47 protein-coding genes, 1 tRNA gene and 1 pseudogene (1 of these 49 cut by a window edge) are annotated in these 57,398 nt (G+C 63.4%); 19 read left to right on the top strand and 30 right to left on the bottom strand.

All coding sequences use genetic code 11. From position 1 onward, the window contains the following. The 3 genes from AC1Q6J_RS14155 to AC1Q6J_RS14145 form a co-directional block, all read right to left on the bottom strand. Nucleotides 1–786 (bottom strand): RNA polymerase sigma factor region1.1 domain-containing protein (locus tag AC1Q6J_RS14155; protein ID WP_492279911.1); only part of this gene is annotated, 786 nt, incomplete at its 3' end. A 251-nt stretch (nucleotides 787–1,037) separates the two neighbouring features. Further along, nucleotides 1,038–3,062 carry a DNA primase gene (gene dnaG, locus AC1Q6J_RS14150; RefSeq protein WP_492279910.1) on the bottom strand — a complete coding sequence of 675 codons (2,025 nt, stop codon included), beginning with the start codon at nucleotides 3,060–3,062 and terminating at the stop codon, nucleotides 1,038–1,040. A 105-nt stretch (nucleotides 3,063–3,167) separates the two neighbouring features. Beyond that, complete coding sequence (locus tag AC1Q6J_RS14145; protein WP_492279909.1) at nucleotides 3,168–4,094, bottom strand: LysR family transcriptional regulator; 927 nt, start codon at nucleotides 4,092–4,094, stop codon at nucleotides 3,168–3,170. A gap of 39 nt (nucleotides 4,095–4,133) precedes the next feature. Here AC1Q6J_RS14145 and AC1Q6J_RS14140 point away from each other — a divergent pair, with 39 nt between their 5' ends. After that, on the top strand, nucleotides 4,134–4,751 hold the full coding sequence (locus tag AC1Q6J_RS14140; RefSeq protein ID WP_492279908.1) for a cysteine hydrolase family protein: 618 nt from the start codon (nucleotides 4,134–4,136) through the stop codon (nucleotides 4,749–4,751). Between the two features lie 2 nt (nucleotides 4,752–4,753). On the opposite strand, the gene AC1Q6J_RS14135 is transcribed toward AC1Q6J_RS14140, so the two are convergent. From AC1Q6J_RS14135 to AC1Q6J_RS14125, 3 genes are all read right to left on the bottom strand, one after another. Continuing rightward, the gene (locus AC1Q6J_RS14135; protein WP_492279907.1) at nucleotides 4,754–5,152 is read right to left on the bottom strand and encodes a gamma-glutamylcyclotransferase family protein; all 399 of its coding nucleotides are present in this window, start codon (nucleotides 5,150–5,152) and stop codon (nucleotides 4,754–4,756) included. Nucleotides 5,153–5,316: 164 nt separating this feature from the next. Continuing rightward, the gene (locus AC1Q6J_RS14130; protein ID WP_492279906.1) at nucleotides 5,317–6,132 is read right to left on the bottom strand and encodes a transglutaminase-like domain-containing protein; all 816 of its coding nucleotides are present in this window, start codon (nucleotides 6,130–6,132) and stop codon (nucleotides 5,317–5,319) included. Next, a complete protein-coding gene (locus tag AC1Q6J_RS14125; RefSeq protein ID WP_492279915.1) occupies nucleotides 6,126–7,025 on the bottom strand; it encodes a transglutaminase family protein in 900 nt (299 codons plus the stop codon). The genes AC1Q6J_RS14130 and AC1Q6J_RS14125 overlap by 7 nt, the downstream gene beginning before the upstream one ends. A 110-nt stretch (nucleotides 7,026–7,135) precedes the next feature. Here AC1Q6J_RS14125 and AC1Q6J_RS14120 point away from each other — a divergent pair, with 110 nt between their 5' ends. Next, nucleotides 7,136–7,948, top strand: coding sequence for an N-formylglutamate amidohydrolase (locus AC1Q6J_RS14120; RefSeq protein WP_492279905.1), 813 nt, complete (start codon nucleotides 7,136–7,138; stop codon nucleotides 7,946–7,948). Between the two features lie 179 nt (nucleotides 7,949–8,127). Here AC1Q6J_RS14120 and AC1Q6J_RS14115 read toward each other — a convergent pair whose 3' ends face one another. From AC1Q6J_RS14115 to AC1Q6J_RS14090, 6 genes are all read right to left on the bottom strand, one after another. After that, on the bottom strand, nucleotides 8,128–9,102 hold the full coding sequence (locus AC1Q6J_RS14115) for a DUF3592 domain-containing protein (protein ID WP_492279904.1): 975 nt from the start codon (nucleotides 9,100–9,102) through the stop codon (nucleotides 8,128–8,130). Nucleotides 9,103–9,104: 2 nt separating this feature from the next. Further along, on the bottom strand, nucleotides 9,105–9,719 hold the full coding sequence (locus AC1Q6J_RS14110; RefSeq protein ID WP_492279903.1) for a LysE family translocator: 615 nt from the start codon (nucleotides 9,717–9,719) through the stop codon (nucleotides 9,105–9,107). Between the two features lie 228 nt (nucleotides 9,720–9,947). Then, on the bottom strand, nucleotides 9,948–11,558 hold the full coding sequence (locus AC1Q6J_RS14105) for an acyl-CoA synthetase (RefSeq protein WP_492279902.1): 1,611 nt from the start codon (nucleotides 11,556–11,558) through the stop codon (nucleotides 9,948–9,950). A gap of 207 nt (nucleotides 11,559–11,765) precedes the next feature. Further along, the gene (locus tag AC1Q6J_RS14100; protein WP_492279901.1) at nucleotides 11,766–12,221 is read right to left on the bottom strand and encodes a GatB/YqeY domain-containing protein; all 456 of its coding nucleotides are present in this window, start codon (nucleotides 12,219–12,221) and stop codon (nucleotides 11,766–11,768) included. Nucleotides 12,222–12,293: 72 nt separating this feature from the next. Further along, nucleotides 12,294–12,995, bottom strand: coding sequence for an alpha/beta fold hydrolase (locus tag AC1Q6J_RS14095; RefSeq protein WP_492279900.1), 702 nt, complete (start codon nucleotides 12,993–12,995; stop codon nucleotides 12,294–12,296). A 145-nt stretch (nucleotides 12,996–13,140) separates the two neighbouring features. Next, a complete protein-coding gene (locus AC1Q6J_RS14090; RefSeq protein ID WP_492279899.1) occupies nucleotides 13,141–14,733 on the bottom strand; it encodes an AMP-binding protein in 1,593 nt (530 codons plus the stop codon). Nucleotides 14,734–14,900: 167 nt separating this feature from the next. On the opposite strand from AC1Q6J_RS14090, the gene carA reads away from it, so the two are divergent. Beyond that, the gene (gene carA / locus AC1Q6J_RS14085; RefSeq protein WP_492279898.1) at nucleotides 14,901–16,091 is read left to right on the top strand and encodes a glutamine-hydrolyzing carbamoyl-phosphate synthase small subunit; all 1,191 of its coding nucleotides are present in this window, start codon (nucleotides 14,901–14,903) and stop codon (nucleotides 16,089–16,091) included. Nucleotides 16,092–16,153: 62 nt separating this feature from the next. On the opposite strand, the gene AC1Q6J_RS14080 is transcribed toward carA, so the two are convergent. Then, nucleotides 16,154–17,701, bottom strand: coding sequence for a cation:proton antiporter (locus AC1Q6J_RS14080; RefSeq protein WP_492279897.1), 1,548 nt, complete (start codon nucleotides 17,699–17,701; stop codon nucleotides 16,154–16,156). 276 nt (nucleotides 17,702–17,977) lie between these two features. Beyond that, nucleotides 17,978–18,368 (bottom strand): annotated as a pseudogene (locus tag AC1Q6J_RS14075) (Dps family protein). A 170-nt stretch (nucleotides 18,369–18,538) separates the two neighbouring features. On the opposite strand from AC1Q6J_RS14075, the gene AC1Q6J_RS14070 reads away from it, so the two are divergent. From AC1Q6J_RS14070 to AC1Q6J_RS14050, 5 genes are all read left to right on the top strand, one after another. Then, nucleotides 18,539–19,234 (top strand): class I SAM-dependent methyltransferase, encoded by a 696-nt coding sequence (locus AC1Q6J_RS14070; protein WP_492279896.1) that lies wholly within the window; start codon nucleotides 18,539–18,541, stop codon nucleotides 19,232–19,234. A 187-nt stretch (nucleotides 19,235–19,421) separates the two neighbouring features. Beyond that, the gene (carB, locus tag AC1Q6J_RS14065) at nucleotides 19,422–22,886 is read left to right on the top strand and encodes a carbamoyl-phosphate synthase large subunit (protein WP_492279895.1); all 3,465 of its coding nucleotides are present in this window, start codon (nucleotides 19,422–19,424) and stop codon (nucleotides 22,884–22,886) included. 186 nt (nucleotides 22,887–23,072) lie between these two features. After that, a complete protein-coding gene (gene greA / locus AC1Q6J_RS14060) occupies nucleotides 23,073–23,549 on the top strand; it encodes a transcription elongation factor GreA (protein ID WP_492279914.1) in 477 nt (158 codons plus the stop codon). Nucleotides 23,550–23,688: 139 nt separating this feature from the next. Then, nucleotides 23,689–23,970: a hypothetical protein gene (locus AC1Q6J_RS14055; protein WP_492279894.1), complete on the top strand. Its 282-nt coding sequence runs from the start codon at nucleotides 23,689–23,691 to the stop codon at nucleotides 23,968–23,970. Nucleotides 23,971–24,138: 168 nt separating this feature from the next. Beyond that, entirely contained in the window at nucleotides 24,139–24,549 is a 411-nt protein-coding gene (locus AC1Q6J_RS14050) for a DoxX family protein (protein WP_492279893.1), read from the top strand. Between the two features lie 30 nt (nucleotides 24,550–24,579). Here AC1Q6J_RS14050 and AC1Q6J_RS14045 read toward each other — a convergent pair whose 3' ends face one another. Together AC1Q6J_RS14045 and AC1Q6J_RS14040 are read right to left on the bottom strand one after the other, a co-directional pair. After that, on the bottom strand, nucleotides 24,580–25,338 hold the full coding sequence (locus AC1Q6J_RS14045; protein WP_492279892.1) for a sulfite exporter TauE/SafE family protein: 759 nt from the start codon (nucleotides 25,336–25,338) through the stop codon (nucleotides 24,580–24,582). Nucleotides 25,339–25,587: 249 nt separating this feature from the next. Continuing rightward, the gene (locus AC1Q6J_RS14040) at nucleotides 25,588–26,070 is read right to left on the bottom strand and encodes an Lrp/AsnC family transcriptional regulator (protein ID WP_024574330.1); all 483 of its coding nucleotides are present in this window, start codon (nucleotides 26,068–26,070) and stop codon (nucleotides 25,588–25,590) included. A 268-nt stretch (nucleotides 26,071–26,338) separates the two neighbouring features. Here AC1Q6J_RS14040 and trxB point away from each other — a divergent pair, with 268 nt between their 5' ends. Together trxB and AC1Q6J_RS14030 are read left to right on the top strand one after the other, a co-directional pair. After that, nucleotides 26,339–27,304, top strand: a complete 966-nt coding sequence (trxB, locus tag AC1Q6J_RS14035) for a thioredoxin-disulfide reductase (protein ID WP_492279891.1) — start codon at nucleotides 26,339–26,341, stop codon at nucleotides 27,302–27,304. Nucleotides 27,305–27,306: 2 nt separating this feature from the next. Further along, the gene (locus tag AC1Q6J_RS14030) at nucleotides 27,307–28,230 is read left to right on the top strand and encodes a LysR family transcriptional regulator (protein ID WP_492279890.1); all 924 of its coding nucleotides are present in this window, start codon (nucleotides 27,307–27,309) and stop codon (nucleotides 28,228–28,230) included. 451 nt (nucleotides 28,231–28,681) lie between these two features. Here AC1Q6J_RS14030 and AC1Q6J_RS14025 read toward each other — a convergent pair whose 3' ends face one another. Continuing rightward, on the bottom strand, nucleotides 28,682–30,964 hold the full coding sequence (locus AC1Q6J_RS14025) for a heavy metal translocating P-type ATPase (protein ID WP_492279913.1): 2,283 nt from the start codon (nucleotides 30,962–30,964) through the stop codon (nucleotides 28,682–28,684). 243 nt (nucleotides 30,965–31,207) lie between these two features. Between AC1Q6J_RS14025 and AC1Q6J_RS14020 the strand changes: the two genes are divergently transcribed. Beyond that, nucleotides 31,208–31,483 (top strand): metal-sensitive transcriptional regulator, encoded by a 276-nt coding sequence (locus tag AC1Q6J_RS14020; RefSeq protein WP_492279889.1) that lies wholly within the window; start codon nucleotides 31,208–31,210, stop codon nucleotides 31,481–31,483. 262 nt (nucleotides 31,484–31,745) lie between these two features. Further along, entirely contained in the window at nucleotides 31,746–34,157 is a 2,412-nt protein-coding gene (locus tag AC1Q6J_RS14015; protein WP_492279888.1) for an EAL domain-containing protein, read from the top strand. Nucleotides 34,158–34,184: 27 nt separating this feature from the next. Here the strand turns inward: AC1Q6J_RS14015 and AC1Q6J_RS14010 are convergent. The 3 genes from AC1Q6J_RS14010 to AC1Q6J_RS14000 all read right to left on the bottom strand — a co-directional run bounded on the left by AC1Q6J_RS14010 (nucleotide 34,185) and on the right by AC1Q6J_RS14000 (nucleotide 35,465). After that, nucleotides 34,185–34,261, bottom strand: a tRNA-His gene (locus AC1Q6J_RS14010). A 204-nt stretch (nucleotides 34,262–34,465) separates the two neighbouring features. Beyond that, complete coding sequence (locus AC1Q6J_RS14005) at nucleotides 34,466–34,891, bottom strand: phasin family protein (protein WP_492279887.1); 426 nt, start codon at nucleotides 34,889–34,891, stop codon at nucleotides 34,466–34,468. Nucleotides 34,892–35,090: 199 nt separating this feature from the next. Beyond that, entirely contained in the window at nucleotides 35,091–35,465 is a 375-nt protein-coding gene (locus AC1Q6J_RS14000) for a phasin family protein (RefSeq protein WP_492279886.1), read from the bottom strand. Nucleotides 35,466–35,806: 341 nt separating this feature from the next. Here AC1Q6J_RS14000 and AC1Q6J_RS13995 point away from each other — a divergent pair, with 341 nt between their 5' ends. The 3 genes from AC1Q6J_RS13995 to AC1Q6J_RS13985 all read left to right on the top strand — a co-directional run bounded on the left by AC1Q6J_RS13995 (nucleotide 35,807) and on the right by AC1Q6J_RS13985 (nucleotide 42,237). Next, complete coding sequence (locus AC1Q6J_RS13995) at nucleotides 35,807–39,268, top strand: PAS domain-containing sensor histidine kinase (protein ID WP_492279885.1); 3,462 nt, start codon at nucleotides 35,807–35,809, stop codon at nucleotides 39,266–39,268. Between the two features lie 136 nt (nucleotides 39,269–39,404). Then, on the top strand, nucleotides 39,405–40,430 hold the full coding sequence (locus AC1Q6J_RS13990) for a Fe(3+) ABC transporter substrate-binding protein (protein WP_492279884.1): 1,026 nt from the start codon (nucleotides 39,405–39,407) through the stop codon (nucleotides 40,428–40,430). A gap of 163 nt (nucleotides 40,431–40,593) precedes the next feature. Then, a complete protein-coding gene (locus tag AC1Q6J_RS13985) occupies nucleotides 40,594–42,237 on the top strand; it encodes an ABC transporter permease (protein WP_492279912.1) in 1,644 nt (547 codons plus the stop codon). On the opposite strand, the gene AC1Q6J_RS13980 is transcribed toward AC1Q6J_RS13985, so the two are convergent. From AC1Q6J_RS13980 to AC1Q6J_RS13970, 3 genes are all read right to left on the bottom strand, one after another. Next, nucleotides 42,234–43,304 carry an AI-2E family transporter gene (locus tag AC1Q6J_RS13980; protein ID WP_492279883.1) on the bottom strand — a complete coding sequence of 357 codons (1,071 nt, stop codon included), beginning with the start codon at nucleotides 43,302–43,304 and terminating at the stop codon, nucleotides 42,234–42,236. The two genes, AC1Q6J_RS13985 and AC1Q6J_RS13980, sit on opposite strands and share 4 nt — an antisense overlap. Before the next feature lie 133 nt (nucleotides 43,305–43,437). Next, entirely contained in the window at nucleotides 43,438–44,088 is a 651-nt protein-coding gene (locus tag AC1Q6J_RS13975) for a 3-oxoacid CoA-transferase subunit B (RefSeq protein WP_492279882.1), read from the bottom strand. A 22-nt stretch (nucleotides 44,089–44,110) separates the two neighbouring features. Next, complete coding sequence (locus AC1Q6J_RS13970) at nucleotides 44,111–44,812, bottom strand: CoA transferase subunit A (RefSeq protein WP_492279881.1); 702 nt, start codon at nucleotides 44,810–44,812, stop codon at nucleotides 44,111–44,113. A gap of 304 nt (nucleotides 44,813–45,116) precedes the next feature. On the opposite strand from AC1Q6J_RS13970, the gene AC1Q6J_RS13965 reads away from it, so the two are divergent. Further along, nucleotides 45,117–47,225: an AsmA family protein gene (locus AC1Q6J_RS13965; protein ID WP_492279880.1), complete on the top strand. Its 2,109-nt coding sequence runs from the start codon at nucleotides 45,117–45,119 to the stop codon at nucleotides 47,223–47,225. Here the strand turns inward: AC1Q6J_RS13965 and AC1Q6J_RS13960 are convergent. The 5 genes from AC1Q6J_RS13960 to AC1Q6J_RS13940 form a co-directional block, all read right to left on the bottom strand. Next, nucleotides 47,222–48,031 carry an ABC transporter permease gene (locus tag AC1Q6J_RS13960; RefSeq protein WP_492279879.1) on the bottom strand — a complete coding sequence of 270 codons (810 nt, stop codon included), beginning with the start codon at nucleotides 48,029–48,031 and terminating at the stop codon, nucleotides 47,222–47,224. The genes AC1Q6J_RS13965 and AC1Q6J_RS13960 overlap by 4 nt on opposite strands. A gap of 171 nt (nucleotides 48,032–48,202) precedes the next feature. Next, complete coding sequence (locus AC1Q6J_RS13955; protein ID WP_492279878.1) at nucleotides 48,203–49,114, bottom strand: ABC transporter permease; 912 nt, start codon at nucleotides 49,112–49,114, stop codon at nucleotides 48,203–48,205. Beyond that, nucleotides 49,111–50,214, bottom strand: coding sequence for an ABC transporter ATP-binding protein (locus AC1Q6J_RS13950; RefSeq protein ID WP_492279877.1), 1,104 nt, complete (start codon nucleotides 50,212–50,214; stop codon nucleotides 49,111–49,113). Before AC1Q6J_RS13950 ends, AC1Q6J_RS13955 begins: the two co-directional genes overlap by 4 nt. After that, nucleotides 50,211–51,656: a glycerol-3-phosphate dehydrogenase gene (locus AC1Q6J_RS13945; RefSeq protein ID WP_492279876.1), complete on the bottom strand. Its 1,446-nt coding sequence runs from the start codon at nucleotides 51,654–51,656 to the stop codon at nucleotides 50,211–50,213. The genes AC1Q6J_RS13950 and AC1Q6J_RS13945 overlap by 4 nt, the downstream gene beginning before the upstream one ends. Before the next feature lie 64 nt (nucleotides 51,657–51,720). Beyond that, nucleotides 51,721–54,438: a sensor domain-containing protein gene (locus AC1Q6J_RS13940; protein ID WP_492279875.1), complete on the bottom strand. Its 2,718-nt coding sequence runs from the start codon at nucleotides 54,436–54,438 to the stop codon at nucleotides 51,721–51,723. A 210-nt stretch (nucleotides 54,439–54,648) separates the two neighbouring features. Here AC1Q6J_RS13940 and AC1Q6J_RS13935 point away from each other — a divergent pair, with 210 nt between their 5' ends. Then, on the top strand, nucleotides 54,649–55,755 hold the full coding sequence (locus AC1Q6J_RS13935) for an NAD(P)/FAD-dependent oxidoreductase (RefSeq protein ID WP_492279874.1): 1,107 nt from the start codon (nucleotides 54,649–54,651) through the stop codon (nucleotides 55,753–55,755). A 94-nt stretch (nucleotides 55,756–55,849) separates the two neighbouring features. Here AC1Q6J_RS13935 and AC1Q6J_RS13930 read toward each other — a convergent pair whose 3' ends face one another. Next, a complete protein-coding gene (locus tag AC1Q6J_RS13930; protein ID WP_006022144.1) occupies nucleotides 55,850–56,026 on the bottom strand; it encodes a YdcH family protein in 177 nt (58 codons plus the stop codon). 261 nt (nucleotides 56,027–56,287) lie between these two features. On the opposite strand from AC1Q6J_RS13930, the gene AC1Q6J_RS13925 reads away from it, so the two are divergent. Continuing rightward, nucleotides 56,288–56,494 (top strand): YdcH family protein, encoded by a 207-nt coding sequence (locus AC1Q6J_RS13925; RefSeq protein ID WP_024574308.1) that lies wholly within the window; start codon nucleotides 56,288–56,290, stop codon nucleotides 56,492–56,494. A 27-nt stretch (nucleotides 56,495–56,521) separates the two neighbouring features. Here the strand turns inward: AC1Q6J_RS13925 and AC1Q6J_RS13920 are convergent, their stop codons facing one another. Further along, nucleotides 56,522–57,151, bottom strand: coding sequence for a GGDEF domain-containing protein (locus tag AC1Q6J_RS13920; protein ID WP_492279873.1), 630 nt, complete (start codon nucleotides 57,149–57,151; stop codon nucleotides 56,522–56,524). Nucleotides 57,152–57,342: 191 nt separating this feature from the next. Between AC1Q6J_RS13920 and purE the strand changes: the two genes are divergently transcribed. Further along, a protein-coding gene (gene purE / locus AC1Q6J_RS13915) for a 5-(carboxyamino)imidazole ribonucleotide mutase (protein ID WP_492279872.1) crosses the window boundary here: on the top strand, nucleotides 57,343–57,398 show its 5' portion. Its footprint extends 436 nt past the window's final position; 56 of the gene's 492 nt are visible here — the first part of the coding sequence; it begins with the start codon at nucleotides 57,343–57,345; the stop codon falls past the right edge of the window.

Below are 57,398 nucleotides of genomic sequence, written 5' to 3'. Positions count from 1 at the left end.
GCGGAACGGCGTCGGCGACGGCGGCGCGGCCGGCGCGGCGGCGGCCTGCGCAGGCATCACCTGCACCGTGCCGTCGGCATTGATGATCGCGTTGGTCGGCTGACCGTCGGGACCGACTGGCCCTGCGATCATTGCCGGGTTCATGTTGTTCTTGGCGTCGGGACCGGCGTAGGTCGCCTCGAGATCGATGATGTCGCGAAGGAAGATCTTTCCTTCGTTGAGCTCGTCGCGCCAGATGATGATGGCCTGGAAGGTCAGCGGGCTTTCGCAGAGGCCCGCGATCATCGCCTCGCGGCCGGCCTCGATGCGCTTGGCGATGGCGATTTCGCCCTCACGCGACAAGAGCTCGACGGTGCCCATTTCGCGCAGGTACATGCGCACGGGATCGTCGGTGCGCTCGCCGGGCTCGGACTTCTTGGTTTCGGTGACGGCCTTGGAGGTGACCTCGACGAGTTCGTTATCGGTCTCGTCGTCGGCCTCTTCCTGCTTCTCCTCGTCCTCGTCGTTCGCGTCGTCGGACTCGGAGACATTGATGCCCATGTCGGAAAGCATCGCCATGATGTCTTCGATCTGTTCGGGCGAGGTGGTGTCTGAGGGCAGCACTTCATTGAGCTGATCGAAGGTCACGAAGCCGCGCTTCTTGGCCTGCTTGATCATCTTCTTGACGGCGGCGTCGGAAAGATCGAGCAACGGCGACGGAGCGTCTGCGGAATCTTTCTCGGGCGTCTCGGCGGCCTTCTGATCCTTGGTCTCTTTGATCGCTGCCGTCTTTGCCTTGATGGCCATTCACTGCTCCTGAAACGCGCTCACGACGGGCCGATGGCCCGCGCTGAATCTGACTACCGCACGATTACCGCACGATGCGGAAAGGGCGGCGCTTTTGAGGGCACCACCCGGGCCGAAGATGTAGGTATGGCCGAAGGCCGTTAAGCTACGATTAACCCTGTTTTTGCGGGTAAAAACCCGGTTTGGCGAGTCTTTTTAAGGCCTTGGCGCAGACATAAAACCCCCGGCGGGGCCCTGCCGCATCATTTTCATCACACGCTGCGCTGGAACCGGCCCGAAGATTCGCCGAAACCCTCAATCAGCGCATCAAGGCCGTCCACGTCAGCAAGCCGGGCTTTCACATCGCGCAGCCAAGCCTCATTGGACTCGCTGCTGTCCTGCCCCAGTGCCTGCTCGGCATCCTTGAGTTCTCTAAGTAAGGAGTGGGATTGGCGATGCAAGACAACAAGTTGATGCCAGGTCGAAAGAACGTCCTCCGCCGCGGCGCCTGCCTGCGCGCCCCACACGCTCTTGGTCGTCAACGCCCGCTCAACCCGTTGAATTTGCTCATCATATCCGTTCGCGCTGAGCCAGACCTGGATTCGGGTCCGCTCGGTCTCCAGATCGTTGGCCGGCCCATAATTCGCAAAAGCCGTCACGATCCCGGCGCGCAGCTTGTGGGCCTCGGGATGGGCCAGCTCCAGGGCGGTGATTTCCTCCAGATGATCGTGCAGCAGCCAGGGGTGATTGAGCAGCGATTGCAGGATCAGGGCCTCGCGGCGGGAGATGGAACTGCGCTGGCCGCGCATGATCGAGGAACCCGCGAGCTGTGGGCTCGCGACCTGATAGGGCGACCGGTTGATGGTGCGCGGACCTGTGGATAGTCCGCCCCTAGCGTCGCTCCGCCCGGCCCCGCCGGGCGTAAACGGCGGGCGCTGCTGAAAACGCCGCCCTGATTCGCCGCCGAAGCCGCCCTGGTTCGGACCCCGAAAACCGCCGCCGCGAGTACCGCCCTGATAATTTCCCTGCGGCGCGAATGCGTTGCGCAGCCGTTCGGAGAAATCCTGCTTGTAATAGCGCCGCACCACCTCATCGCGGATGCCATTGGTGAGGTCGTTGATGCGCGCTTCCAGTGCCGCGCGGCGCTCGGGCGTGGCGAAGCTGCCGCCCTCGATCTCGCGCGACCACACGATGTCCGCCAGCGGCTTCGCCTGCGCGATCACTTCCTCGATCGCGCCGCGCCCGCCGGAGCGCGCGAGATCGTCGGGGTCCTGTCCCTCGGGCAGCAGCGCAACACGCAGGCTCTTTCCCGGCTTCAAATGTGGAAGCGCGAGATCCGCCGCGCGGAATGCCGCGCGCTGACCGGCGCCGTCGCCGTCGAAACACAGGATCGGCTCGTCGGCCATCTTCCACAGCAGCGCGAGTTGGTTCTCTGTCAGCGCGGTGCCGAGCGGGGCGACGCATCCCGTGAAGCCAACGCTAACCATCGCGATCACGTCGACATAACCTTCGACCGCAATCAGCGGCGCGCCGTCATGCGCGGCCTGACGCGCGGTGGCGAGGTTGTAGAGATTGTCGCCCTTGTGAAACAGCGGCGTTTCCGGCGAGTTCAGATACTTCGCGGGCACATCCTTTTCGAGCGCGCGGCCGCCGAAGGCGATAACACGGCCCCGCACATCGGTGATCGGAAACATCACGCGATCGCGGAAACGATCATACGGCACCGGGATGTCGTCGCCCGCGATCAGCAATCCTGCCTCGACCATGTCCGCGACCGGAATGCCGAGCGAGCCGAGATGTTCTTTCAAGGCGAAGCGTTCGCCCGGCGCGTAACCGAGACGAAACTGCAATTGCGTCGCGGGCGCGATGGCGCGGTCGCCGAGATAGCCGCGGGCTTTCGCGCCGTTCCGCGAAGCCAGCGTGTCGGCGAAGAATTTCGCGGCGAGGTCCATCACATCGTAAAGCGTCTTGCGGCGCTGCTCGTGGCGCGCGGCATCGGGCGTCACCGCCGGCAGTTGCATGCCCGCCATCGACGCGAGGCGCTCGACCGCTTCGGGGAACCCGACGCCTTCGGTCTCCATTACGAAGGAGATGATGTCGCCGTGCTTGTTACTGGAGAAGTCGTGGTAAAATCCCTTCTGGTCGTTGACCGTGAAGGACGGCGTCTTCTCCTGGTGGAACGGCGACAGCCCTTTCCACTCCTTGCCCGCCCGCTTCAACTTCACGCGCTTGCCCACGACTTCCGAAACCGGAAGCCGGGCGCGCAGTTCGTCGAGAAATTGGGGTGTGAAGCGCATGGAATCGGGAAGCCTTTTCAACCGACCATCAATATAGGATCTCCACCCCGATCCCTCCATGCTGGGGCTCGCGGGCGGAGTTGTCCCCGATGATCACAGCGGGATTCAGCCGGTCAGCGCACGCCGGTCCCGCCGGAACATGGCCGCCAGATAGTCGGCCACCGCCCGCACCCGCGGCAGGCGGGCCCCATCCTTGCGCAGCAGCATCCATATCTCACGATCCGGCGGATTTTTCGCCAGTTTCACCGGAACAAGGCGAGGGTCATTACCTCCGACATGCAGCGGCAGTTGCGCGATCCCGAGACCAGCGCGGGCCGCAGCCGCCTGTGTGGCCTGGCTGTTGGTCCGAACGATGAAACGGGCTTGCGGGAACTCCCGGTTCAGCCATGCCGCGTCGGCGATGAAATTACTTTCGTCGTCGAATCCGATCATCGCAGGCGACGGATTTTTGCCGAGGGTCTTCGCGTAACCGCGCGAGGCATAGAACGAGAAGGCGACACTCGACAGCCGCCGCGCCACCAGGTCGCTGTCCTTCGGCCGCCCAAAACGCACCGCGATATCGGCCTCCCGGCGCGACAGGCTGATCACCCGCGACTCCACGACGATCTCAAGATCGATTCGGGGATGTTGTTTATGAAAATCACTGAGCCGATCGGCCACGAAGCGCTCAGCCATCGAACCCGCCATGGTCAGACGGACGAGCCCCGACAATCCCGCATCGACCACAGCCATATCGGCGCTCGCCTGTGCCGCGTCTTCCATGGTGCGCGCAAGCTGCTCAACACGGCGGCCGCGCGCGGTCGGCGCATAGCCGTCCGCCTTGCGATCGAACAAAGGCGCCTGCAATGTGGCTTCAAGGCTCGCGACACGCCGCGCTACGGTGGCGTGGCTGACCTTCAGCGTGCGCGCCGCAGCGGACAGGCTGCCGTGACGCGCCAGCGCGAGGAAATAACGAAGGTCTTCCCAGTCGGGGTCTGATCGTTTTTGAACAGGCATGGGGAAAATATAGACAATTTCGGACAGATCATCCATGGCCTATTGTCACCGCACATCGTTTCACAGGAACTCACCATGACCGCGCAATCGCTTCTGCAACTCGTCAAGGCGCCGCTTCATCCAAGCCCGCTCGACAAATCCGCCCTCGTCATCATCGACGCCCAGCTCGAATACGTGACCGGCAAGCTGCCGCTTTACGGCGTCGACAGCGCCGTTGTGGAGGCCGCGAAATTGCTCAAGCTGGCGCGCGAACGCGGCGTGCCCGTCTTCCATGTCGTGCATCACGGCCCCGCAGGCGCCCCGCTGTTCGACGAGACCACGGCGCAGGGCGCGATCGTCCCGCTGCTCACGCCGGCCGCGGGTGAAGTCGTGGTGCGCAAGACCCTGCCGAATTCGTTCGCGGGCACCGATCTCGATGCGCTGGTGAAGAGCACCGGCCGCAGCGAGTTGATCCTCGCGGGCTTCATGACCCATATGTGCGTCAGCGCCACCGCCCGTGCCGCGCTCGACCTCAAATACCGCACCACGGTTGTCGCCAATGCCACCGCGACGCGCGACCTGCCCGATCCGCTCGGCGGCACGATTCCCGCGAGCGTCGTGCATCGCGTGGCGCTGACGGAACTGGCCGATCGTTTTGCGATTGTCGTGAAGGACACCGCGGCGCTGACGGCGGCGGCAAGGGCGGCGGCGTAAACCTACGACTCCACCTCGTCGAACCGGCCGGACTTGATCTGCTCCCGGTTCTCGAGTGACCAGTTGTAGACATACATCCACGCCTCGACCGCGGTGCCGTCGGACAGCGTCATCTTCTGAAGCTTGCGCAGGTATTGAGTCGGCTCGGCATCATCCGGGCCGCAGCCCTCGTAGCTGTCGAGCGCCGTCAGAATCTCCGGATCGCGCAATTCGAAGACATCTCCGAACACCCACTCATCCGGCAAGCTGGACGGAACGACACCGGGATAGTGCGTGATGCGATAAAGCCGGCCATTGTAACGCGCCTCGCCGAGGAAACGGGCCTTCGCCGCCAGTTTAACCGCCCATGGATGCCGCGAGCCACGCCTCAGGGTGCCGTAGACGAACAGACGCTCTGTCATTGCAACTGGTGTCCCGTATCCGACATTCGCTTCACTTTGCAGCGCCTCCCGAACGACCGTCGGATACGAAAAGACACCGGCAAATTATGATTCGAGTAATCCTTTGATTCTGACATTCGTAAAGGGGCCGGCTGAGAAATGATACGAATGTCAAAACCGGATCACTAGTTGGCCTTGGATTCTTCGTCACTCACGATGACGAACCTGTTCAGCACCATCTGCCCGAAGGTCGTCGAGATTGCAACGTCCGCCGCGTCGCGGCCGGTCCCTATCAGGATGCGGCCGATCCGCGGCTTGTTGTGCCGCGCGTCGAACGTGTACCACTTGCCGGAAAGATAGACCTCGTACCAGCCGGACAGATCCATCGGCGCCGGATCGGGCGGAATACCGATGTCGCCCATGTAGCCGGTGGCATAACGCGCCGGGATATTCATGCAGCGGCACAGCGTCAGCGCCAGATGCGCGAAATCGCGGCAGACACCCTGCCGTTCCTCAAAGACATCGAAGGCGGATTTGGTCGGCCGTGCCTGCTGGTAGTCAAACCGCACATGGTTGTGGACCCATGCATTGATCGCCTGCACGCGCCCCCATCCGGGCGGCGTATTGCCGAACTGCGACCAGGCGAAGTCGGTCAGGCGATCCGTCTCGCAATAGCGGCTCGCCATCAGATAAAGCAGCACGTCGTCCGGCAGTCGCTCGACCGGCATCTGCTGCGCCTCGGGAACGACCGGATCGGGCATGCCGGTGTCGCGCACCAGCGCATCCGCGCGAAACGCAATGCCGCCCGGAGGCGCTGTGAGCCGCCCGCAAATGTTGCCGAAGATGTCGCGATAATAGCGGATAGGCACATTCGGCTCGGTGACGATCGTTTCCTCGCCGACGATATCCCGGGCGCGCGAGGGATGAATCCGCATCATGACAACCATCGGCGTCTCGGCCACGGCGCCATAGGAAATTTCGAATCCCACCCGGATCAGCATGCCGCTTGCTCCAGGTTCTCTCCAACCGAGAGGACGTGAATGGTGACGTCCATGCCGAGATGGGCGTCGGCAGGTCCCAGGTAGGTGCCGTGCAACGGGATCGCCTGTTGCGGATCGCGCGCCACCGCCACGCGAATGAGATCGCGACTGCCCACAATGCCATTGGTCGGATCGAACTCGACCCAGCCCGCCCCCGGCAGATAGGCCCGCACCCAGGCATGGGTCGAACCGCCGCCAACATAGCCATGGGCCTCGTCGCCCGGAATGAAGATGTAACCGCTGACGAAGCGTGCGGCGATGCCGAGGCGGCGCAGCGCCTCGATCATGAACAACGCGAAATCCCGACAGGTGCCTGAACCAATATCCAGGGTATCGAGCGGATGCTGGGTGCCGTGCTCGTGGCGCTTGCGGTAGCCGAACGACTGGCGCACGCCATGGGTCATGCCGGTCAGCAGATCGAGCGTCCTGGTCCGGCTTTCGTCGCTGAGAAACTGCCTGGCCCAGGCCGCCAGCGCGCCGTCGGGATCGCTGTATTGCGGGGTCATCGATGGCGTCAGATCCGTCAGTTCATCGTGATCGTAGAAGAACGGGTAGTAATAGGCCTGGTCATCGGGGGTCAGGACGATGTTCTCGAGCGGATAGTGCTCGACGGTAACGGTCGAGTCGAACACCAGCCGGTCCGACTCGGTGTCGAAATCAGCGATAGCGACGCTGTTGCCGAAGACATCGTGGATGCGGCGCAGCGCGGACGGTCGCGGCAAGATGTCGAGCCGCTCCGACAGCACATGGATGTCGTGGCCGTCGCGCGGACGCAGCATGATCCGGTGCTCGCCGAACGCCACCGGGCGGTCGTAGCGATATTCGGTCTTGTGATGAATTGTCAGCAAGGCCATCGCGTCGTTCACGGCGATTGAATTCATGTGCGAATCGTACATGCTGTTCCTGCTGCATTTCCGGCTCATTGTTGGGCTTGGATGCCGCTGTGATAGGCGCAAAAAGCAACATGGCCCTGCCCGCTCCAGCCGATACTCTACGACTCCTTGGCGACGACGAAGTTCCGCCGGTCCTTGAGGAAAATGCGAGCAGCCAGTCGCCGTTCTTTTTCACCTGCGATCATTACGGCCGGCTGATCCCCCGCTCGCTCGGAGACCTCGGCGTCCATGCCGGCGAACTGGAGCGCCACATCGCCTGGGATATCGGCATTGCCGAGGTCGCGACATGGCTTGCGAAGGAGATGGACGTGCATCTGATCGCGCAGCGCTATTCGCGCCTTGTGATCGACTGCAACCGGCCGTTCGACAGCCCGGGCTCGATCCCGCTGATCAGCGAGGCGACGGAAATTCCCGGCAATGGCGGGCTCACCCGCGAGCAGGTGGCGGAGCGTCAGCGCGCGGTGTTTCTGCCCTATCATACGCGCATCGCGCAGGCTCTCGATGCGCGCAAGGCCAGCGGCCTGCCGACCATTCTGGTATCGCTGCATTCGTTCACGCCGGTCTATGCCGGCATCGCGCGGCCCTGGCACATCGGCACACTGTACAACCGTGACGACCGGCTGCCGCATCTGTTGCGCGACAAGCTGCGCCTTGAGGGCGATCTCGTGGTCGGCGACAACGAGCCTTATGCCGTGAGCGACGCGACCGACTACACCATCCCGGTTCACGCCGAAAAGCGCAGGCTGATGAATACCGGCATCGAGATCAGGCAGGACCTGATCGGCGACCAGTCAGGCCAGCATCAATGGGCCGAGCGGCTCGCGCGCGTCCTGCGCGAGATCGAGGAAGGACTGCACGCCAGGAAGCTGATGCCTGCCGAGTGATATATGAGCACTCGTTTTCCGTCATGGCCGGGCATAGCCCGTCGAAGACGGGCGTGAACGCCCTTTTGCCCGGCCATCCACGTCTTTGCTGAGAGTTGTTTAAGTAAGTCGTGGATGCCCGGCACAAGGCCGGGCACGACGAAGGTTGGATCAAATCCGCCGAATAACGGCTATCCTCATCACCTCGTCGCCACGTAATACGCCAGCGCCCAGATCGCGATCGCGGCCAGCCAGAGAATCCATGCGCCAGTGACGCGCGGTTCCAGTACAGCTTCCGACGGATTTTGCGGATTGACGTAGACATCGACGATCTGGCCGTCGCGATACTTTTTGACGAAACGCTGCACGCCCCAGTCGGATGTGGAGGACACCTGCCCGTTCATGCTGGCGACGAGCCCGGTATATTCGGCATTCTCGTAGCGATAGGTGTAGGAAATTTTCGCCCTGAACATGATCGGCCCGCGCGAGCGCCCCTCGTCGGCCTTGCCTCGGAATTGCTCCAGGCCCGATGTCCTGATCCTGCCCTGCACCACCGGCCATTTTTTCGCGAGCGACGCCTGACGATGGAGCCCCAGCGCGAACAGCGCGATCGCGGCGCCGAATGCCCCCAGCGCCACGGTCATGCCCGACATTCCGGGATTGGCGAGTCTGGTCGAGACGAAATCGGTCAGCTTGTGAAAGCCGATCGCGGAGCCGAACACCAGCGCGACCGCGATCACCACCATCCAGCCGATGCAGCCCCACATGCCCTTCGGCATGTCCCGCTCAAGCACGGCTTCGCCGCGCTTGTTCGGATTGTAATAGACGGTCACCGCCTTGCCGGCGGGATAGCGCGCGAGCGTTTCCGCTACCTCGAAGTTTCCGCGGTCCTCGCCGATGGTGACGCGGTTGTTGCGATAGGTCTGCCCCGCGACCATATACTCGTAGGTGACGCCGGCGAAGTTGCGCTCTTCGTAATAGTGTCCCGCCTCGCGGTCACTGTCGATCACCTTCACATCGCGGACTTCGGGCTTCGAGATCACCACCTTGCCCGGCACGCTCGGCCAGTCGCTCGCGGCGCGGACTTCCAGATATTTGTAGATCGCCGCGAAGACGATGAGACCGACCGGCGCCAGCAGCATCGCGTAAACGAACCACGGAATATCCGGCAGCATCGTCACCTCGCGCGTGTCAGGGCGAGCCAGATGCCGCCGCCGATCATGAAACCGCCGGAGATGCGCGACACCAGCCGCACCCGCCGCGCCGAGAGCAGCTTGCCCGCGCGGCCCGCCAGCAAGGCGTAGGTGCCGTCGGACAGGGCCGCGATCACCGTGAAGGTGACGCCGAGCAGCGCCACCTGCGGCAGATGATCCTGCTGCATATCGACGAACTGCGGAATGAACGCGCCGAAGAACACCAGCACCTTCGGATTGCTGAGCAAGACCAGAAATCCCTGTAGGAAGAATCCGCCGCGCGGCGGCGGCGGCGAAGCCATCGCCGACAACGCGCCGGTCGAGCGGAACAGCTTGATACCGAGCCAGACGAGATAGGCCGCGCCGGCGAACCGCACCCACTCGAACCAGTAGCCCATGGTCGCCATCAGCGACGTCAGGCCGACGGCGATGATTGCGATCACGATCGCAAGTCCGGCCTGCGCGCCAGCGATGTTGGTCAACGCGGCGCGCGTGCCGTGACGCAGGCCATTGGCGATGACCAGCGTGACGATGGGACCTGGCAGGATCGCGAGCGCGACACAGGCAGCGACATAAGCGAGATAGACCTGAAGCGACATGATGTTCCCCGATGCACGAGCGGCATCAAAGGATCAGACGCCGCGTAAATGCAAGCGGTTCAATCCTGCGGGAATGATTTTGGTGGGAGATCGACGCCGGCGCGTTGGATTCAACGTCGCCCCCCTTTCGGTCGTCATGCGCGGGCTTGACCCGCGCATCCATCCTGCTTCGAAAAGGGTGGATTGCCGGGTCAAGTCCGGCAATGACGAATGCGCCTGATGGACCTGCTACCCCAGCGTCCGCAGCTCGCGCCGCAACACCTTGCCGGTGGCCGTCATCGGCAATGTGTCCGCGAACTGGATGTGGCGCGGATATTCGTGGGCGGCGAGCTGCACCTTGACGAAATCCTGAATCTCTTTCGCAAGCGCATCACCCGGCTCAAATCCCGGACGCAGCACGATCCACGCCTTGATCGCTTCGGTTCGGATCGGATCGGGAATGCCGACGACGGCGGACATCGCCACCGCGGGATGCTTCATCAATGTGTGTTCGATCTCCGACGGTCCGATGCGATAGCCCGCGCTGGTGATGACGTCATCTTCGCGGCTGACGTACCAGAAATAACCATCGTCATCCTGCACGCCGAGATCGCCGGTCAGCAGAAAGCCTCCTGCATATTTTTTTGCGGTCGCATCCGGGTTCTTCCAGTACTCGAGCATCATCACAGGATTCGGCGCGCGCACGCCGACAATGCCGCGCTCACCGCGCGGCTGTTCCTCACCGCGCTCATTGACAATGCGCACGTCGAAGCCCGGCGTCGGCTTGCCCATAGATCCCGGTTTGATTGGAAAAAGATTCGCGTTGTTACCGACCACGAGATTGCATTCGGTCTGCCCGTAGATCTCGTGGGCGTTGACGCCGAAGGTGGCGTGCATCCAGTCGAGCAACTCGGCGCCGAGCGACTCGCCGCCGGTGAAGATGCTGCGCAGCTTTACGCCGTCGTGCTTCACGCCCGCCTGCCGCATCAGCTTCAGCGCGGTCGGCGGCAGGAAGACGTTGCGCACGCCGTGATCCGCCATCAGTTGCATCGCCGCCTGCGGCTCAAACTTCTTGGCGCGATGACCGAGCATCGCCACGCCGTGATACCAGGCCGGAAACAGCGCATCGAACAGCCCGCCGATCCACGCCCAGTCCGCAGGCGTCCACATCAGGTCGCCGGGCTTCGGAAAGAAGTCGTGCGCCATCTCGACATTCGGCAGATGGCCGAGCAGCACGCGATGGGCATGCAGCGCGCCCTTGGGATTCCCCGTCGTGCCCGAGGTGTAGATGATGATCGCAGGATCGTCCGGGCCGGTCTCAACAGTCGCAAAATCCTCCGAAGCATCTTCGATCGACTGCCAGAACGATTTCGCACCCGCATGGATCGCGCCGCTGGTCACATAGATGTCCTGCAAATGCGGCAGGCGATCGCGGATCTTCGACAGCTTGTCCCAGCCGCCCTCGTCGGTGATGACCGCCCTCGCCCCGCTGTTGGACAGGCGATATTCCAGCGCATCCTCGCCGAACAGCGTGAACAGCGGCACGGAGATGAGACCGGAGCGGAATGCGGCGAGATGCGCGATCGGCAACTCCACCGACTGCGACAGGAACACCGCGACGCGGTCGCCGCGCTTGAGGCCGTCGGCCTTCAGCACATTGGCGAAGCTCTTCGACAGCGCGCTGATCTCGTCGAACGACAGCTTCTGCGTGCCGCCGTCCTCGTCGACATAGATCAGCGCGAGCCTGCCGAAGCCATCCGCGTGCCGGTCGCACGCGGCGGTGGCGATATTGAACTTCGCCGGAATGTCCCAGCGGAAGTTCTTGTAGAGATCGTCGTAGTTATCGGCTTGAGGGAGCATGATGGGCCTTCGCGCTTGTTGTCAGCCTTCACCAGATAATCGATGTCATCGCTGCGAAAGACCCCCACCCCGGCGCTTCGCGCCGACCCTCCCCACAAGGGGGAGGGAGAAGAAAGAACGAGCCGCCGCCGCATCTCTTATCCCTCCCCTTGATGGGGAGGGTGGCTGGCCGAAGGCCAGTCGGGTGGGGTGATCTATTTCGGACGATCACCCCGCCAGCGCGGCCTTCACCAGACCGCTGGCCTTGCCGAAATCCATCTGGCCGGCGTATTTCGCCTTCAGCGCGGCGATCACCTTGCCCATGTCCTTCATGCTGGCGGCGCCGGTCTCGGCGACGGTGGCGGCGATAGCGGCCTTCACTTCGTCATCCGACATCTGCTTCGGCAGATAGGCCGAGATCACCGCGATCTCCTCGCGCTCCTGCGCGGCGAGTTCCGGGCGGCCGCCCTTGTCGTAAAGCTCGACCGATTCCTGACGCTGCTTGATCATCTTCTGCAGCACGCCGAGAATATCCTCGTCGGACAGCGGCGGCTTGCCCTGCCCGCGCGCCTCGATATCCGAATTCTTCAGCGTCGAGTTGATCATGCGCAGCGTCGAGAGCTTGCGCTCGTCCTTCGCCTTCATGGCGTCCTTGACGGCGTTGTTGATGTCATCACGCAGCATCGGTCTCTCCCTCGCGGCAAATCGGATTGCCGTTCATTTAGGGTGTTTTGCCAGCCCGCACAACCAACGGCGTCACATCTCCAGCCAGTCGAGCAGCGCGTCCGTCATCGCCTGCGGCTTCTCGAGCTGCGGAAGGTGACCGCAATCCTGGATGGTGACCAGCTTCGCGCCCGCGATGCCGCCTGCGATCTCTGTCGAAAACTCGTTCGGAACCATGTTGTCGGTGTCGCAGGTCAGGACCAGCGTCGGGCACTTGATGGCCGCGAGCGTCGGGCGGGAATCCGCCCGTGTCATGATGGCTTCCAGTTGCCAGACAAAGGCATCAGGACCGACATCGTCGGCCATGTCGAGCACGATACGGTGCAGCCGCTCGTCGCGCGCCAGCGCGGGATGCACGAAGTTCGCGAACAGCCGGTCCATCACGGTGCGGTAACTGCCCTGCTTCACCTCATTGATCCAGCCGCGCCGCCGTTCGGAGGCTTCCGGCGTTTCCGGCCGCGCCGATGTGTTCAGGAAGGCCAGCCGCGCAATGCGCTCCGGCGCCTGCCGGAACATTTCGAAGATGATGTAGCCGCCCATCGAATGGCCCGCGAGCGCGAAGCGCAATGGCGCCTCGGCAAGAATGCGCCGCGCGATCGCCGCCATATCACCGCCGCGCGCATGATTGGCGAGAAACACCGGACCTTGCCGCCACAGCGCGGGGATCTGCGGATCGTAAATGCGCGGCGAGCACGCAAGGCCGGGAACGAGCACGACGGGAAGCGAATTGGGCATGTGGGCTCCGGTGAACGATCTAACTCCTCATCCTTCGAGGCTCGCAAGAGCTCGCACCTCAGGATGACGCCTCAGCCTGTTGCCGTCACCCTGAGGTGCCGTAGCGAAGCGAAGGCCTCGAAGGGCGACGGGACATTCATCTCTATCATGCCACGCCGCGCTTGCGGCCTTCCCAGTAAGGCGCGCGCAGCGCCTTGCGGTCGATCTTGCCGAGCCCGGTCACGGGAATGACCTCGACGAAATCGATGGTCTTCGGCGACCACGGCGCGCCACGCTTGTCCTTGACGTGGGCCTGCAACTCGGCGGCGCCGCTGTTGGCGCCGGCTTTCAGCACCACAAAGCCCTTCACGGCCTCGCCCCACTTGTCGTCGGGAATGCCGATCACGGCAGCGGAGGCCACCGACGGATGCGACATCAGCGCATCCTCGACCTCGCGCGGATAGATATTGAAGCCGCCGGAGATGATCATGTCCTTGGTGCGATCGACGATATAGAAGTAACCCTCCTCATCCTTCACCGCGACGTCGCCAGTGTGCAGCCAGCCGCCCTTGAGGGTTTCGGCATTCGCCTCGGGACGTTTCCAGTAACCGTCCATCACCAGCGGCCCGCGCACGCAGATCTCGCCGGGCTCATTGATGCCGACCTCGCGCATGTCCGCGTCGAACAGCTTGACGTCGACGAACGGGCTGGCGCGACCGCAGGATCCGAGCCGCTGCGGTTTGGTCTCGTCGTGGTCGATCTTGCGCATCGAGGTGATGCATTGCGGCGCTTCGGTCTGGCCGTAAAGCTGCACGAACACCTTACCGAAAATTGTCATGCCCTCCAGCAGGCGGTCGGGCGACATCGGCGCGGCTCCATAGACAATCATCTCCAGCGACGACAGGTCATGGCGCCTGCGCAGATCCGCGTTGTCGATCAGCGCATAGATCAGCGTCGGCACCAGGAAGGTCGAGTTGATCTTCTCCGCCGCGACGACACTTGCATAAACCTCGGGCTCGAACCCCTGCACAAGGCGCATCAGGCCGCCGCGCATCATCACCGGAAACAACGTGACGCCGGCGGCATGGCTGATCGGGGTCGCGGCGAGAAAGCGGATCTGTTCGGGCCAGTCCCAGTCCGAATAGAGCAGCAGCGTCATGGTCACCAGCGCGCGATGCGGCAGCATCACGCCCTTGGAACGGCCAGTGGTGCCGCCGGTGTAGGCCAGGAACGCGATCTCGTGGGACGAGCTTTCATCGACCAGCGGCGCGGCCTTGACCGTGGCGAGGTCCGGCATGATGTCGCGCACACCATCCATCGGGCCGATCGAGTAGAGATTCTTCAGCGACCGCACCCGGCTCTTGATGGCAAGGCCGCGCGGGCCGAACTTCGCGCCCTCGACGATCAGGAGATCGATTTCGGCGTCCTCGATGATGAAGGCGTGATCGTCCTCCGCAGCCATCGGGTGCAGCGGCGTATAGCGCACACCCATCACCAGCGCGGCGCAGATCGCGGCCCAGGATTCGGCGCGGTTGCTCGCCAATATGGAGAGCGCGCTGCCCTTCTTGAGCCCGAGCGAGCGAAACAGGCTGATGAACCGGCCGATGGTGTCGCCGAGCTCGCGGTAGTTCCACCGCACTTTGCCGTCGGCGATGGCGGGCTGGTCGGCATACCGGCCCACCGCATTGACGATCAGGTTACCGATCGTTCCTCCCGAATGAAGGTGATGCAAATCCGGCGCAGCGCCCGTTGAATTCATGGATAAGTCTCCGTCCCTCTCGCGGCTCTAGTTTCGGTTCTGGCCGCGGCGGCAGATTAGGGTTCTCTTGACACCTGTCAATTTTTCCAAAGAACCCCAAAAAACCTCATGGAATACACGCGCTCCGCCTTTGACGCGCCGCGGCACAGGGGTTATGTGATGGGCTTATGACCACATCCGATAATTCCCAAGCCTGGCCGGACCTGAAACCGACCGCGCTCCTCGTGCTCGCCGATGGCACCGTGCTGGAAGGCTTCGGCCTCGGCGCGGAAGGCCAGGCGGTTGGTGAAGTCTGCTTCAACACGGCAATGACCGGCTACGAGGAAATCCTCACCGATCCATCCTATGCCGGGCAGCTCATCACCTTCACATTTCCCCATATCGGGAATGTCGGCACCAACGACGAAGACATCGAGACGGTGAACATGGCAGCGACGCCGGGCGCGCGCGGCGTGATCCTGCGCGCGGGCATCACCGATCCGTCGAACTACCGCGCCACCCGCCATCTCGACGCCTGGCTGAAGGCGCGCGGCATTATCGGCCTGTCGGGCATCGATACCCGCGCACTCACCGCGCTGATACGCAGCAAGGGCATGCCCAACGCCGTGATCGCCCACAACAAGGACGGCAAGTTCGATCTGCACGGCCTCAGGGAAGAAGCGCGCGAGTGGCCCGGCCTCGAGGGCATGGACCTCGTGCCAATGGTGACCAGCACCCAGCGCTTCGACTGGGATGAAACGCCGTGGGAATGGAACAAGAGTTTCGGCAAACAGGACAAGCCCGAGCTCAACGTCGTCGCCATCGACTACGGCATCAAGCGCAACATCCTGCGCCTGCTGGCGGGCGAAGGCTGCAAGGTTACGGTCGTCACCGCGAAGACCTCCGCCGAGGACATTCTGGCGATGAAACCGGACGGCGTGTTTTTGTCGAACGGCCCCGGCGATCCGGCGGCGACCGGCGAATACGCCGTTCCTGTCATCAGGAAGGTGATCGCCTCCGGCACACCCACGTTCGGGATCTGCCTCGGCCACCAGATGCTCGGCCTCGCCCTCGGCGGCAAGACCATGAAGATGCATCAGGGCCATCACGGTGCCAATCATCCGGTGAAGGACCTCACCACCGGCAAGGTCGAGATCACCTCGATGAATCACGGCTTCGCAGTGGACAAGACCACGCTGCCGAGCAATGTCACCCAGACGCACATCTCGCTGTTCGACGACTCCAACTGCGGCATCGCGCTGGAAGACAAGCCGGTGTTCTCGGTGCAGTACCATCCGGAAGCGTCACCCGGCCCGCGCGACTCGCACTATCTGTTCAAGCGGTTCGCGGACCTGATGCGCGAGAAGAAGCGGGCCTGATCCAGGCCACTTGTGCCGGGACGACTGCGGGAATATTTCGCTCAAATGAGGGCCGCTTAAACTCACGACTTCGCGGCGCTCAACTCGGCCCAGTCGAATTCCTCCTCCAGCCGGTGAAACGCGTCGTCGCCGATTTCGCCTGACTGACGCATCTCGAACAGCACGCGGCGCGCCGCACCGATCGCCTGCCGACGCAGCGGGTCAGCCGGCAGTTCGCTCGACGTCAAGCCGTCGGGATTGCTCTCGGCCCGCGACAGCATCTGCTGATATTCCAGCCGCAGCATTTCCGCTTCCGGAGATTTGTCGCCGTCGATGGCCTCGAGCGCGGCATGAAACGCGGCACGGCGCGCCCAGCCGACCTCATGCGCAACCGGATCGCCGTCGTCCAGCGCGAGCCACGCAATCAGCGGGCGCAGCGTCAGTCCCTGAATCACCAGCGTCCCGAGCACCACGCCGAACGCCGTCAGCAAAATCAGATCGCGATAGGGAAACCCTTCCGGCAGCGCGAAGGCCGCCGCCAGCGTGACGATGCCGCGCATCCCGCACCACGACACCAGAAGACCGCCTTTGGCCGTCGGCGGGCTGATCGTGACGCGGCGCGGCTTGAGTCCGAAGCGGAACAGCAGCAGCCGCCAGACCGTGTTGTTGGTCATCACCCAGGCGATGCGCGTCACGATCACGGTTGCAAGCACGGCGCCGGCCGCGACCGAGTACTGCCACCGCACCGTATCGTCGAGCCCGGCCCAGATCGGCCGCAGTTGCGTGCCGATCAGCACGAAAGCCATCACGTTGAGCAGATAAACGATCGTCTCCCATACCGCGTAGGACGGCACGCGCATCCGCGCGGGCGTGTAAGCCGGGATGTTGCGGGCAAGCGTGACCGCATAGACGACGATGGTGAGAATGCCGGACAGACCCAGCTTTTCGGCGGCGATCCACACCGTGAAGGTGCCGGCGAACTGCATGATGATCGATGTCGGTACGTCCCTGATGCGCGAGGTGACCAGCATCGAAAGCCGCGCGAGCACGTATCCCGCCACCAGACTACCGAAGATCGCACCCGCCAGCACCGGCGCGACATGGCTCACGCTGAGCGATGTCGCCAGCGCGGCGCTCACCGCGACACGATAGATCAGCAGGGCGCTGGCATCGTTGAGCAGGCTTTCGCCCTCGAGAATTTTGAGAACGCGATGGGGCAGCTTGACGGTGCGCAGGATCGCGGTCGCCGCGGCCGCATCCGGCGGCGCAACGATGGCGCCCAGCGCGATCGCGGCGGACCACGGCATGGCCGGGATCAGCCAGTGCGCGACGAAGGCGACTGACGCCGTCGTCAGGCCGACTGCCACCAGCACCAGCGTCGCCACCGGCACCCAGTTGTCGCGCAGATCGCGCATCGAGGTGTCGAAGGCAGCATCGAGCAGCACGGGTGCGACGAACAGCGCCAGCGCCAATTCAGGGTCGAGCGTCCAGGCCGGCGCATCAGGAAGAAAGGCAATGCCGACGCCGCCGAGCGCAAGGAACGTCGGATAGGGAACGCCGAGGCGGCGCGCGAGCGCCGACAGCAGCATCGCCCCCAACATCAATCCGATGGTCCATTCGAATGCGTGCAAGTTTCCTGGCCCCCAAAATTATCAAAGTTTACGCGATGATGGATGCAGGAGCAAAATGGGTGATTTCTGGTCGTCCCCGCGAAGGCGGGGACCCATAACCACCGGCTCGTCTTCTGAAAACAGAGAACTGACACACCCCTGCATAAATTTCGCAGACAGGGAGTATGGTCCCCGCCTTCGCGGGGACGACGAGACTTGTGTATCGCGCTACTAAAAACGCCCGCTGCTGGGCGGGCGTCTTCTTGGGATACGATGGATGGGAACGATGGAAACATATCAGGCCTCGTTGCCGCCTTCCTGACGGCTGGCCTCGAGCAGGAACCAGGTCCGGCGCTCGGCGGCGTCGATGAAGTTCTCGAGAATGCTCGCTGTCGCCGAGTCGCCGTATTTGTCGGCAACCTCGTGCGCCTTGCGCATGGCGACGACCGTCTTCTTGTTGTCTTCCATCAGTTCGCGCAGCATCTCGCGCGGCGGCACGAATTTCTCGTCATTGTCCTTGATGCCGGTCAGCCTGGCGAGATGACCGACAGAGCGCAGCGTGGTGCCGCCAATCTTGCGGACGCGTTCGGAGCGGGTTGAGCGCCGCGGAAATCCTGTCGACGGCCTCCTGCGACAGATCGGTGGGCGTATCGAGATCGGGAGAAACACTGGACCCGGTTTTGCTCACGGCGGGGCCTTCCTGCTAGGAGATACAGATCGGGCGATGGACAGGGATCGCCAGACCTTCTAACGCATCCTGTACCCGCCCGTTCCCGCACGGGAACCTCTCATTTTGAAGGCATGATCTTCCCGAAAACCGGTTTCCGCTTTCGGGTCCATGCCAGTCCGGACAGACCGATGGACGACTGGATCGACTATTACGATTCAACGCACACGATTTATGTCAGCAAGCTGCATCGCGACGTGCATTTTCGCGTGATCGCCAATGACATTCTCGCATACGTGCCCTCACCCGACGCCATCGTACTCGACTATTCCTGCGGCGAGGCGTTGTTCGCGGCACAGGTCGCGGCGGCTTGCCAGAAGCTCATTCTTGCCGAACCGGCCCCCGGCGTGCGCGGGCGGCTGACCTCGCGCTTCGGCCCGAACCCGAGAATCGAAGTCCGCTCGCTCGACGGGCTTCAGCAGTTGCCGAATGGCTCGATTGATCTGGCGGTGATGATTTCGGTCGCGCAGTACATGACGCCGGCCGAACTCGACCGCGCCTTTAGCCTGATGCGGCGCATCCTGAAGCCGGGCGGCAAACTCGTGCTCGGCGACATCCTGCGGCCGGAAGTCGGGGCCGCCACCGACGTGATCGCGCTGCTTAAACTTGCCGCCAAAAACGGCTTCCTGACCGATGCGCTGTGGGGGCTCGCCCGCACCGCACTGTCGGATTACTGGCAATTGCGCCAGAGCATCGGACTTCAGCGCTACGGCGAGGCGGACATGGTTGCGAAGCTGAAAGCTGCGGGTTTTTCGCCTTCGCGGGCCAAAACCAATGTCGGCTACAATCCGGCCCGCATGACCTTTGTGGCGACAGCGCCGGGCTGAGACCCCAACCGGCAAAAAAGCCCGAAACTGCATAAAATTGCCGGTTGATCGCAGCCTTAAAGACCTTTCAACGCTCGGGAATCTGGTCTAAAGACACGGCGCGCGCATGGCTACCCCAAGCGCCGGGTTCAAAGGACGCGCGAACGCGCGCCCTTTTTTTGTGCCCAATTTCCTGCCGTGAGACTTAATGCCTAAACGTACAGACATCTCGACGATCCTCATCATCGGCGCCGGCCCCATCGTGATCGGTCAGGCCTGCGAATTCGACTATTCGGGCACCCAGGCCGTCAAGACGCTCCGCGAGGAGGGCTATCGCATCGTCCTGGTCAATTCCAATCCGGCCACCATCATGACGGACCCGGAACTGGCGGACGCAACCTACATCGAGCCGATCACCCCCGAGATCGTCGCCAAGATCATCGAGAAGGAACGTCACGTCATTCCCGGCGGCTTCGCGCTGCTGCCGACCATGGGCGGCCAGACTGCGCTGAACTGCGCGCTGTCGCTGCGCCGTCAGGGCACGCTGGAAAAATTCGACGTCGAGATGATCGGCGCCACCGCCGACGCCATCGACAAGGCGGAAGACCGCCAGTTGTTCCGCGAGGCGATGACCAAGATCGGCCTCGAGACGCCGAAGTCGCGGCTCGCCAACGCCTCGGACCTGAAGAAGCAGTATCGCGACCAGTATCTTGCCGAGAAGGAAAAGCTCTCCGGCGAGGCGCTCGCCGAGCACGAGCGCCAGTGGGTGCTGCATGAAGGCGACCGCCGCAAGCGCTATCAGGAGCATGCCCTCGGCCAGGCGCTGATGGCGCTCTCCGAGATCGGCCTGCCCGCGATCATCCGCCCGTCGTTCACCATGGGCGGCACCGGCGGCGGCATCGCCTACAACCGCGAGGAATTTCTCGACATCATCGAGCGCGGCCTCGACGCCTCGCCGACCAACGAAGTGCTGATCGAAGAGTCGGTGCTCGGCTGGAAAGAGTACGAGATGGAGGTTGTCCGCGACAGACACGACAACTGCATCATCGTCTGCTCGATCGAGAACCTCGATCCGATGGGCGTGCATACCGGCGATTCGATCACCGTCGCCCCTGCCCTGACGCTGACCGATAAAGAATATCAGATCATGCGCGACGCGTCGCTGGCGGTGCTGCGCGAGATCGGCGTCGAGACCGGCGGATCGAACGTGCAGTTCGGCGTCAATCCGGTGGACGGCCGCATGGTCGTCATTGAGATGAATCCGCGCGTGTCGCGTTCCTCGGCGCTGGCCTCGAAAGCCACCGGCTTCCCGATCGCCAAGGTCGCTGCGAAACTCGCAGTCGGCTACACGCTCGACGAAATCGCCAACGACATCACCGGCGGCGCGACCCCGGCATCGTTCGAGCCGACCATCGATTACGTGGTCACCAAGATTCCGCGCTTTGCATTCGAGAAATTCCCCGGCGCGTCCACCACACTGACCACCTCGATGAAGTCGGTCGGCGAAGTGATGGCGATCGGCCGCACGTTCCAGGAAAGCTTGCAGAAAGCGCTGCGCGGGCTGGAGACCGGCCTCACCGGTCTCGACGAAATCGAGATCGAAGGCCTCGGCCAGGGCGACGACAAGAATGCGGTGCGTGCCGCACTCGGCACGCCGACGCCCGACCGGCTGTTGCAGGTCGCGCAGGCGATGCGGCTCGGCTGGACCAACGAGGAGATCTTCACCTCGTGCAAGATCGACCCGTGGTTCCTCGCCGAGATGCGCGGCATCGTCGCGATGGAAGCCAAGGTCAAAAAGCACGGCCTGCCCGGCAACCCCCACGGCATGCGCACCCTGAAAGCCATGGGCTTCTCCGACGCGCGCCTCGCGGTGCTCGCAGGCAAGACCGAAGCCGAGGTGAAGTCGCTGCGGCGGACCATGAACGTGCGTCCGGTGTTCAAGCGCATCGACACTTGCGCCGCCGAGTTCGCCTCGCCCACCGCCTACATGTATTCGACCTATGAAGCGCCGTTCGCCGGCAAAGCCGCGGACGAGAGCGCACCATCGGACAAGAACAAGGTCATCATCCTTGGCGGCGGACCAAACAGAATTGGTCAAGGCATCGAGTTCGACTATTGCTGCTGTCATGCCTGCTTCGCGCTGCACGACGCCGGCTTTGAGTCCATCATGGTCAACTGCAACCCGGAAACCGTGTCGACCGACTACGACACCGCGGACCGGCTCTACTTCGAGCCGCTGACCGCCGAGGACGTGCTGGAGATCATCGACACCGAACGCAGCAACGGCAAGCTCCACGGCGTCATCGTGCAGTTTGGCGGTCAGACCCCGCTGAAGCTCGCGCACGCGCTGCAAGCCGCCGACGTGCCGATCCTCGGCACCTCGCCCGACGCCATCGATCTCGCCGAAGACCGCGACCGCTTCAAGCGCGTGCTCGACAAGCTGCGCCTGAAGCAACCCAAGAACGGCATCGCCTATTCGGTCGAGCAGGCGCGCCTTGTGGCCGCCGATCTGGGTTTGCCGCTGGTCGTGCGCCCGTCCTATGTACTCGGCGGCCGCGCCATGCAGATCATCCGCGAAGAGTTCCAGCTCGGCGATTACCTGCTCGGCACCCTGCCGGAGCTGGTGCCCGCCGACGTCAAGGCGCGCTATCCCAACGACAAGACCGGCCAGATCAACACGGTGCTCGGCAAGAACCCCTTGCTGTTCGACCGTTATCTGTCCGACGCGACCGAGGTCGACGTCGATTGCCTGTGCGACGGCAAGGATACGTTTGTCGTCGGTATCATGGAGCACATCGAAGAGGCCGGCATCCACTCCGGCGACTCGGCCTGCTCGCTGCCGCCGCACTCCCTCGATGCCGCGATGATCGCCGAACTCGAACGCCAGACCCGCGAGCTCGCGCTCGGTCTCGACGTCGTCGGCCTGATGAACGTGCAGTACGCCATCAAGGATGGCGAGATCTACGTGCTGGAGGTCAATCCGCGTGCGTCGCGAACCGTGCCGTTCGTCGCCAAGGTGGTCGGCATTCCGGTCGCCAAGATCGCCGCGCGCATCATGGCCGGCGAGAAGCTCGCGGACTTCAAGCTGAGGCCGCGCGAGCTCGACCATGTCGGCGTCAAGGAATCCGTGTTCCCGTTCGCGCGTTTCCCCGGCGTCGACACCGTGCTCGGGCCGGAAATGAAATCGACTGGCGAGATCATGGGCATCGATCGCTCGTTCGCCGTCGCCTTCGCCAAGAGCCAGCTGGGGGGCGGCACGCGCGTCCCGCGCAAGGGAACCGTGTTCGTGTCGGTGCGCGAAATCGACAAGGCCCGCATTCTCGATGCGGTGAAAATGCTGACCTCGCTCGGCTTCAAGGTGATCGCCACCTCGGGCACCCAGCGCTTCCTGGTGGAGAGCGGAGTACCAGCCGAAAAGATCAATAAAGTGCTGGAAGGCCGGCCACACATTGTGGACGCCATTACCAACGGCGAGGTGCAGCTCGTTTTCAATACCACCGAGGGGCCGCAGGCGCTGGCCGACAGCCGCTCATTGCGACGCGCTGCCCTCTTGCATAAAGTGCCATATTACACCACTCTTTCCGGTGCATTGGCGGCCGCACTGGGCATCCGGGCCTATCTGGGCGGGGACCTCGAGGTCCGTACCCTGCAAGGTTACTTTCCCGATCTCTGAATTGCCCGATCTCTGAATTGTTAGCCGGTTCGCTTGGCCGGCATAGTATAAGTGGAACTTGCGGCGGGAACCGCCCGCCGCAATCGGTTCTCATTCGTGGCCCGGCGGCGGTGTCGACGGGATCAAACAGGATATTTCGTGCCAGCGGCAGATGTTCGCCGCACGAAATTCAAGGACGACGACGAAATGGTTGAAAAGGTACCGATGACCCAGGGCGGCTACGCCGCGCTGGAAGTTGAACTGAAGCAGCGTCAGTCGGTGGATCGCCCGCGCATTGTCGAGCAGATCGCCGAAGCGCGTTCGCATGGCGACCTGTCGGAAAACGCCGAGTATCACGCCGCGAAGGAAGCACAGTCCCACAACGAGGGCCGCATTGCGGAGCTCGAGGACAAGCTTGCGCGCGCCGACATCATCGACGTCTCGAAACTGTCCGGCGACACCATCAAGTTCGGCGCGACCGTCACCCTGATCGACGAGGACACCGAGAAGAAGGCGGTCTGGCAGATCGTCGGCGAGCCCGAAGCGGACGCCAAGAAAGGCCGCATCTCGATCACATCGCCGCTCGCGCGCGCGCTGATCGGCAAGAAGAAGGGCACCTCCGTTGAGGTCGTCGCTCCCGGCGGCGCAAAGGCTTACGAGATCACCAAGGTGGACTGGAAGTAAACAGGGCTGCGCAGCAGCGCTGTTCAACAAAAATGGCCGGGATTTCCCGGCCATTTTTGTATCCTCGGCGTCGTCCCCGACGTGTTAGCTTGAAGAGAGATGGGTCCCCGCCTACGCGGGGACGACGATGGTTTAAGACATGCCGCGCTCCCGCCTGACGATGCTGATGCTCGCGGTCGTTCTAACTGCCACCGGCGCGCGTGGCGCCGAGATTGAAATTCCGCCGCCGGCCGAGCCGAAAGAACTGCCGGTTCACGTCAATCAGCCGAACTGCATGCGCTGGACCGACGAATGCGTGAACTGCACGCGCGGCATCGACGGCAAGGGACCGACCTGCTCGAACATCGGCTTTGCCCGTCAACCGAAAGCGATCCGCTGCACCAGCGCGGAAATACCGCAGAGTACACCGCAACTGAAATAGCGCCGGGCCGGTATCGCAGGGGAAACCAAGGCACACGCATAACACTGCGCGCCGGACACTACTTCCAGCCCACCCCACGAAATCGTCATCGAGTCCGGTGTGTTCCAATCTTCCGCTTGGCCGGGCGGAGCGATAACAAAGTGCATGGAATCAAACAGGGGAATTTCTATGGACTTCGGGTTTCTTGCATCATACCGGCCGCAGCTTCTCAGCGTGCTGCGCATCATCACTGGTCTGCTGCTGTTTCAATACGGCGTGGCCAAGATCTTCAAATTTCCGGCGCTGCCCTATTTCGCCAAGGTCGAACTGATGTCGCTATACGGCGCGGCCGGATCGATCGAACTGATCGTCGGCGCGTTGCTGATCGTCGGCTTGTTCAGTCGGCTGGCCGCCTTCATTCTTTCCGGTGAAATGGCGTTCGCCTACTTCATGGGCCACATGTTCCAGACCGGCGCGCCGGTCTGGCATCCGCTGAACAACCGCGGCACCGAAGCGATCCTGTTCTGCTTCGTCTGCCTCTATCTGGCGAGCGCTGGCGCAGGCCCGTGGAGCATCGACGCTTCGCGCGGCAAGGCCTGATCTCTCAAGCCATCAGGCCAAGATTTCCAATCATGTCCTGAGAAAAAACACGACAGTCAAAACCGCGCCGACGGCCACCACCGCGGCGCGGATCATTTTTTCCGGCACCCGGCGCGCAACGATGACGCCGTAGTATCCGCCGAACACCGACGCGCCGATGGTCACCAGTGCCTGCGGCCAATGCACGAGGCCGCCAGCGATCAGCAGCGCCGCCGACATGATCTGAATCAGGAACGCGACGAGAAGCTTTGTCGCATTGGCCTTGTGAAAATTTCCGCTCTCGAGGATTGCCAGTGCCGCGAGCATCATGATGCCCGTGCCGGCTCCGAAGAATCCGCCATAGACTGCCACCACCATCATGAGTACGTAGGCTGCGGTCCGCGCGCCCGCATGCTGTCCGCGCGACCATGGTCCGACGAACGCGCGAATCTGGCCGCTGAACGCAAACAACAGGGTGGCCAGCAACAGCAGCCACGGCACCAGCGGACGAAAGCCTTTGTCGCCGATCCAGATCAGCAAAAGCGCACCCGCGCCTCCACCGACCAATCCGATGATCGCGAATGGAATCATCTCGCGGAAATAGCTGCGGACTTCGGAGCGATAGGCCGCGACGCTCGACAGATTGCTGGGCGTCAAAGCCACGGCGCTGGTGGCGTTGGCATCGAGCGTCGGCAGCCCGCAGGCGACGAGGGCGGCGAATGTAATAAACGTGCCGCCACCGGCGACGGCATTGACAGTGCCGGCGGCGAAACCCGCCACCGCCAGCACAATGATCTGAAATAGAGTCACGTCAGCCCCATCACGCAATTGGGCGCGAGGAGGGCGCCCGGCAAGGGGCTTTTAGAGCAAGCCTCCACGAAGGGAAACGTCACAGGCAGCGTGCGTTCCATGCGCAAACGAGCGGATCACCGTCACCTTCGAGGCTCGCAAGGGCTCGCGCCTCAGGGGTGACGGAAAACAAACGCTGGGAAAGCAATCGGCTCATCCTGGGGTGCGGGCGGCATAGCCGCGAGCCTCGAAGGATGACATCGAACAGCTTCAGCCCTGCGGGACTTTCAGTTCGAGCGGGACGTCCGGCGCGTTCTTGGAGTTGTGCAGCACCAGCGAGGTTCGCACGTTGCGAACATGGGGCGCGGCGGTGAGGTGCGAGACAAAGTTCTGGAAGGTCGCCATGTCCGGCGCGACGCATTTGAGAATGAAATCGATCTCGCCCGACAGCATCCAGCATTCGCGCACCAGCGGCTCATGACGAACGAATTCCTCGAATGCGCGCAGGTCGGCGTCGGCCTGGCTCGACAAGTGTACCGAGGCGAACACCGTGACATCGAAGCCGAGCGAGGGCGGGTCCAGCAGTCCGCGGTAGCCGCGGATATAGCCCTCCTCCTCCAGGGTGCGGACCCGGCGCAGGCAGGGGGGCGGCGAAATGCCGACGCGTTTGGCCAGTTCGACATTGGTGATTCGGCCATCGGCCTGAATCTCATTGAGTATTTTCAGGTCGATTTCGTCGAGGCTCTTTGACACGCGTGCCTAATCCCTGGCGGTCGGCGATGGTCCGGATCGTTTCGGGACTGTTCTAACCATCAGTTGAGCTTCGCGCAATTTTATTTCGTCATTGCGCTATGTCACTTCGAGCTGGGGAAAATTTCAGGACAGGGGTTGCATATCTTGCATAGCTCGCAGGATGGCCTACATTCGGAACATGCACTTTTAACAGCGCAGCGATGCCTTTGCGGGCATTTCCCGCCTCTTCGCTGATCAACCCATGCAACAAACTCCTAAGGGTCGGGTTATGGCCGCTCGCATTCATGCCAAGGTTGTCATCATCGGTTCTGGTCCGGCGGGTTACACCGCCGCGATTTACGCCGCACGCGCCATGCTCGAGCCCGTGCTGATCCAGGGCATCCAGCCCGGCGGCCAGCTCACCATCACCACCGACGTCGAGAACTATCCGGGATTTGCCGACGTCATCCAGGGCCCCTGGCTGATGGAGCAGATGGAAAAGCAGGCGGCGCATGTCGGCACCAGGATCGTCACCGATCACGTCAACAAGCTCGAACTGAGCCAGCGTCCGTTCCGCATCACCACCGACAGCGGCGACGTTTATCTCGCTGATACCGTGATTCTCTCCACCGGCGCGCAGGCGCGCTGGCTCGGCATTCCGTCGGAAGAGAAGTTCAAGGGCTTCGGCGTCTCGGCGTGCGCGACCTGCGACGGCTTCTTCTACCGCAACAAGGAAGTCTTCGTGGTCGGCGGCGGCAACACCGCCGTCGAGGAAGCCCTGTTCCTGACCAACTTCGCCTCGAAGGTCACGCTGGTTCATCGCCGCGACAGCCTGCGCGCCGAACGCATTTTGCAGGACCGCCTGTTCAAGCATCCCAAGATCAGCGTGATCTGGGACAGCGAGATCGACGAGATCCGCGGCGAGGACAATCCGTCGAAGGTGACGCATGTTCGCCTGAAGAATCTCAAGAGCAGTGCCGTGACCGAATATCCGGCGGATGGCGTGTTCATCGCGATCGGCCACGCGCCGGCCACTGAGCTCGTCACCGGCCAGTTGAAACTGAAATCCTCCGGCTATGTCGAGATCGCACCGCATTCCACCGCGACCTCGGTGCCCGGCGTCTTCGCCGCGGGCGACGTCGCGGATGAAACCTATCGCCAGGCCGTGACGGCTGCGGGCCTCGGCTGTATGGCGGCGCTGGAAGCGGAACGCTTCCTGGCGCACAGCGCCACCGAACGCGCAGCGGCGGAGTGACCATGCCTCGAACACGCGATGGATTAAGCGATATGGACTGGGACAAGCTGAAGGTCTTTCACGCGGCGGCGGAAGCAGGAAGCTTCACGCATGCAGGCGAACAACTCGGGCTTTCGCAGTCGGCCGTCTCGCGCCAGGTCAGCGCGCTGGAGCAGGAACTGGCGGTATCGCTGTTCCATCGCCATGCGCGCGGTCTGATCCTCACCGAACAGGGCGATTTGCTGTTCCGCACCGCGCATGACGTGTTCATGCAGTTGCAGGCGGCGCGCGCCAAGCTCACCGACAGCCGCGAGCGGCCGAGCGGCGACCTCAAGGTCACCACCACGCCGGGCGTCGGCATCAACTGGCTGATCCCGCGGCTCGGCGAATTCACCGCGCTATATCCCGAGATCCGCATCTCGCTGATCGTGACCGACGAGGAACTCGATCTGTCGATGCGCGAGGCCGACGTTGCGATCCGCACCCGCAAGCCGACCCAGCCGGATCTCATTCAGCGCAAGCTGTTCTCGATGGGCTTCCATGCCTATTGCTCACCGGAATACGTCAAGCGCCACGGCACCCCGCGCACGCTCGATGAACTGGATGCACACCGGATCATCGTCCTCAGTGACCAGAACGTGCCGCAGCACCTGCAAAACCGGAACTGGCTGATCGAGGCCAATACCAACGGCTCCGGCCCGCGCGAACCGGTGTTCAAGGTCAACAACATCCTGGGTCTGGTGCGCGCCTGCCAGCAGGGCCTCGGGATCGCGGCGCTGCCGGACTATCTGGTCGAGGACAACAACCGGCTGGTGCAACTGTTCAGCGAGGCGGACTCGATTCAATTGGATACGTATTTTGTTTATCCCGAAGAATTGAAGTCCGTGGCGCGCGTGCAGGTTTTCCGTGATTTTATCGTGAGTAAGGCGCAACGCTGGCCGTCCTAGTGTCCCGTATCCGACGTTTGCTTGTTTCGCAGCGGCTCCGGACAAACGTCGAATACGAAAGGACACGAGCAAGGCTATGATTCTGGTGATCCTTTGGTTCTGACATTCGTCAAAGTGCCTGCGATCGACATGGGACGAATGTCAGAACCGGATCACCAGATCCCGTTCAAACGGACGTTTGAGCCCGCATCCTGAGCATGACTGACATACCGGGATCGGAGTTGTCCGCATAGGAAGTCGCGGCCCATACTCTCCCCACACTGAATGAGCGTTCTGCGCACTGTCCCCCTCCTCCAGCGGAACGCGCGTTCAGTTATCCCTCTTGGAAGGTGATTGTGTCGGCCTCACGTGGCCAGAAACTAAACGGCCGGGCTCTTTAGCCCGGCCTTTTTTCTGCGCTTCTTCCATTGTCATCGCGCGTGACCCGATTTCAATCCCGAATGAAATCCTCTCATGATTGAAGCCGCACGCGCTCCAGCCGGAGCGCATTGCCGATCACGCTGACCGACGACAGCGCCATCGCCGCGGCACCAATCATCGGCGACAGCAGAAGCCCGAACACCGGATAGAGCACGCCTGCCGCGACCGGAATGCCGGCTGCGTTGTAGAGGAACGCAAATACCAGGTTCTGGCGGATGTTGCGCATCGTCGCACGCGACAGCAACCGCGCCTCCACCAGCCCCATGAGATCGCCGCGCAGCAATGTGATGCCCGCACTCTCGATCGCCACATCGGTGCCGCTGCCCATGGCAATGCCGACATCGGCCGCCGCGAGCGCCGGCGCATCGTTGATGCCGTCACCGGCCATCGCCACCACCCGGCCTTCGCCGCGCAGACGCGTCACCACATCGCCTTTGCGCTCGGGCAGAACGTCGGCCTCGACTTCTCCGATGCCGAGTGTCTTCGCCACCGCCTGCGCCGTCGTCACATTGTCACCTGTCAGCATCACAATGCGCAGTCCGTCGCCGCGCAGTTGCTTCAGCGCCTCAGGCGCGCTCGGCTTGACCGGATCGGCAATGGCGATGACGCCGGCGGCGCGGCCATCGACCGCGACATAGATCGCGGTCGCGCCACGTTCGCGCTGGGTGCGTGCATCGGTCTCCAGTGCCTGGGTATCGATGTTCGACAGCTGCATGATCGCAGCGTTGCCGAGCACGACCTTGCGGCCATCGACGGTGCCGCTGGCGCCTTTGCCGGCGGGCGAATCGAAGTTCCGCACATCGCCAAGCTCGATGCTCTTTTCCTTCGCGGCGTTCAGGATCGCGAACGCCAGCGGATGCTCGCTGCCACGCTCGACGCTGGCGGCGAGCCGCAGCAGTTCGTCACGGTCGAATCCATCGGCGGCGACAACCGCCACCACCTTGGGCTTGCCTTCGGTCAGCGTGCCGGTCTTGTCGATCACCAATGTGTCGACCTTCTCCATCCGCTCCAGCGCTTCGGCGTCGCGAATGAGAATGCCGGAGCGCGCGCCACGGCCGACGCCGACCATGATCGACATCGGGGTCGCGAGGCCGAGCGCGCAGGGACACGCGATGATCAGCACGGTCACCGCCGCGACCAGCGCGTAGGTGAAGCGCGGCTCGGGACCGAACGCGGCCCACGCGGCGAACGCCGCAAGCGCCGCGGCGATCACCACCGGCACGAACCAGCCTGCGACCTGATCGGCAAGCCGCTGAACCGGCGCCCGCGAGCGCTGCGCCCGCGCCACCAGATCGACAATGCGCGCCAGCATGGTGTCGCGGCCGATCTTGTCGGCACGGACCACAAGACCGCCGCTCTGGTTGACGGTACCGCCGATCACCTGTGCGCCTTCGGCCTTCTTCACCGGCATCGACTCTCCGGTGACGAGGGATTCATCGACCAGCGACGATCCCTCGGTGACGGTGCCGTCGACCGGGACTTTCTCGCCCGGCCGCACCCGGAACAGATCGCCCACGGCGATGGCGTCGATCTCGATGTCCTCGTCGCCTGTTGGCGAAATGCGCCGCGCGGTCTTCGGCGCGAGGCCGAGCAGCGCGCGGATCGCGCCGGAGGTCTGTGCGCGGGCGCGCAGCTCAAGCACCTGACCCAACAGCACCAAGACCGTGATAACCGCAGCCGCCTCGAAATACACCGCCACCGCGCCGTGCATGTCGCGGAACGCATCCGGAAATACCTGCGGCGCCAGCGTCGCCACCACGCTGTAGACATAAGCGACGCCAGTGCCCATCGCGATCAGCGTGAACATGTTGAGATTGCGCGTCTTGACCGACTGCCAGCCGCGCTCGAAGAACGGCCAGCCTGCCCACAGCACCACCGGCGTCGCCAGCACGAACGAAATCCAGTTCGATGTCTGTCCCGGGAGCAGGTGAATGCCGGCGACATGGACTGTCATGTCCATGACGAACACCGGCAGCGTCAGCGCCAGGCCGATCCAGAAGCGGCGCGTCATGTCGATCAGTTCGGGATCGGGTTTGTCGTCAAGCGAAACGGTTTCAGGCTCGAGCGCCATGCCGCAGATCGGGCAACTCCCCGGCCCGACCTGACGGATCTCGGGATGCATCGGACAGGTATAGATGGTGCCTTCGGGCAGTTTCTCTTCCGGCACGGATGACTTCGGCGCCAGGAATTTTTCCGGGTTCGCCTCGAACTTCGTGCGGCAGCCGGCGGAGCAGAAGAAATAATCCTGACCCTTGTATGCGAACCGGTGCTTCGCCGTCGCCGGATCGACGCTCATGCCGCAGACCGGGTCGATCGCCCTGGCGGATCCGGTTTGATCCCGGTCAACGCATCCGCACCCTCCGGCATGCGAATGATGGTGCGCGCCGCTATGCGTATGGGAGTGATCATGACCGTGGTTGTCGTGGCTGTGCCCGCCAGAGCCTTGATCGTTGTGGCCGCCGCAGCAACCGCCCTTGTCGTTGTTTTGATGATCCGCTGACGCCACGATCCAACTCCTCGCTTGCAATCTATACCCTATAGGGGTATATAGTATGATATGCGCAAGGAAATCAAGGCGTCGTGCCTGAAAAGACTGAAACGGATCGAAGGCCAGGTTCGCGGTCTCGCGGGGATGGTCGAGGACGATCGCTATTGCATCGACATCGTCACGCAGATCGCCGCCGCCCGTGCAGCGCTGCGGCGGGTCGAGGAGGAGATCCTGCGCGACCATGTCGCGCATTGCGTGGAGCATGCGATCACGTCGGGCGACAAGGCCGACCAGCGGCGCAAGATCGCCGAACTGATGGATGTGGTCAGCCGCGCGGACCGGTAACTGGCGAGAGAAGGATCATCTCATCGTCTCATGGTTTATTGTGCGTTAGTTCCTGGATTCCTGCGGGATACGTCGTTCGCATGCGAAAAGTGACCGTGGCACAACACTTATTTCGATTGTTCGCTGAACGAACGCGCCCGGCCGACGGCCGATAGCGGGCCGCGCAGACGCATCGATCGAACATCCGCCGCTGGGTTTACCTCTTCTTACGCAATTCCCCTTACCTGCCGATGATGCGTGTTCCCGCGTCGCAGGTTGTCCCATGTTGAAGGTCTATAATTGTATCGCCACCGCCCATGATCTGCGGCTTGTGGGACTGGCCGCTGTCATTTGCGCCATCGCTTCGCTCGCAGCTGTCAACCTGCTCAGACATGCCCGCCTGTCGACCGGCCACATGCGCGTGGTCTGGCTCGCGGTATCCGCCATTTCGACCGGCTTCGGCATCTGGTCCACGCATTTCATCGCGATGCTGGCGTTCTCGCCCGGGATTCCCAACGGCTACAACATCTCGCTGACCGCGCTGTCGCTGATCGCGGCGATCGTGCTGACCGGCGTCGGCCTCGCGATGTCGATGCAGCCCAAATGGCGGCTCGGACCGTGGCTCGGCGGCGCTGTCGTCGGTGGCGGCATCGCCACCATGCACTATCTCGGTATGGCGGCCTTCGAGATCGAAGGGACAATCCTTTGGGACCCGGCGCTGGTGGCGGCCTCCATTCTTCTGGGAACCGTGATCGGCGCAGCCGCGCTGCCAGCAGGGCTTTATGGTCAATCGGAACGCTGGAAGGCCACCGGCGCGCTGCTCCTGACCCTCGCGATCTGCAGCCACCATTTCACCGCCATGGGCGCCGCGTCGATCATGCCGGACCCGGCCATCAAGGTGTCGCAGCAGGCCTTGCCGGCCGCATGGCTCGCCTTCAGTGTCGCGGTGGCGAGTTTTACGATCATCGTCCTCGCGCTGGCCGGCCTCGCGCTGGACATTCGCGACCAGCGCCGCTCGGTGCTTGAAGCCGAGCGCATGCGCGGCCTCGCCAATGCCGCGGTCGAAGGACTTCTGGTCTGCGACGGTGACATCACAGTGACCGTCAACACCAGTTTCGCACAGCTTGTCGGATCGACGTCGGACAAGCTCATCGGTACAAACCTGCAATCGTACATTCCGGACGCAGGCGCGCGCGCGAAACTGTTCGCGACCCCGAACCAGCCGGTCGAGGCCGATCTTCGTCACGACGACGGGTCGATGATTCCGGTCGAACTGATTCTGCGTCCGATCGACTTCGCCGGGCACGCGCATCACGTCGTCGCCGTCCGCAACCTGCAGGCACGCAAAAAGGCCGAGCAGCACATCCGCTATCTCGCGCACCACGATGCGCTGACCTCCTTGCCCAACCGCGGCACGTTCCATGCGCGGCTCGATCATGAGATCGCGGCAGCCATGGCAGGCGGTCAGAAGTGCGCGGTGCTTTGCTTCGACCTCGACAGGTTCAAGGAGGTCAACGATCTGTTCGGACACGCGGCCGGCGACAAGGTTCTTCAGACCGTCGCCTCACGTGTCACCGCAATCCTCGACAAGACGTGTATGGTCGCGCGCCTCGGCGGCGACGAATTCGCCGTCCTTGTCCCCGGACTGTCCAATCCAGCGACGGCGGGACGGCTGGCCGATCACATCCTCGAAGCGCTGCGGCCGGACGGCGACAAATCCGACAGCGAGAACATAACCTCGTGCAGCATCGGCATTGCGATCTGCCCCGACGATGCGGACAATCGCGAGACGCTGCTGACCCACGCCGACACGGCGCTCTACCGCGCCAAGATGGAAGGCCGCGCCACCTACCGTTTCTTCGAAGCGAAGATGGGCGCTGAAGTTCACGACCGCCGCGTGCTGGAGCACGATCTGCGGCAGGCGGTATCCTGCGGCGAGTTCAATCTGGTCTATCAGCCGCAGGAAGACATCCAGAGCAGGACCGTCGTTGGCTTTGAGGCCCTGCTGCGCTGGAACCACAAGACGCGCGGTTCGATTTCACCGGCCGTGTTCATTCCGATCGCGGAGGAAACCGGCGCCATTCTCGGCATCGGCGAGTGGGTCTTGCGCGAAGCCTGCAAGCAGGCCGCCAGCTGGCCGCAGCCGCTGACCATCGCCGTCAATGTTTCGGCGGTCCAGATCTACAACGAGAATTTCGTGCAACTCGTGCATGAAGTGCTGCTGGAGACCGGCCTCGCACCAAACCGGCTCGAACTCGAGATCACCGAGACCGCGCTGGTGCGCGACCTCAACCGCGCGCTCAACACGCTCCGGCGTATCAAGGCGCTCGGCGTGCATATCGCGATGGACGATTTCGGCACCGGATATTCGTCGCTCTCCAACCTGCGCGCTTTCCCGTTCGACAAGATCAAGATCGACGGCTCATTCATCAAGTCGGTCAACACCAACGAGCAGGCCGCCACCATCGTGCGCGCGGTGCTGGGCCTCGGCCGCGGTCTCGGTTTGCCGGTGCTGGCGGAAGGCGTCGAGACGCCGGCCGAATTGGCGTTCCTGCAATCCGAATTGTGCAATGAGGTTCAGGGCTATCTGGTCGGGCGTCCCGCGGCGATCGGAACCTTCGCGACGCTCACCCATCCCGGAAGCGAGCTTGCAACAGGCGACGATATCCGCATCCTGCTGGCGGAGTCGGCCTGAGACTTCGGATTTTTGGCGCTTCGGAAGTGGTACAGTTGGGTGGGATCGAACCACCGACCTCCGGATCCACAATCCGGCGCTCTAACCAGCTGAGCTACAACTGCATTTTTCAATCGCGGCAGCCTGCCGGCTGCCCCGCCAGGGGCGGCGATTTCGCGGGAAACTAGGTGCAACGCCGCGCTTTGGCAAGACGCTTTGACCTGCCGAAATCGCGTCGCCAACAGTCCGTTATGGGTAGCCGCGGCCACGGAAACGGTTCATCGGCGCGGCGGCTGCCCTGAAGCCTTTGCCCAGGCACAGCGCCCCGATCAGACGCCGGGCTTGAAAGCCTTTGCCGCGCCGGCGGCGATCGGCTCGACGGCGGCAGCCGCTGCCTTCTGGGTCATGGCTGCGAGGTCCTGGGACTGCGCGGTCAGAACCTCGAACTGCTTGCGGGCGTGGGCGTTCATCAGCTCGAACGCTTCCGGCAGCGATTTCACACCCATCATGCTCTGGGTGAAGGCGAACGCGGCCTCGGTATTGGTCTGGGCCATTCCGATCACCTTCGAGGTGAAATCGCCGGCGCCCTTGGTAGCCTGCTCAACCAGCGCCTCAAGAGCCCCGTTGTTCGAAACGGCCGCGTCCTTGAGCTTCTGATAGCCGTCACGCGCCTGGAACATGCCCATCTCGGTGAACGCGCGAAACTGCTCGGGAACCTTGAAGGGGACAACGGCAAATGGATCGTTCGCGCTCATAGGGCAGTCCTTGTGTCTGGAATTGAAGCCGCTGGGAGCGGCGCAACCGGCGGCGTGAGCCCTGAAGGCTGGGGCCCTGGTCCGTATCTATTTGGCACTATATGAGGGGTTTTGTGCGTTGCAACAAAATACGGCGAGGCCGTGCGCATGCCTGATCCGGCGCTCGCGCCGGATCGATCCTCCGGTGGCCAGGGGCGGATTACTTGGGCTTTGCGGCATCCATGGCCGCGCGGGTCACGGTCTGACCCATTTCGCTGGCCTGCTCGGCCAGTGCCCGCATCTGACCTTGCACGTATTCGGTGTGGAGACGCATCACCTCGGTCAGGTCCTTGGCGTGAATCAGCTGCTGCGCATAGGCCAGCGAGGCCTGCACGTTCTTTTCCGCGAACGCGATGGCCTTGGCGCTGATCTCCTTGGCTGCGTTACCCGGACCGCCAAGGGGTGAGCCGCCAAACGCCGCTGCCGTCTGCTGCGCGCTGCTGATGAAGGTATCGAATGCCTTGCGTGCCTGATCGAGACTCGCTTCCGCCATCGACCGCATTTCCTTCGGGATCTCGAACTGATTGCCTGACATGTCGCGCCCTCCTGTTACATCCAGGTCCTGCCGGACCCGTGTCCGCAATTCACCGCCGGGTGGCACCACATATGACGCAGCGCAACGACAGTTCCTGCCCGTCCATCGTGAACGTTTGAATATCTTTTGCAACACCCAACGTCCGAGCGGCGTTGGGGTTCAGCGCAGGCCCAAGGGAACAAGGGAATTAACGTTATCGCTGGTTTGGAGAGGTAGTCTCGCGCTCCACTGGTGGACCTTGCGGCAGCCGCGCCATACTAATCATTTGTTAAGGCTGTCCGATCCACCTCCCGCGCCCCGATCCGGCGCCACGAAAGCGAGACACAGGCCCGTTGTCCGAGATGAGCGAAGCCGACTTCCAGCTCCATGGCATCCGCGATCCGCGCCTTGCGGTTCACGCGACAAGCAGCTTGCCTGCGTGGGTCTGGTCGCTCGACGGCGCCCACATTCTCTGGGCCAACACCATCGGAGCGCGGCTGTTCGGCGAACGCAACGCCGCCGCCCTCGCCGAGAAAACCATCGGCCCCGCCGACCCGCACCGCCGTCAGGCCGCACAGCTTGCAGCGCGGCTGTCGCCGTCGGGTGCGCCGCGACTCGAACGGCTGCGCGGTTTCGGTGCGCCGCTCGGCCGCCTGCTGACATGCTCATGCGCGCGTCTCACGTTCGCCGACGGACGCACAGGAATTCTCATCGCCGCAGCCGATCCTGTCGGACGTCCGATGCCGCTCACCGAGCGGCTCGCACATCTGGTGGACAGTATCGCGATGCCGGCCATGACCTTCACGCCCAATGGCGCGCTTGCGGGCGCCAACATGGCTGCGAAAAACTTCCCCGGACTGTTCAGCGATCTGACCGGACCCGGTTTCGACGAGGCGCGCAACGGCGCGTTGCGTAACGGACAATCGATCCTGCAAATGGACTCCAGCCGCGTCACGGTCCACCGCGTCGGCAGCGGCGACGGGACCGCGCTGGTCGCATTGATCGACGCCGTGATCGTGCCGAAACCAATGCCGAAACCGACACCCGTGGTTCTCCCGTCTGAAGAGATTGAGCCGGTTCGCGAGAACGTCACCGAACAGGCTGCGCAAACTGCGCCGGTTGAACCTGCTCCGGCTGAAACGGCGGCGGAAACTGCCGCAGATATCTCCGATCAAACCACCGCGCCAGCCGAAGTGACGCCGGTCGATCTTTTCGAATCCGTGTTCGATGAATCATCAGAACCGGAAGCACCGGCCCGGACCGCCGCGGACACCGAAGCTGCGCCTCAACACATTGCGAGCGAACAACCCAAGCCGGTTACGCATGCCGACGCGCCGCGCGAAGAACCCGCAGGTCACGGCGCGCCGGTAGAGAACGTCACCCGGATTTACATCGACGACGAGCGCCGCAAACCCGCTTCTCCGATAATGGGCTCCGGCGATGATGTGTCCGCAACGCTGCTCGAGATGGACGGCCCGCCGTTGACGCCGCGGCGGCATCCGCTGCGCTTCATGTGGCACATGGACGAGGACAGCCGCTTCTCGCTCGGCTTCGATGAATTCACCCGCCTGATCGGCGCGCGCACCGCTGCCGCGTTCGGCCGGCCATGGGGCGAGATCGCCGATGCGCTCGGTCTCGATCCCGAAGGCCAGGTGGCGGCGGCGGTCGCAACCCGCGATACCTGGAGCGGCATCATTGTGAACTGGCCCGCCGACGGCGCAGGCGCGCGGCTGCCGGTCGAGCTGTCGGGATTGCCGATCTACGACCGCGCCGGACAATTTCTCGGCTATCGCGGCTTCGGCATCTGCCGCGACGTCGAAGGCATGGCGCGGCTGGCCGCAGAGCGCCGCGACGACATGCTGTATTCGGCAAAGCCGCCAGCAGCGGCGCAGCCGAGCGAACCGCCGCCGCCAAATGTGACGATCCCGGAGCCGGTCAACGAACACATTGTGGACGAGCCTGCATCAAGCGTGCTTCCGTCAGAGACGGTGCATGCCGCGGACAGCGTGCAAGACAATTTCCCCAGGGACAGTTTCCCGAGAGCCGAGCAGAAGCCCGTGGTGGACACTCCGCAAAACGTCGTGCCGTTTCCAGTCGCCGAGCCGAAGTCGCCGGCGTTGACGGCGGTCGAGAGCAACGCCTTCGACGAACTGGCGCGGCGACTGTCGGCGCGTCTCGATAATGCAGCGGAGAGCGAAACGCTCACCGACGCCTCGGTGGCCGAACTGTTCGCCGCCGACGGCGCTGCGCAACCGCATGAACCTGTGTCCGAACCGCCTGCGCCTGAACATCCCCCTGCCTTCCTCCAGCCGGAGCCGGTCCTGCCGCGTGCCAATGCCGCGCAGGATTCGCAGTTGCTCGACCGACTTCCGACCGGCGTCCTGGTGTATCGGCTCGACCGGCTGCTCTACGCCAACAAGGCATTCCTTGCGTCGACCGGATATGACGACCTCCATGCGCTGACCGAGGCCGGCGGCCTCGATGCGCTGACCGTCGAACCCGGTGCGGGATCTGCCAGCAGCACCTCCGAGACCGGCACGCCCGTCGTGATCGCCGCCACCAGCAAGAGCGGCCCCGACAAGGGCGAGCCCGCCGACGCGCGGCTGTTCGCCATAACATGGGACAACGAGCCGGCGCATGCACTGGTGTTCTCCGGCCCGCGCATCGATCCCGTTTTGGCGATCACACCGATCACGGCGGCCAGCGATGACACCACACAGGCCGAAGAGCTCGGCACCATTCTCGACAACACCGCCGAGGGCGTCATTGTCTTCGACGGCCAGGGCCGCGTCCTTTCCTGCAATCGCAGCGCCGAGGTTCTGTTCGGCCGCGACGATAACGAGATGGCCACCCTCAATCTGACCGATCTGTTCGCGGCGGACAGCCAGCGCGCGGTGCAGGACTATGTGAACGATGTCAGGACCGCCGCGGTGACAAGCCTGCTCAACCACGACCGCGAGATGCTGGGCCGCGCCCGCGACGGCGGCGTCATTCCGCTGTCGATGACCCTGGGCCGGACGCGGCCTGACGGCGCACGCTTTTTCGCGATCTTCCGCAACCAGTCGCAGGCCAGGAAAAGCGAAGGCGAACTGGTGCAGGCGCGGCGGCAGGTCGAACGCGCGACGAACGCCCGTGCGGACATCCTCGGCCGGATCAGCCACGAAGTCCGCATGCCACTGAGCGCCATTATCGGCTTTGCCGACGTGATGATCGATGAGCGCTTCGGCGCACTCGGCAACGAACGCTATGTCGAATACATGAAGGACATCCGCGCCTCTGGACAGCGCGTGATGGCGATCATCGACGATCTGCTCGACCTGTCGCGTATCGAAACCGGCAAGATGGACCTGTCGTTCGCGAGCCAGGACCTCAACAGCATGGTCGAGCAATGCGTCGCGGTGATGCAGCCGCAGGCCAACCGCGAACGCATCATTATCCGCACCTCGCTCGCCCACGCACTGCCGACGGTGAAAGCCGACGCCCGCGCGCTGCGCCAGATCGCGCTGAACCTGATCGGCAACTCGATCCATCTGGCCAATGCCGGCGGGCAGGTCATCGTCTCGACCGCAACCACCGATTTCGGCGATATCGTGCTGCGCGTCCGCGACACCGGCCCCGGCCTCAATGACAACGAGATCGCCGCCGCCATGGCGCCGTTCCGCACGACAGGCGCATCGGACCAGACTGCCGATGGTTCGGTTGTGAACCTGTCGCTGACCAAGGCGCTGGTCGAGGCCAACCGCGCGCAATTTCATATCAAGACCGCGCCGCATTCGGGCACGCTGATCGAGGTCGTGTTCTCGCACGCCAGCGCGATCGCCTGACACAATCTGGAATCGCTCTAAACTTGCGCACTCGCGACATAGCGCCGCGTGAATGTACTCGCCCCCTGCGCTACAGAACCGGCACGATGCGCTGCGTTCTACGCCGCGCCCATTACCGAAGCCGCCGGAGCGTTCCATGTCACGAACCCGCATTCTCGCCGCAGCAGCCGCCGCCGCATCCGCGATGGCTTTGAGCGCCGCCGCATTCGCCCAGTCCGGCGAAGTCAACGTCTATACCTATCGCGAGACCAAGCTGGTGCAGCCGCTGTTCGAGGCCTTCACCAAGGACACCGGCATCAAGGTCAATGTCGTCTCGGCAAGCTCCGGTCTTGAGCAGCGGATGAAAGCGGAAGGCGCCAACAGCCCGGCCGACGTGTTGCTGACGGTGGACGTCGGCCGCATCGCCGAAGCGGTGGAGGCCGGTGTGACCCAGCCGATCAAGTCCGCGGCGCTCGACAAGATCGTGCCGGTGCAATACCGCGATCCCGACGGCCACTGGGCCGGCATCTCGGTACGCGCACGCGTGATCTACGCCTCGAAGGACCGCGTCAAGCAGGACGCCATCACCTATGAGGAGCTTGCCGACCCGAAGTGGAAGGGCAGGATATGCATCCGCTCCGGCCAGCACATCTACAACAACGCGCTGTTCGCGGCCTATGTCGCGCACCACGGCGAAACCAAAGCCGAGGAATGGCTGCGCGGCGTGAAGGCCAATCTGGCGCAGAAGCCATCCGGCGGCGACCGCGAGACCGCGCGCGACGTCGCGGCGGGCAAGTGCGACATCGGTATCGGCAACACCTATTACTGGGCGCTGATGATGAACAACGATCCCGACAAGAAGCCGTGGGCGGAAGCCACCAAGGTGATCCTGCCGACCTTCGCCGGCGGCGGCACCCATGTGAACCTGTCCGGCGTGCTGCTGGCGAAGAATGCGCCGAACCGCGCCAACGCCATCAAGCTGATCGAGTGGCTGGCGGGTGAGAAGGCGCAGCACCTCTATGCCGACACCAACTATGAGTACCCGGTTCGCGCCGGTGTCGCTGTGAATCCAACCATCGCCGGTTACGGCAAACTCAATCCCGACACACTACCGATCGCGAAGATTGCGGCCAGCCGCAAGGCAGCCTCGACGCTGGTCGACAAGGTCGGGTTCGATAATTGACATCGAGATCACCCCACCCGGCTGACCTGCGGTCAGCCACCCTCCCCATTCAGGGGAGGGATAAGCAAGCACCACCAGCCGCGGAACTTCTTCTCCCTCCCCCTTGTGGGGAGGGTCGATGCGCAGCATCGGGGTGGGGGTCTACATATCGCGGCGTCACGGCATGACCACCACACGCATCGTAGAACCGGCCGTCTCGGCACTGGCGGTCTTCACCGCGGCGCTTGTCGCGCTGCCTGTACTCACGATTGTCGTGATTGCGGCGCAGCCCGCGCCCGGTCTCTGGTCGCATCTGATCGACTACGTGCTGCCGCTGGCCTTGTGGGACACCGCGTTACTGCTGTTCGGTGTCGGGCTGATCGCACTTGGCGCAGGTGCCGGCAGCGCGTGGCTGGTATCGTCGCATGAATTTCCCGGACGCGGACTGCTGCTCTGGCTGCTGCCGCTGCCGCTGGCGATCCCGACCTACATCGCGGCTTACGTCTATGTCGATCTGTTCGAACCGCTCGGCCTCATCCATCGCACGCTGACTGTGTGGCTTCCGCCGCGCGACGCGCTGGCGCTGTTGCCCAACCTGCGCTCCCTGCCGGGCGCGATCTTCATCATCGGGATTGTGCTGTATCCGTATGTCTATCTCTCCGCGCGCGCGACCTTGCAGTTGCAGAGCGCGGAATTCGCGGAAGCCGCGCGAACGCTCGGCGCGGGACGCTGGGATGTATTCCGCCGTATCTCGCTGCCGATGGCACGCCCGGCAATCGCCGTCGGCCTCGCCCTCGTGGCGCTGGAAACGCTGAACGACATCGGCGCCAGCGAATATCTCGGGGTGCGCACGCTCACCGTTTCGATTTTCACGACCTGGCTCAACCGCGGCAGCCTCGCGGGCGCGGCGCAACTGTCATGCCTCGTGCTGGTGATTGTCGGCGGACTGATCGCGCTGGAGCGCTATGGCCGCCGCAATGCGGTCACCGAATTTTCGTCCGAGAGTCCGCGGCTGACGCCGCGCACACCGTTCCGTGGACTTAAGGGCTGGCTGGCCTTCGCCGCGTGCGCCCTGCCGGCGCTGCTCGGCTTCGTCGTGCCGCTGCTGTTTCTGTTGCAGCAGAGCATCCATCGGTCGTTGGTCACGATGGACACGTCAATCTGGCGCGATGCCGTCAACTCAGTGATCTTCGCGGCGCTCGCGACGCTGGTGGCACTCGGTCTCGGGCTGGCGACGATCCTTGCCATGCGCTGGCGCCCTGGCTCCTGGCGCATGGTCTCGGCCAATATCGCACAGACAGGTTACGCCCTGCCGGGATTGGTGCTGGCGCTCGGCCTGCTGGCGCCGGTGCTGGCGGTCGACAACGCCCTGAATACATTTGCCGCGTGGCTCGGGCTATCGCTGCCCGGCCTTGTGCTGATGGGCTCCGGCGCAGCCGTGATCACCGCCTATGTCATTCGCTTTCTCGCGGTGCCGACCGGATTTCTGCGCGCCGGCTTCGAGCGCATCCCGTTCGACTACGACGACAGCGCGCGCAGCGCCGGCGCGGGGCAGATCACCGCCATGCGGCGGATTCACCTGCCGCTGCTGCGCCCCGCACTGCTCGGCGCCGCGATCGTGGTGTTCGTCGATTGCCTGAAGGAATTGCCGGCGACGCTGCTGCTGCGTCCGCTCAACGTCGAGACGCTGGCGACCTCGATCTATCAGTATGCCAGCCGCGGCAGCTTCGAGGACGGCGCTCTCGCCGCGCTTCTGATCGTCGCGGCGAGCATCGGCCCGGTGGCGTGGCTAACCCGGTTCTCGGATATTCCGCAGGGACCGGCCTAGATATCGGTCGAAGCAGCCCGAGCCTCGTTCCGCGATATCGAAAAGATATCCCACACCGCGATGAACATGGCGGCGATGACCGGGCCGATGACGAAGCCGTTGAGCCCGAAGGCTTCGATGCCGCCCAGCGTCGAGATCAAGACCACATAGTCCGGCAGCTTGGTGTCCTTGCCCACCAGCATCGGGCGCAGCAGGTTGTCGACGAGACCGATGACCAGAAAGCCGTAGGCGATCAGGATCGCGCCATGAAGAAACGATCCGGTGGCCAGCAGGTAAAGCGCGACCGGCATCCAGACCAGCCCGGCGCCAACGGCCGGCAGCAACGACAGGAACGCCATCAGCACCGCCCATAGCAACGCCGCATTGATGCCGAGTATCCAGAAGATCAGGCCGCCGAGCGCGCCCTGCGCCATGGCGACCAGAACGCTCCCCTTCACCGTGGCCCGGATTACGACGGTGAATTTCTCCAGCAATGCATCGCGCAGCTCGGCGCGCAGCGGAATGGCGTCCTTGACGCGCCGCGACAGCGCGCTGCCGTCGCGGAACAGAAAGAACAGCAGGTAAAGCATGATGGCGACGTTGACGACGAATTCGAGCGTGCTCTGACCGATGTTCAAGGCCTGGGCGGCGATCTGCTGGCTGCCCTTGAGCAGCCCGGCTGAGATTTTCTCCTGCATCCCGCCCAGGCTGGCGACACCAAAGCGATCGAGCACGCTGGTGATCCATTGCGGCAGCGCGTCGAGGATCTGCTGAAACAGCTTGACGAAGTTGAGTTCGCCGGACTGCACCTTCGCGAACACCGCCGCGGCCTGCTGGGTCAGCGATGCGGCGATCATGATCAGCGGCAGGATCACGATCATGACGACCAGCACGATCATCGCGACCGCCGCCAGCGTGGGCCGCTGCGGAAACCGCCGCAGCAGCCGCCGGTACAGCGGCGAGAACATGATCGCGATCACGACTCCCCACAGAATCGCCCCGTAGAACGAGGTGAGAATCCAGCCAAAGGCCAGCGACACCACAACGATCAGGATCAGGAAGGCCTTGTCTTCAATACTACCGCGCATCTGGTTGTCCCCGGTCGATCCGACACGGCCATGTTCGGGACAAAATGCAAAAGGTCAATGCGGCGAAGAAAAAGGCGCGCCACCGCGCGCCTTTTTCTTCTTGGGAAAGCCGAAGTGAGTCCGGCAAACGCCCTTAAGCGTTCTTCAGCGCGACGCGGAAGTTGGCTTCGGTCTTGGCCTTTACCTCGTCCAGCGTGACCCCGTCGGCGAGTTCGATCAGCGCCATGCCGTCGTTGCCGTGCTTGTCGATGGTGAACACCGCCAGATCCGTGACAACCATGTCCACCACCCGCTCGCCGGTCAGCGGCAGGTTGCAGCGATGCAGCAGCTTGGCGCCGTCCTTGGCGGAATGCTCCATCACGACGACGACGCGCTTGACGCCCGCGACGAGATCCATCGCGCCGCCCATGCCCTTCACCATCTTGCCGGGAATCATCCAGTTGGCGAGATCGCCGTTCTCGGCAACCTGCATCGCGCCGAGGATCGACAGATCGATATGGCCGCCGCGCACCATCGCGAACGAATCCGCACTGGAGAAATAGCTGGTGTCCGGCAGTTCGGTCACCGTCTGCTTGCCGGCATTGATGAGGTCGGGATCTTCCTCGCCCTCATACGGGAACGGGCCCATGCCGAGCATGCCGTTCTCGCTCTGCAGGGACACATCGACGCCTGCAGGAATGTAGTTGGAGACCAGCGTCGGAATGCCGATGCCGAGATTGACGTAATAACCGTCGCGCAGTTCCTTCGCGGCGCGCGCTGCCATCTGTTCACGGGTCCAGGCCATGGAACTCTCCTTTGGAAATCAGTTAGGCGCGCTTGCGCAGGGTGCGCTGTTCGATCCGCTTCAACGCGGGATCCACGGCGATGATGCGCTGGACGAAAATGCCCGGTGTGTGAATGTGATCGGGATCGATCTCGCCCGCAGGCACCAGATGCTCGACTTCCGCGATGGTGACCTTCGCAGCGGTCGCCATCATCGGGTTAAAGTTGCGCGCGGTCTTGCGGTACACGAGGTTGCCCGCGGTGTCGCCCTTCCAGGCGTGAACGATGGCGAGATCGGCGACAAGGCCGGTCTCCATGATGTACTTCTCGCCGTTGAATTCCTTCACTTCCTTGCCTTCGGCGATCAGGGTGCCGACGCCGGTCTTGGTGTAGAAGCCCGGAATGCCCGCGCCGCCGGCGCGAATGCGCTCCGCCAGTGTGCCCTGCGGATTGAACTCGAGCTCGAGCTCGCCCGCGAGGTATTGCTGCGCGAACAGCTTGTTCTCGCCGACATAGGACGAGATCATCTTCCTGATCTGGCGGGTTTCCAGCAGGCGGCTGAGGCCGATGCCGTCCACGCCCGCATTGTTCGAGACCACCGTCAGGTTCTTGACGCCGGTTTCGCGCAACGCGTCGGACAGGGTCTCGGCGATACCGCAGAGGCCGAAACCGCCGGACATGATCATCATGCCGTCTTTGACAACGCCATCGAGCGCGGATTTCGCGTCGGGGTAAACCTTGTTCATGGGGGTGCAACCTGATGGAGGGAAATAGGCGGGCCAACCGCTTTGCCGGGCGATTATTAGGCGGAATCTTCGCGGCGCGTCAATCGCGGCGCGGCGTCCCGCTCTGCCGGCTTCGCAGCCGCCCCGCCTCGAGCGCCGCGTCGTCCGAACACCTTTGAATACCTTTGGTTTTGAGGCGCGATTGCAGGGTTTAAGGCTTCGGATGGCCTTGAAAGCGTCAAGAAAAACAATCAAGTTGCGGTTGCCCGGCGCAGAGAAGCCCGCCGATGCGCCACAGCAACCTTACCGGATGAACTCATTGACGATGGCCCAAGGGATAAAGCGCCTCGGGATGCCGGTTGCGGCATTTCTCGCTGCCGCGCTGATCGGCCTGATCGCCATTTCCTGGATGATCGACCAGAACGCCGTGCGGCTGTCGGTCGAGAAGCAAATTCGCGCGGCCACCGGGCTCGACCTGATGGTCAACGGCGACGTGCGGGTCTCGGTTTTCCCCGGCAGTTCCATCACCTTGCGGCAGGTCGGATTGAAAGGCGCGAGTTCACGCGGCATCGCCGATGAGCCGCTGACCGTCGATGAACTGACCGCCAACCTGCGCCTGCTGCCGCTGCTGATGCGGCGCTATGAAATCGCCGACGTGACGCTGCAAAATCCGCGGATCAACGTGAAGCGCACCGCTGACGGCCGCAGCAACTGGACGGCCATCGCCGAAACGCTGGCGCGGACCGTGAAGCCCGGCATCGACAGCCCGGTGTCGTTCTCCGAAATCCGCATCAAGGACGGCGTCCTCGCCTATCAGAACGATGCCCGCGACATCGCCGAGACCGTCAACGGGATCGACCTGTCGCTGGCGTGGCCGTCGATCTCGCGCTCCTTTGCCGCCACCGGCCAGTTCAACTGGCGGGGCGAACTGGTCGACGGCAGCCTCAGCATCAACGACTTCATCGCTGCGCTGTCCGGCGACCGTTCCGGCATCAAGGTCCGGGTCGCAAGCGCGCCGCTCAAGTTCGCTTTCGACGGCGCGATTGCCAATCGCACCAGTCTCCTGATGGAAGGCACGCTGAGCGCCGACAGCCCGTCGCTGCGCAATGCCATGCGCTGGGCGGGACAGGCTCCCCCCGGCACCGGCGGACTGGGACGCCTCTCGCTCAAGGCCCGCACCAATGTGGTGGGCGAATCCATCGCGCTGACCAACGTCAATCTCGAACTCGACGGCAACACCGCCGAGGGCGTCATCACCTACAGCAACAACGACCGCCAGACCGTGCAGGCGACCCTCGCCGCCGACGCGCTCGACTTTTCGCCTTACATCGAGACCATCCGCCTGCTCGCCAGCGGCGCCCGCGACTGGAATCGGCAACTGTTCGACCTGCGCGGTCTCTCCGCCACCGATCTCGACATGCGCCTGTCGGCCGCGAAGGTCACCATCGGCACCTCCAGGCTCGGCCGCACCGCGCTCGGGGCCAATCTGCGCAACGGCACGCTGGCGCTGAGCATCGGCGAAGCGCAGATTTACGGCGGCATTCTCAAGGGCTCATTCGGAATTGCGCGGACCGATACCGATGCGAACGTCAAAGCCCAGTTCCAGTTCACCGATGTCGATCTGGCGAGTTGCGTTCAGGAACTGTTCGGCGTCAACCGGCTGACGGGGCGCGGCAATCTCAACTTCGCGCTGGAAGCCAGGGGCGCCAGCCCGTTTGCGCTGGCGCAGTCGCTTGACGGCACCGCTACATTGACGGGGCACAATGGCGCGATCAGCGGGCTCAATGTCGAGCAACTGCTGAAACGCCTTGAGCGCCGCCCGTTGTCGGGCGCCGGCAATTTCCGCAGCGGCTCGACGGCATTCGAATCGCTGAACATCGCCATCCGCTTCAATGACGGTGTTGCCACCGCGGAGGATGCGCGGATCGAAGGCCCCACCACGCGCGTCCTGCTCACCGGCACGGCCTCGGTGCCGTCGCGCGAATACGACCTGAAGGGCGTTGCCAGCCTTGTGGTCGCGAGCGACGTGCCGCCGGCGTTTCAATTGCCGTTCGTGGTGCAGGGCCCGTGGGACGATCCGCTGGTCTTCCCGGATTCGGAATCGCTGATCCGTCGTTCGCCGGCCTCCGCGCCGCTGCTGGATTCGCTGAAGGACCGCAGGACGCGCGACGCGGTGAAATCCGTGATCGATCGCTTCACCGGCGGCAGGAAAACCCCCGCTGAGCCGGTGGCGCAGCCCCAGGCCGCGGCCCCGCAACCAAGCGCCCCCGCTGCCGTCGTCTTGCCGGTGCCGGTGCTGCCTGCGCCGATTCCTCCCGCCACCGAAGCACCTGCTCCGGCGACCGATACGCCGCAGTCCGCACCGCCAACGGACAATCCGGCGCCTGTTTCTCCGCCGGCGGCCGCGGAAACCCAGACGGAAAAAGCGAACTAGAGCGGCGCGGCGCTTTCGCCCTGCTCGCTCGACAGTTTCGACGCCAGCGACGCCGCGACGATCACCAGCGCGACCGCCGCGATCACCAGCGCGCAGATGGCGTTGATCTCCGGCTTCACGCCGAGCCGCACTTCCGAATAGATCCGGATCGGCAGCGTCGCCGATCCCGGCCCGGTGGTGAAACTCGCGATCACCAGATCGTCCAGCGACAGCGTGAACGCCAGCATCCAGCCCGCCGCGATCGACGGCAGCATCAGCGGCAGCGTCACGGCGACGAAGGCCTGCACCGGCGAGCAGCCGAGATCCATCGCGGCTTCCTCAAGACTGCGATCCAGCGTACCCAGCCGCGACTGCACCACCACCGTCACGAAGCACATGGTCAGCGTGGTGTGCGCAATGGTGACAGTCCAGAATCCGCGCCCCGCATCGATGGCCACGAACAGCAGCAGCAGCGACAGCCCGGTAATGACTTCGGGCATCACCAGCGGCGCGTAAAGCATTCCGGAAAACAGTGTGCGTCCCTTGAAGCGCTCGCCCCGCGCCAGCCCCAGCGCCGCCAGTGTACCGAGTAAGGTCGCTGCCGTCGCCGAACAGAATGCCACGCGCAGGCTCATCCACGCCGCCGACAGCATGGCCTCGTCGTTGAAGAATTCGGTATACCAGCGCAGCGACCAGCCGCCCCACACCGTGACGAGACGCGAGGCGTTGAACGAATAGATCACAAGGATCGCGATGGGCAGGTACAGAAACGCCAGCCCCAGCGCGACCGACGTTACATTGAACAGCGAGAGACGAGTCGTGCTCATTGGCGAGACTCGAAAATGCGCGCGCATCTCTTTTCCCTCCCCCCTTGCGGGGGAGGGTTAGGGAGGGGGATCCACAACCAGCGGGGTCTCATGTTAATGCACCTCCACCCCCGCCCCCTCCCCGCAAGGGGGAGGGGTGGAAGCGAACGATCTTACACAGCCGCACAGCCATTAGCGCTGCTCCAGATGGCGGCGTTGCAGCTTCTCGTAGATCAGCAGCGGCACCAGCAACACAACGAGCAGCACCACGGCGATCGCCGACGCCACCGGCCAGTCCTTGTTGGTGAAGAATTCCAGCCACAGCGTCTGGCCGATCATCATGCGGTCGGAGCCCGCCAGCAGATCGGGAATCACGAACTCACCGACAATGGGAATGAAACACAGCAGCATGCCCGCGCCGATACCCGGCAGCGAGAGCGGGAAAGTCACCAGCCAGAAGGCTTTCAGGCGCGAGGCGCCGAGATCGGCGGCGGCTTCCAGCAGCGCATCGTCCATCTTCGACAGCGTCGCGTAGAGCGGCAGGATCATGAACGGAAGATACGAGTAGACGATGCCGAGATACATCGCCGCGTCGGTCGAGAGCCAGACCAGCGGCTTGTCGATGATGCCGAGTGCGAGCAGCGCCTTGTTGAGCAGGCCGTCATGCTGGAGCACGTTGATCCAGGCATAGATGCGGATCAGGAATGAGGTCCAGAACGGGACGATCACCAGCATCATCGCGATGGGCTGCCAGCGCTGCGGCAGCCGCGACATGCCGTAAGCCACCGGATAGCCGATCAGCAGCAGGATCGCGGTGGACATGATCGCGACCACGAGGCTGCGGATATAAGAAAAGATATAGAGATCGTCCGACGTCAGCAGCTTGAAGTTGTCCAGCGACAGCGCCGACAAGCCTGACCTGAACGCATCCCAGCCTGCGGCCAGATCGAACACCGGAACATAGGGCGGCTGCGCGATGGCGGTCTGCGACAGCGCGATCTTCAGCACAAAGCCGAACGGCACCAGAAAGAACAGCACCATCCACAGATACGGCGCGATGGCCGCAAGCCGCGCCGGACGGGTAAAGATGCGCCGCCCGCTCATCGGTCCAGCACCACGACATCGTCAGGAGCGAATGAAACGGTCACCCGCTGCCCGGTTGCGAATCCATCAGCGGCTGCCCGCGTCGCGTTGGCGGCGGCCACGCGGAGCACCGCGCCGCCATCGAGTTTGACCGCGTAGACCGACACACCGCCGAGAAATCCGATGGATGTCAGGTCGCCGCTGAACCTGTTGACGGCGGATTCGCCTTGCACCGCCCTGGATATCCGGATTTTTTCCGGGCGGATCGCAACGCAGACGCTGCTGGTTTCCGATGAAGGTGCATGCGACGCAACAACCGCGCCCGCACCTTGCGTCGCGATGGTGAAGTGCCCGGCCTGGCGCGCGGCCACCTGCCCCTCGATCAGATTGATGTCACCGACGAATCCGGCGATCCAGCGCGAGTTCGGCGCTTCGTACAATTCGCGCGGCGGCGCGACCTGCACCAGCCTGCCCTTGTCCATGACGCCGATGCGGTCGGCGACCGTCATCGCCTCTTCCTGATCGTGGGTAACGATGATGAAGGTCAAACCGAGACGGCGCTGAACCTCCATCAGTTCAGCCTGCGTACCTTCGCGCAGTTTCTTGTCGAGCGCGGCCAGCGGCTCGTCGAGCAGCAGCACCCGCGGACGGCGCGCCAGCGACCGTGCCAGCGCCACACGCTGGCGCTGGCCGCCCGACAGTTGATCGGGGCGACGCTTCTCAAGACCTTCGAGCCGCACCAGCGCCACCATCTCGGCGACGCGCGCGGCAATCTCGTCTTTCGGCAAACCCGCGCGCTTAAGGCCGAACGCAATGTTGCTCTCGACGGTCAGATGCGGAAACAGCGCATAGTTCTGGAACATCATGTTCACAGGCCGCTGATGCGGCAGCACATGCGCGATGTCCGCGCCGTCGAGATAGATCGCACCCGCGTCCGGCGCCTCGAATCCTGCCAGCATGCGCAGCAGCGTGGTCTTGCCGCAGCCGCTCGGACCCAGCAGCGCGAAGAACTCACCTGCCGCGATATCGAGCGACAGATCGTCCACTGCGGTGAATCCGCCAAAGCGTTTCACCACCGACGCGACCCGCAGCAGCGGATTTTTCGCAACGCCCGCCGTCATGCCGCGGCCATGAATTTTTCGAGCGCCTCACGGTCCTGCCGCGACATCGTCAGACCGAGTTTGGAGCGCCGCCACACAATGTCATCGGCAAACCGGGCGAACTCTTCTTTCATCAAATAATGGACCTCCGCGCCGGTGAGGTCATCGCCGAACCCCGGGCCGAGGTCATCCATGCTTTTTGCCGCACCCAGAACCCGCTCGATCCGCGTGCCGTATGACGCGATCAGCCGCCGGGCGTGATGTTCGCTCAGGAATGTCCAGCGCCCGCGCGCAGTGTCCACCTGATCGTCGAACGCATCCCAGGCGAAGTCGCCGCCGGGCAAGGGTTCGTTCGCAGTCCAGGACGGCGGCATCCTGAAAAACGATGCAAGCTGCGTCAGCGCAATCTCCGCGCGCCGGCGCGCCGTTGTCGTCGCGCCTCCGATCATCGTCAGCAGCGGCGCTTTGCCGGACTTCCGGTCCCGCTTCATGATGCCGTCGCGATGACCTGTGGCATTGCAGCCGGCCATCGCATGCACAACATCCGCCGCCTCGATCCGCACACGGAAATAGCGGTTCGCGGCCGCGCACAGATAAGCGATGTCATCCGCGCCAGCCGACGTCACCGCCGGATCGCCGGTGAAACTCCGCTCGGATGTGCCGATCAGCGTGAAATCGCGATGGAAGGGAATGGCATAGACCATGCGGCGGTCGTCGTTCTGGAGCACGTAGACATCGTCGAGATCGAACATCCGCCTCACGACGATCTGGCTGACTTTCGCGAAGCTCGCTTGAACGGCAGGCAAATGCAAGACGGTTTCGGCGACCTGCCGGGTCCACGCCCCGCTCGCATTCACCAGCGCCCGCGCGGTGACGGTTTCGCGCTGGCCGCGGTTGACGACCGCGAGCCGCCAGACCTCGGAGCGTTCGGCCCATACGCAGCGGGCACCGGTCCGGATCGCAGCACCGCGCTCGGCAGCATCGGCCGCGCTCAGAACGACAAGCCGCGATTCGTCGACGGTGCAGTCGGAGTACGCCAGCGCCAGCCCGAGTGACCGCTTCAGCGGATGACCCGCCTCATGGATCGTCAAATCCAGGATTTCGGACCGCGGCAGCGGGCTCCTCGCAGCAAGGCGGCCGTAGACAAAGAGCCCACCGCGCAGGATTGCCGGAGGCCGCTCCTCGGAATGAACCGGAAGCACGAAACGGGTCGGCCGCACCAGATGCGGCGCGGTGCGCAGCGCAATGTCCCGCTCCGCCAGCGCGGCCCGCACGCGCAGCGCATTTCCGCGCTCAAGATCGATGAAATTGCCATGCATCAGATGGGGAGCGGCGGGCGTCGCACCATTGCCGAGGTCGGTCTGCTCGAACAACGCGACCCGCAGACCACGCCCGGCAGCGTCGCGTGCGATGCTCGTGCCGTTGAGGCCGCCCCCGATGATCGCGATGTCGACATCAGCCATGCCGCGATGATCTCCGATGACCATCATCGCGAGTCAAGTCCGAGGATTTAGTGACAGACGTTCGTCAGCCGACCCTGCGCGGAAATTTCGAGACGCCATCGCTGGCAAGGTTCTTGGCGCGGCCGATCCATTCGGCATAGCTATCGATCGGCGCGGGCTTGCCGAGGAAATATCCCTGCACCTGATCGCAGGCCTCGTCCGCGAGGAAGGCAAGCTGCTCCTCGGTCTCGACGCCTTCCGCCACGATGGAGATGTTGAGGCCGTGACCGAGTCCGATCATAGCGCGGATAATGGCCGCGGACTGGGTATTGCGCCCCAGGTTCATCACGAACGCGCGGTCGATCTTGATCTTGTCGAACGGGAATGCCTGCAAATAGGTCAGCGAGGAATAGCCGCTGCCGAAATCGTCCATCGCGATTCGCACGCCGAGCGCCTTCAGCCGCCGCAGCAAAGAGAGCCCGCGGTCGAAATCCTCGATCAGCACACCCTCGGTGATCTCAAGCTCCAGCCGGCCGGGCGCGAGACCGGTCTCGATCAGGATGGAATGGACCAGCCCGACGAGATCGCCATGCATGAACTGCGCCGGTGACAGGTTGACCGAGATTTGCAGGTCCTTCGGCCAGGACGAAGCTTCGCGGCAGGCTTCGCGCAAGATCCACTCGCCCATCTCGACAATCAGGCCGCTTTCTTCCGCGAGCGGAATGAAATCGCCGGGCGGAACGAATCCGCGCACCGGATGGGTCCACCGCGCCAGCGCCTCGAAACCGAGAACATGATCGGCCTTCATCTTGTGGCGCGCGCGGGCCTGCGGCTGATAGTGCAGCGACAATTCGCCGTTTCTGATCGCGGTCGACAGATCCTGATGCAGCGCGCGGCGGTCGCGGAGCTGCTGGTCGAGCTCCATATCGAAGAAATTGATGGAGCCGCGTGCTTTCGTCTTGGCGCGGAACAGCGCCGCGTCGGCGTTGGTGAGCAATGCTTCCGCGTCGCGGCCATTGCGCGGATACACCGAGATTCCGATGGTGAGACCGATGCGGACGGCCCGCCCGTCGAACATGAATTCAGTCTGCATCGCCTGCATCAGGCGCGTGGCGAGCGCCCTGGCGGAATCGGGCTGAAGACCGTCGATGATAAGGCCGAACTCGTCGCCGCTGAGACGCGCAACGACGCCGCCGGAAATGACCGATTCCAGACGCCGCGAAAATTCGATCAGCAACTGGTCGCCGACCTCGTGGCCAAACACATCGTTGATTTCCTTCAGCCGGTCGAGATCGAGCGACAGCACCGCGAATTCCTCGTCGGTGTCCTCGCAGGCGTCGATCATCTGCTCCAGGGCTTGCAGGAATGCCGCCCGGTTCGGCAGTTCAGTCAGTGCATCGTGATAGGCCATATGGGCCATGCGCGACTCGGTCTCGCGCCGGTCGGTAATGTCTTCGTTGGTCTTGATGAGGTATTGCGGCTCACCGGCCTCGTCGAGCACGGTCACGCGCCGGGTCAAGAACAGACGCAGCCCGTTTTCGGTCTGGATCGGATGTTCCTCGGTGACGACGCCCTTCTTGCGGACGGCATCCTCGTCGCGCTTGAGAATGAGCCGCACGTCGGCCGGATTATAGATGTCCTCAAGCGTGGCGCCGATAACATCCTCGCGCCTGCGGGTCAGCGTCGCCTCGGCGGCGCGGTTGGCAAGGACATACTGGCCATCGCTGAGCCGCTTGACGACAACCGCGACCGGAATGTTGTCGACCACCAGTTCCAGGAATTTCTTCGCGCTCTGGACCTCGCGCGACAGGGACCGGCGATCGGTCACGTCCTCGAACAGGGCGACCAGGAATTCGGGCTTGCCCTTCTCGTCACGCGCGATCATGCGGTTGCAGGCCACCAGCCGTCTGCTGCCGCCATGTTCGATGGACAATTCCGTGCGCGTCTGACCGGTTGGCGAAGCAATCGCGTCGCGGTCAGCCTCCGCAACCATCTGCGCCGCTTCCGGCACGTAGACCTTATCCGCGGTGTGACCGATAATCTGATCGCGGGACAGGCCGGAGAATTGCTCGAACGCACGGTTGGCCAGAATATACCTGCCGTCCTCGATGCTTTTCGCCGCGACACAGACCGGAATGTTGTCGATGACCGATTCAAGGAAGTGCGTGGTGGTGGCAAGCTGCCGGGACATCCTGCGCTGCGCGGTGCAATCCTCGTGGGTCGAGACAGTTCCGCCATTCGACAGTTCGCGGTGCTTGATCACGATCGAACGCCCGTCGCGCAACTCGCAGATATACCCTTCCGCGCTTTTGACGTTGCGATAGTACTCGTCGATATCGCCGCACAGCATGCCCCGCGCCGCGCGCAGTTCCGTAAGCTCGCGGCCGGTCATTCCGGGCACGAGATCCGCACGGGAGAACCCATACATTTCCAGATAGCGGTCGTTGCAGAACACAATGCGCTTGCGCGCGTCGACCATGACAATGCCGGTGGTCAGGCTGTTCAGCGCGCTCGACACGAACGCCGCCCGCCTGATATTGGCGTGACGCGCACGCCGCAGCGCGGTCGAGACCCAGAGGATGATCGCGGCAAGGAACGCGGCGACCACGAAGCCGCCCATTGCCACCTGCCACACCAGCGCAGTGTTTGAAATCTCCAGAGCCGTTGCCGAGAACGAACCATCGGGATTGGCGACGATCTGCGCAGCCGCGCTGCCCGGCGCCGAAAAGACGGCGCACAGACATGCCGCGACCCGCACCGGGCTCGCTGTGGTCGCTCGTGCTTGCTTCTGCCAGCCGGTCATTACCATTCCGCGGAATTCTTCGTCCCGCAGTGTCTGGCTGTACCTCTTTGGATCGGGTAAACGCGTAATCGCGGCCGTCCACATTATGACTTAAATGCGGGCAATTGGCCGCTTATGCTTAACCAGGTCCTAACGCGGACAGCGTCGCAATGCGGCGTACTGAACATAGAATGAGCAACGAACGAATCGTTCCGGCAAAGCGAAGCATCCATGGACAAAATTGAGTGTGTTGTTGTCGGCGCCGGCGTTGTCGGGCTCGCCGTTGCACGCAAACTGGCGCGCGTGGGGCTTGAGGTCGTCGTGGTCGAGGCCGCCGGGGACATTGGGACCGGCACCTCGTCGCGCAACAGCGAGGTGATCCACGCCGGGATCTATTATCCGGCGGGCAGCCTGATGGCGCGGATGTGCGTTGCCGGCAAACAGGCGCTCTATGCCTATTGCGACGCTCACGGCGTGCCGTACCGGCGCTGCGGCAAGCTGATCGTGGCGACCGCGGCCAATGAAGACGAGAATTTGGTCTCGATCAAGTCGCACGCCGAAGCCAACGGCGTCGATGATTTGCGCGTGTTGTCTGCTGCCGAGGCGCACGCGCTCGAACCCGCTTTGCGCTGCACCGGCGCATTGCTGTCGCCATCCACCGGCATCGTCGACAGCCATGCCTATATGCTGGCGCTGCGCGGCGAGATCGAGGACGCCGGTGGCGCGCTCGCATTTCACGCGCCGCTCAAGCGCGCGAAAGCCGCAGCTGACGGTTTTGAAGTCGAGATCGGCGGCGATACGCCGATGACGCTTGCGTGCCGCATCCTGATCAACTCGGCCGGGCTCAATGCGCCTGCCATCGCCAGCGCCATCGACGGCATGCCGACCGACCACATCCCCGTGAGCTACTACGCCAAGGGCAACTATTTCAGTTGCAGCACGCGCGCGCCGTTCTCACACCTGATCTATCCGGTGCCGGAGCCCGGCGGCCTCGGTGTACATCTGACCATCGATCTCGGCGGACAGGCGAAATTCGGACCTGACGTCGAATGGGTTGACACGCTCGACTACACCGTCGACCCCTCGCGGGCCGAGCGGTTCTATCCAGCGATCCGCCGTTACTGGCCGACGCTTCCCGATGGCGCCCTGGCCCCGAGCTATTCCGGAATCCGGCCCAAGATCGTGCCGCCCGCCGTGGCGCGGCAGGATTTTATCATCCAAGGCCCGCAGGACCATGGCCTCGCGGGGCTGGTCAACCTGTTCGGGATCGAGTCGCCCGGCCTGACCTCATCCCTCGCCATTGCGGACGACGTGGCTCAACGCGCCGGAGCGGTGTAGTCTCTCAACCGCACGCGCTGCCGCACCTCGCAACGGCAACTGTTGCCGTTACGGGCATCGCGTCGAACTGCTGTGGGATTCGGTAGTGGAAAAGTCAGTGAACCGTTGCGAGCTTGATACGCTCGATTTGGTCCTTGAGCACCAGCTTGCGGCGCTTGAGTTCGATAATCTGGAGGTCGTCGGTGGAAAGATGCTGGAGAGCATCGTGCAATTCGTTTTCCAGAACTTCGTGTTTACGTTCCAGTTCAACGAGATGCGCCTGAATCGCCATAGAAGTCTCCTTTGTGAGTGGACCTCAGATCGGATCTGGACGGCCAAGTCTACATGACCGGAGCGGTCTGTCGACAGCGGAGTCAAAACAACCGTTCAAAATTTCCATACACAAAGGAAACGAATTGTGAGGGAACCCGCCCCGCTATACCGTCGCTGGTACGCCACTGGAGTTGGTAACGATTTTCTGCGATGACGGTCATGCGGAAGCGTTCTGAGACACTTAGCTGAAAGTCTGGGCGAATTCAGTCAAACGACGGTTATGGTAGATCAGGACAACAACGAATACGCGCTTGAACTGGCGCAATTGCAGCAGGAGCATCGCGACCTGGATGCTGCCATCGAGGCGCTGCATCAGTCGCCCGCGCCGGACCTGCTCAGATTGCAGCGTTTGAAAAAGCGCAAGCTACAGTTGCGCGACCGGATTTCATTCATCGAAGACCAGATCACGCCTGACATCATCGCCTGATTTGCGTCGTGACGCCGCAGCATGATTTCAGAAAGCTGCCTGCGCGCGGCCTCCTCGCCGCAATGCCTTTCGCGCATACATCGCGCGGTCCGCCGCCTCCATCACATCCGCGGCACTATCCGCGGCGCCGATCAGCGCAACGCCCGCGGATGCGCCCGCGACCACGGGCGCACCCTTGAAGACAAATGTGAGCTGATCGATGGCCTGTTCAAGTGCCGCCGCCTTCGCCAGCGCATCGGCCTGCGTCAAATTCCAGAGCAGCAATCCGAATTCGTCACCACCGAGCCGGCCCACCACATCCGACGAGCGAACGTGGCGCATCAGGACCGCGACCACGCCCTTGAGCACGATATCGCCGGCCGCGTGACCGAAGGTGTCGTTGATCGGCTTGAGGCGATCGACATCGAGTACGATCAGCGCGCCGCTCGCCTTGTAGCGCCGGATGTAGGCGATCGAGCGGTCAAGCTCGCGCTCGAAGCCGCGGCGGTTGTAGATGTTCAGCAGGAAGTCGGTATCGGCCCAGGCCTGAAGTTCGTCGATCCGGGCCTCGGCGGCGGCGAGTTCCGCCTTCAGGGCCGCAACCTGCCGCCGGGCTTTGGCCTGTGGATCGGCCGGCAGCTTGCGCCTGGGTTTGGCGGATACCTTGCTGCGGGGCATCGCTGGGCGCTTCGACACCTTCTTCGCCGCAGGGCGCCGCGTTGCCGCTTTTCTGCCCGGTTTCTTCAATTTACCGCCCCGCCATTGACCATGAAAGGATAACGGATTCGCACCGGCGTCGCATTAGCTTGCCTCGCAGGGGCGCAACCCTATAATCCGCCCTCTTTTTCCGGCCTTTTTGAAGATTCCAGATGACCACCCCCGTTGCCATTATCATGGGAAGCCAGTCCGACTGGGAGACCATGCG

The organism is Afipia sp. MLSD5-FHT05B12 (genome assembly GCF_058793355.1).
This window is presented reverse-complemented; position numbering and strand designations above follow the sequence as displayed.

Excerpts from the sequence above, each read along its gene's own strand:
- dnaG (WP_492279910.1), bottom strand. The coding sequence starts at position 3,062 with ATGCGCTTCACACCCCAATTTCTCGACGAACTGCGCGCCCGGCTTCCG.
- AC1Q6J_RS14145 (WP_492279909.1), bottom strand. The coding sequence starts at position 4,094 with ATGGATGATCTGTCCGAAATTGTCTATATTTTCCCCATGCCTGTTCAA.
- AC1Q6J_RS14140 (WP_492279908.1), top strand. The coding sequence starts at position 4,134 with ATGACCGCGCAATCGCTTCTGCAACTCGTCAAGGCGCCGCTTCATCCA.
- AC1Q6J_RS14135 (WP_492279907.1), bottom strand. The coding sequence starts at position 5,152 with ATGACAGAGCGTCTGTTCGTCTACGGCACCCTGAGGCGTGGCTCGCGG.
- AC1Q6J_RS14130 (WP_492279906.1), bottom strand. The coding sequence starts at position 6,132 with ATGCTGATCCGGGTGGGATTCGAAATTTCCTATGGCGCCGTGGCCGAG.
- AC1Q6J_RS14125 (WP_492279915.1), bottom strand. The coding sequence starts at position 7,025 with ATGGCCTTGCTGACAATTCATCACAAGACCGAATATCGCTACGACCGC.
- AC1Q6J_RS14120 (WP_492279905.1), top strand. The coding sequence starts at position 7,136 with ATGGCCCTGCCCGCTCCAGCCGATACTCTACGACTCCTTGGCGACGAC.
- AC1Q6J_RS14115 (WP_492279904.1), bottom strand. The coding sequence starts at position 9,102 with ATGCTGCCGGATATTCCGTGGTTCGTTTACGCGATGCTGCTGGCGCCG.
- AC1Q6J_RS14110 (WP_492279903.1), bottom strand. The coding sequence starts at position 9,719 with ATGTCGCTTCAGGTCTATCTCGCTTATGTCGCTGCCTGTGTCGCGCTC.
- AC1Q6J_RS14105 (WP_492279902.1), bottom strand. The coding sequence starts at position 11,558 with ATGCTCCCTCAAGCCGATAACTACGACGATCTCTACAAGAACTTCCGC.
- AC1Q6J_RS14100 (WP_492279901.1), bottom strand. The coding sequence starts at position 12,221 with ATGCTGCGTGATGACATCAACAACGCCGTCAAGGACGCCATGAAGGCG.
- AC1Q6J_RS14095 (WP_492279900.1), bottom strand. The coding sequence starts at position 12,995 with ATGCCCAATTCGCTTCCCGTCGTGCTCGTTCCCGGCCTTGCGTGCTCG.
- AC1Q6J_RS14090 (WP_492279899.1), bottom strand. The coding sequence starts at position 14,733 with ATGAATTCAACGGGCGCTGCGCCGGATTTGCATCACCTTCATTCGGGA.
- carA (WP_492279898.1), top strand. The coding sequence starts at position 14,901 with ATGACCACATCCGATAATTCCCAAGCCTGGCCGGACCTGAAACCGACC.
- AC1Q6J_RS14070 (WP_492279896.1), top strand. The coding sequence starts at position 18,539 with ATGGACGACTGGATCGACTATTACGATTCAACGCACACGATTTATGTC.
- carB (WP_492279895.1), top strand. The coding sequence starts at position 19,422 with ATGCCTAAACGTACAGACATCTCGACGATCCTCATCATCGGCGCCGGC.
- greA (WP_492279914.1), top strand. The coding sequence starts at position 23,073 with ATGGTTGAAAAGGTACCGATGACCCAGGGCGGCTACGCCGCGCTGGAA.
- AC1Q6J_RS14055 (WP_492279894.1), top strand. The coding sequence starts at position 23,689 with ATGCCGCGCTCCCGCCTGACGATGCTGATGCTCGCGGTCGTTCTAACT.
- AC1Q6J_RS14050 (WP_492279893.1), top strand. The coding sequence starts at position 24,139 with ATGGACTTCGGGTTTCTTGCATCATACCGGCCGCAGCTTCTCAGCGTG.
- trxB (WP_492279891.1), top strand. The coding sequence starts at position 26,339 with ATGGCCGCTCGCATTCATGCCAAGGTTGTCATCATCGGTTCTGGTCCG.
- AC1Q6J_RS14030 (WP_492279890.1), top strand. The coding sequence starts at position 27,307 with ATGCCTCGAACACGCGATGGATTAAGCGATATGGACTGGGACAAGCTG.
- AC1Q6J_RS14020 (WP_492279889.1), top strand. The coding sequence starts at position 31,208 with ATGCGCAAGGAAATCAAGGCGTCGTGCCTGAAAAGACTGAAACGGATC.
- AC1Q6J_RS14015 (WP_492279888.1), top strand. The coding sequence starts at position 31,746 with ATGTTGAAGGTCTATAATTGTATCGCCACCGCCCATGATCTGCGGCTT.
- AC1Q6J_RS14005 (WP_492279887.1), bottom strand. The coding sequence starts at position 34,891 with ATGAGCGCGAACGATCCATTTGCCGTTGTCCCCTTCAAGGTTCCCGAG.
- AC1Q6J_RS14000 (WP_492279886.1), bottom strand. The coding sequence starts at position 35,465 with ATGTCAGGCAATCAGTTCGAGATCCCGAAGGAAATGCGGTCGATGGCG.
- AC1Q6J_RS13995 (WP_492279885.1), top strand. The coding sequence starts at position 35,807 with ATGAGCGAAGCCGACTTCCAGCTCCATGGCATCCGCGATCCGCGCCTT.
- AC1Q6J_RS13990 (WP_492279884.1), top strand. The coding sequence starts at position 39,405 with ATGTCACGAACCCGCATTCTCGCCGCAGCAGCCGCCGCCGCATCCGCG.
- AC1Q6J_RS13985 (WP_492279912.1), top strand. The coding sequence starts at position 40,594 with ATGACCACCACACGCATCGTAGAACCGGCCGTCTCGGCACTGGCGGTC.
- AC1Q6J_RS13980 (WP_492279883.1), bottom strand. The coding sequence starts at position 43,304 with ATGCGCGGTAGTATTGAAGACAAGGCCTTCCTGATCCTGATCGTTGTG.
- AC1Q6J_RS13975 (WP_492279882.1), bottom strand. The coding sequence starts at position 44,088 with ATGGCCTGGACCCGTGAACAGATGGCAGCGCGCGCCGCGAAGGAACTG.
- AC1Q6J_RS13970 (WP_492279881.1), bottom strand. The coding sequence starts at position 44,812 with ATGAACAAGGTTTACCCCGACGCGAAATCCGCGCTCGATGGCGTTGTC.
- AC1Q6J_RS13965 (WP_492279880.1), top strand. The coding sequence starts at position 45,117 with ATGGCCCAAGGGATAAAGCGCCTCGGGATGCCGGTTGCGGCATTTCTC.
- AC1Q6J_RS13960 (WP_492279879.1), bottom strand. The coding sequence starts at position 48,031 with ATGAGCACGACTCGTCTCTCGCTGTTCAATGTAACGTCGGTCGCGCTG.
- AC1Q6J_RS13955 (WP_492279878.1), bottom strand. The coding sequence starts at position 49,114 with ATGAGCGGGCGGCGCATCTTTACCCGTCCGGCGCGGCTTGCGGCCATC.
- AC1Q6J_RS13950 (WP_492279877.1), bottom strand. The coding sequence starts at position 50,214 with ATGACGGCGGGCGTTGCGAAAAATCCGCTGCTGCGGGTCGCGTCGGTG.
- AC1Q6J_RS13945 (WP_492279876.1), bottom strand. The coding sequence starts at position 51,656 with ATGGCTGATGTCGACATCGCGATCATCGGGGGCGGCCTCAACGGCACG.
- AC1Q6J_RS13940 (WP_492279875.1), bottom strand. The coding sequence starts at position 54,438 with ATGACCGGCTGGCAGAAGCAAGCACGAGCGACCACAGCGAGCCCGGTG.
- AC1Q6J_RS13935 (WP_492279874.1), top strand. The coding sequence starts at position 54,649 with ATGGACAAAATTGAGTGTGTTGTTGTCGGCGCCGGCGTTGTCGGGCTC.
- AC1Q6J_RS13930 (WP_006022144.1), bottom strand. The coding sequence starts at position 56,026 with ATGGCGATTCAGGCGCATCTCGTTGAACTGGAACGTAAACACGAAGTT.
- AC1Q6J_RS13925 (WP_024574308.1), top strand. The coding sequence starts at position 56,288 with ATGGTAGATCAGGACAACAACGAATACGCGCTTGAACTGGCGCAATTG.
- AC1Q6J_RS13920 (WP_492279873.1), bottom strand. The coding sequence starts at position 57,151 with ATGCCCCGCAGCAAGGTATCCGCCAAACCCAGGCGCAAGCTGCCGGCC.